41 protein-coding genes are annotated in these 57,671 nt (G+C 41.0%); 9 read left to right on the top strand and 32 right to left on the bottom strand.

All coding sequences use genetic code 11. The annotated features are described in order from the left end of the window. Window positions 1-306 precede the first annotated feature (306 nt). From nrdA to yfaE, 3 genes are all read left to right on the top strand, one after another. On the top strand, window positions 307-2,592 hold the full coding sequence (gene nrdA, locus ACSSVW_RS12865; RefSeq protein WP_036968599.1) for a class 1a ribonucleoside-diphosphate reductase subunit alpha: 2,286 nt from the start codon (window positions 307-309) through the stop codon (window positions 2,590-2,592). Window positions 2,593-2,661: 69 nt separating this feature from the next. After that, window positions 2,662-3,792: a class Ia ribonucleoside-diphosphate reductase subunit beta gene (nrdB, locus tag ACSSVW_RS12860; RefSeq protein ID WP_036968602.1), complete on the top strand. Its 1,131-nt coding sequence runs from the start codon at window positions 2,662-2,664 to the stop codon at window positions 3,790-3,792. Next, window positions 3,792-4,064: a class I ribonucleotide reductase maintenance protein YfaE gene (gene yfaE / locus ACSSVW_RS12855; RefSeq protein ID WP_036968605.1), complete on the top strand. Its 273-nt coding sequence runs from the start codon at window positions 3,792-3,794 to the stop codon at window positions 4,062-4,064. Before nrdB ends, yfaE begins: the two co-directional genes overlap by 1 nt. On the opposite strand, the gene ACSSVW_RS12850 is transcribed toward yfaE, so the two are convergent. After that, complete coding sequence (locus ACSSVW_RS12850) at window positions 4,061-4,588, bottom strand: YaeQ family protein (RefSeq protein WP_065979888.1); 528 nt, start codon at window positions 4,586-4,588, stop codon at window positions 4,061-4,063. The two genes, yfaE and ACSSVW_RS12850, sit on opposite strands and share 4 nt — an antisense overlap. Window positions 4,589-4,742: 154 nt before the next feature. On the opposite strand from ACSSVW_RS12850, the gene ACSSVW_RS12845 reads away from it, so the two are divergent. Next, window positions 4,743-7,148, top strand: coding sequence for a TonB-dependent receptor (locus ACSSVW_RS12845; protein ID WP_454179448.1), 2,406 nt, complete (start codon window positions 4,743-4,745; stop codon window positions 7,146-7,148). Between the two features lie 83 nt (window positions 7,149-7,231). Here ACSSVW_RS12845 and glnS read toward each other — a convergent pair whose 3' ends face one another. Beyond that, window positions 7,232-8,899 (bottom strand): glutamine--tRNA ligase, encoded by a 1,668-nt coding sequence (gene glnS / locus ACSSVW_RS12840; RefSeq protein ID WP_036968612.1) that lies wholly within the window; start codon window positions 8,897-8,899, stop codon window positions 7,232-7,234. 218 nt (window positions 8,900-9,117) lie between these two features. Between glnS and ACSSVW_RS12835 the strand changes: the two genes are divergently transcribed. Continuing rightward, window positions 9,118-10,188, top strand: coding sequence for a DUF3083 family protein (locus ACSSVW_RS12835; protein ID WP_118844230.1), 1,071 nt, complete (start codon window positions 9,118-9,120; stop codon window positions 10,186-10,188). Between the two features lie 44 nt (window positions 10,189-10,232). Here ACSSVW_RS12835 and argA read toward each other — a convergent pair whose 3' ends face one another. The 9 genes from argA to sdhC all read right to left on the bottom strand — a co-directional run bounded on the left by argA (window position 10,233) and on the right by sdhC (window position 21,610). Continuing rightward, window positions 10,233-11,573 (bottom strand): amino-acid N-acetyltransferase, encoded by a 1,341-nt coding sequence (gene argA, locus ACSSVW_RS12830; RefSeq protein ID WP_036968615.1) that lies wholly within the window; start codon window positions 11,571-11,573, stop codon window positions 10,233-10,235. A gap of 183 nt (window positions 11,574-11,756) precedes the next feature. Continuing rightward, window positions 11,757-12,629, bottom strand: a complete 873-nt coding sequence (sucD, locus tag ACSSVW_RS12825; RefSeq protein WP_036968616.1) for a succinate--CoA ligase subunit alpha — start codon at window positions 12,627-12,629, stop codon at window positions 11,757-11,759. After that, the gene (gene sucC / locus ACSSVW_RS12820) at window positions 12,629-13,795 is read right to left on the bottom strand and encodes an ADP-forming succinate--CoA ligase subunit beta (protein ID WP_036968617.1); all 1,167 of its coding nucleotides are present in this window, start codon (window positions 13,793-13,795) and stop codon (window positions 12,629-12,631) included. The genes sucD and sucC overlap by 1 nt, the downstream gene beginning before the upstream one ends. A 176-nt stretch (window positions 13,796-13,971) precedes the next feature. Continuing rightward, window positions 13,972-15,486, bottom strand: coding sequence for a 2-oxoglutarate dehydrogenase complex dihydrolipoyllysine-residue succinyltransferase (odhB, locus tag ACSSVW_RS12815; protein WP_454179447.1), 1,515 nt, complete (start codon window positions 15,484-15,486; stop codon window positions 13,972-13,974). Window positions 15,487-15,489: 3 nt separating this feature from the next. Beyond that, complete coding sequence (locus ACSSVW_RS12810; RefSeq protein ID WP_065979886.1) at window positions 15,490-18,309, bottom strand: 2-oxoglutarate dehydrogenase E1 component; 2,820 nt, start codon at window positions 18,307-18,309, stop codon at window positions 15,490-15,492. A gap of 85 nt (window positions 18,310-18,394) precedes the next feature. Beyond that, entirely contained in the window at window positions 18,395-19,111 is a 717-nt protein-coding gene (locus ACSSVW_RS12805; protein ID WP_065979885.1) for a succinate dehydrogenase iron-sulfur subunit, read from the bottom strand. Between the two features lie 10 nt (window positions 19,112-19,121). Then, on the bottom strand, window positions 19,122-20,894 hold the full coding sequence (sdhA, locus tag ACSSVW_RS12800) for a succinate dehydrogenase flavoprotein subunit (RefSeq protein ID WP_065979884.1): 1,773 nt from the start codon (window positions 20,892-20,894) through the stop codon (window positions 19,122-19,124). Then, window positions 20,895-21,242, bottom strand: a complete 348-nt coding sequence (sdhD, locus tag ACSSVW_RS12795; protein ID WP_036968629.1) for a succinate dehydrogenase, hydrophobic membrane anchor protein — start codon at window positions 21,240-21,242, stop codon at window positions 20,895-20,897. After that, window positions 21,233-21,610, bottom strand: a complete 378-nt coding sequence (sdhC, locus tag ACSSVW_RS12790; RefSeq protein ID WP_065979883.1) for a succinate dehydrogenase, cytochrome b556 subunit — start codon at window positions 21,608-21,610, stop codon at window positions 21,233-21,235. The genes sdhD and sdhC overlap by 10 nt, the downstream gene beginning before the upstream one ends. A gap of 409 nt (window positions 21,611-22,019) precedes the next feature. Between sdhC and ACSSVW_RS12785 the strand changes: the two genes are divergently transcribed. From ACSSVW_RS12785 to ACSSVW_RS12775, 3 genes are all read left to right on the top strand, one after another. Further along, the gene (locus tag ACSSVW_RS12785) at window positions 22,020-23,306 is read left to right on the top strand and encodes a citrate synthase (RefSeq protein ID WP_036968634.1); all 1,287 of its coding nucleotides are present in this window, start codon (window positions 22,020-22,022) and stop codon (window positions 23,304-23,306) included. 111 nt (window positions 23,307-23,417) lie between these two features. Continuing rightward, entirely contained in the window at window positions 23,418-24,632 is a 1,215-nt protein-coding gene (locus ACSSVW_RS12780) for an aminotransferase class V-fold PLP-dependent enzyme (protein WP_230235793.1), read from the top strand. Window positions 24,633-24,645: 13 nt separating this feature from the next. Further along, window positions 24,646-25,059: a SufE family protein gene (locus ACSSVW_RS12775; RefSeq protein ID WP_454179446.1), complete on the top strand. Its 414-nt coding sequence runs from the start codon at window positions 24,646-24,648 to the stop codon at window positions 25,057-25,059. 6 nt (window positions 25,060-25,065) lie between these two features. Here ACSSVW_RS12775 and tcdA read toward each other — a convergent pair whose 3' ends face one another. The 7 genes from tcdA to ACSSVW_RS12740 all read right to left on the bottom strand — a co-directional run bounded on the left by tcdA (window position 25,066) and on the right by ACSSVW_RS12740 (window position 32,408). Beyond that, a complete protein-coding gene (gene tcdA / locus ACSSVW_RS12770) occupies window positions 25,066-25,863 on the bottom strand; it encodes a tRNA cyclic N6-threonylcarbamoyladenosine(37) synthase TcdA (RefSeq protein WP_036968641.1) in 798 nt (265 codons plus the stop codon). Further along, window positions 25,864-26,538: a TIGR01621 family pseudouridine synthase gene (locus tag ACSSVW_RS12765; RefSeq protein ID WP_421419657.1), complete on the bottom strand. Its 675-nt coding sequence runs from the start codon at window positions 26,536-26,538 to the stop codon at window positions 25,864-25,866. Further along, a complete protein-coding gene (kdsB, locus tag ACSSVW_RS12760) occupies window positions 26,531-27,298 on the bottom strand; it encodes a 3-deoxy-manno-octulosonate cytidylyltransferase (RefSeq protein ID WP_036968651.1) in 768 nt (255 codons plus the stop codon). Before kdsB ends, ACSSVW_RS12765 begins: the two co-directional genes overlap by 8 nt. Further along, complete coding sequence (locus ACSSVW_RS12755) at window positions 27,286-27,483, bottom strand: Trm112 family protein (protein WP_036968654.1); 198 nt, start codon at window positions 27,481-27,483, stop codon at window positions 27,286-27,288. The genes kdsB and ACSSVW_RS12755 overlap by 13 nt, the downstream gene beginning before the upstream one ends. Continuing rightward, a complete protein-coding gene (gene lpxK / locus ACSSVW_RS12750; RefSeq protein WP_036968657.1) occupies window positions 27,473-28,453 on the bottom strand; it encodes a tetraacyldisaccharide 4'-kinase in 981 nt (326 codons plus the stop codon). Before lpxK ends, ACSSVW_RS12755 begins: the two co-directional genes overlap by 11 nt. Continuing rightward, window positions 28,453-30,195, bottom strand: a complete 1,743-nt coding sequence (msbA, locus tag ACSSVW_RS12745; protein WP_065979878.1) for a lipid A export permease/ATP-binding protein MsbA — start codon at window positions 30,193-30,195, stop codon at window positions 28,453-28,455. Before msbA ends, lpxK begins: the two co-directional genes overlap by 1 nt. Before the next feature lie 65 nt (window positions 30,196-30,260). Then, window positions 30,261-32,408, bottom strand: coding sequence for a DNA internalization-related competence protein ComEC/Rec2 (locus ACSSVW_RS12740; RefSeq protein WP_454179445.1), 2,148 nt, complete (start codon window positions 32,406-32,408; stop codon window positions 30,261-30,263). A gap of 96 nt (window positions 32,409-32,504) precedes the next feature. Between ACSSVW_RS12740 and ACSSVW_RS12735 the strand changes: the two genes are divergently transcribed. After that, entirely contained in the window at window positions 32,505-33,011 is a 507-nt protein-coding gene (locus tag ACSSVW_RS12735; protein ID WP_065979876.1) for a DUF2062 domain-containing protein, read from the top strand. Between the two features lie 93 nt (window positions 33,012-33,104). Here the strand turns inward: ACSSVW_RS12735 and ACSSVW_RS12730 are convergent, their stop codons facing one another. The 14 genes from ACSSVW_RS12730 to nhaC all read right to left on the bottom strand — a co-directional run bounded on the left by ACSSVW_RS12730 (window position 33,105) and on the right by nhaC (window position 57,600). After that, a complete protein-coding gene (locus ACSSVW_RS12730) occupies window positions 33,105-34,847 on the bottom strand; it encodes a DUF3466 family protein (protein WP_454179444.1) in 1,743 nt (580 codons plus the stop codon). An 11-nt stretch (window positions 34,848-34,858) separates the two neighbouring features. Further along, the gene (uup, locus tag ACSSVW_RS12725; RefSeq protein ID WP_065979874.1) at window positions 34,859-36,769 is read right to left on the bottom strand and encodes an ATP-binding cassette ATPase Uup; all 1,911 of its coding nucleotides are present in this window, start codon (window positions 36,767-36,769) and stop codon (window positions 34,859-34,861) included. A gap of 20 nt (window positions 36,770-36,789) precedes the next feature. After that, window positions 36,790-37,017 carry a glutaredoxin family protein gene (locus tag ACSSVW_RS12720; protein WP_454179443.1) on the bottom strand — a complete coding sequence of 76 codons (228 nt, stop codon included), beginning with the start codon at window positions 37,015-37,017 and terminating at the stop codon, window positions 36,790-36,792. Next, a complete protein-coding gene (rlmKL, locus tag ACSSVW_RS12715) occupies window positions 37,010-39,127 on the bottom strand; it encodes a bifunctional 23S rRNA (guanine(2069)-N(7))-methyltransferase RlmK/23S rRNA (guanine(2445)-N(2))-methyltransferase RlmL (protein WP_036968677.1) in 2,118 nt (705 codons plus the stop codon). The genes ACSSVW_RS12720 and rlmKL overlap by 8 nt, the downstream gene beginning before the upstream one ends. Before the next feature lie 78 nt (window positions 39,128-39,205). Beyond that, window positions 39,206-39,736 carry a cell division protein ZapC domain-containing protein gene (locus ACSSVW_RS12710; protein ID WP_036968679.1) on the bottom strand — a complete coding sequence of 177 codons (531 nt, stop codon included), beginning with the start codon at window positions 39,734-39,736 and terminating at the stop codon, window positions 39,206-39,208. Window positions 39,737-39,864: 128 nt separating this feature from the next. Next, window positions 39,865-40,875 (bottom strand): quinone-dependent dihydroorotate dehydrogenase, encoded by a 1,011-nt coding sequence (gene pyrD / locus ACSSVW_RS12705; RefSeq protein ID WP_065979872.1) that lies wholly within the window; start codon window positions 40,873-40,875, stop codon window positions 39,865-39,867. 113 nt (window positions 40,876-40,988) lie between these two features. Further along, complete coding sequence (locus ACSSVW_RS12700; RefSeq protein ID WP_036968686.1) at window positions 40,989-45,827, bottom strand: NAD-glutamate dehydrogenase; 4,839 nt, start codon at window positions 45,825-45,827, stop codon at window positions 40,989-40,991. Between the two features lie 212 nt (window positions 45,828-46,039). Beyond that, window positions 46,040-48,364, bottom strand: coding sequence for an efflux RND transporter permease subunit (locus tag ACSSVW_RS12695; protein ID WP_036968689.1), 2,325 nt, complete (start codon window positions 48,362-48,364; stop codon window positions 46,040-46,042). After that, window positions 48,364-49,368, bottom strand: a complete 1,005-nt coding sequence (locus ACSSVW_RS12690) for a YCF48-related protein (RefSeq protein ID WP_075593621.1) — start codon at window positions 49,366-49,368, stop codon at window positions 48,364-48,366. Before ACSSVW_RS12690 ends, ACSSVW_RS12695 begins: the two co-directional genes overlap by 1 nt. Before the next feature lie 123 nt (window positions 49,369-49,491). Beyond that, window positions 49,492-50,856: a DUF1329 domain-containing protein gene (locus ACSSVW_RS12685; RefSeq protein WP_036969224.1), complete on the bottom strand. Its 1,365-nt coding sequence runs from the start codon at window positions 50,854-50,856 to the stop codon at window positions 49,492-49,494. A gap of 12 nt (window positions 50,857-50,868) precedes the next feature. Next, window positions 50,869-52,953, bottom strand: coding sequence for a DUF1302 domain-containing protein (locus ACSSVW_RS12680; RefSeq protein WP_454179442.1), 2,085 nt, complete (start codon window positions 52,951-52,953; stop codon window positions 50,869-50,871). Window positions 52,954-53,263: 310 nt separating this feature from the next. Continuing rightward, a complete protein-coding gene (locus ACSSVW_RS12675; RefSeq protein WP_036968698.1) occupies window positions 53,264-53,485 on the bottom strand; it encodes a DUF2835 family protein in 222 nt (73 codons plus the stop codon). Continuing rightward, window positions 53,485-56,079, bottom strand: a complete 2,595-nt coding sequence (gene pepN / locus ACSSVW_RS12670) for an aminopeptidase N (RefSeq protein WP_454179457.1) — start codon at window positions 56,077-56,079, stop codon at window positions 53,485-53,487. Before pepN ends, ACSSVW_RS12675 begins: the two co-directional genes overlap by 1 nt. Window positions 56,080-56,121: 42 nt before the next feature. Next, complete coding sequence (nhaC, locus tag ACSSVW_RS12665; RefSeq protein ID WP_065979868.1) at window positions 56,122-57,600, bottom strand: Na+/H+ antiporter NhaC; 1,479 nt, start codon at window positions 57,598-57,600, stop codon at window positions 56,122-56,124. Window positions 57,601-57,671 lie beyond the last annotated feature (71 nt).

Here is a 57,671-nt window from a genome sequence, read left to right as displayed (position 1 = left end):
TTATTTTTAAAAACGATAATTTTTGTAGATCTTGAGTTGATTTTTACAAATTTCATCATCAATGAATGATCAAAGGTTAATGCTTACTAACACAATTCGTTTATCCAATAGTTATCCACAAAATGGGGCGTTTCTATCCCTTGCAAATGATCGCAGACCACACTATCTTGTGATCTGCGTTTTAAAGAACACCAGATATTGTGGCTAAATGTTATTCAATTGACTCATGCTGGTGCTAATAATAATTATAATTAAGAATACCTTTGTCACTAAAAATATAATTTCCCAAGGAATACAGGCAAAACTATGAACCAACAGCTATCTGTAAGCAAACGTGACGGCCGTAAAGAGTCACTTGATCTAGATAAGATCCATCGCGTCATCGCTTGGGCCGCCGAAGGTCTAAATAATGTGTCTGTGTCACAAGTTGAATTGAAATCACATATTCAATTTTACGATGGCATTCGTACTGACGACATTCACGAAACTATCATTAAAGCAGCAGCCGATCAGATCTCTAAAGATACCCCTGATTATCAATACCTTGCTGCTCGTTTAGCTGTATTCCATTTACGTAAGAAAGCGTATGGTCAATTTGAGCCGCCGCGTTTATACGACCACATTACAAAACTGGTTGAAGACAAGCGTTATGATCAACACTTACTCGTTGATTACACTGAGCAAGAAATTGACGAGTTAGATGCGTATATTGATCATAACCGTGACTTAAACTTCAGCTATGCCGCTGTAAAGCAGCTTGAAGGGAAATACCTAGTACAGAACCGTGTAACGGGTGAAATTTACGAAAGCGCGCAGTTTTTATATATCTTAGTAGCAGCGAGCTTGTTCTCTGACTACCCTCGAGAAACACGCCTTGATTACATCAAGCGCTTTTATGACGCGGTTTCGACATTCAAAATTTCATTGCCGACTCCTATTATGGCTGGTGTGCGTACACCTACGCGTCAATTTAGTTCATGTGTACTGATTGAGTGTGGTGATAGCCTTGATTCAATTAATGCGACATCATCTGCGATTGTTAAATACGTATCACAACGTGCAGGTATTGGTATTAATGCGGGCCGTATTCGTGCTTTAGGTAGCCCAATCCGTAACGGTGAAGCATACCATACTGGGTGTATTCCATTTTATAAACACTTCCAAACGGCGGTTAAGAGCTGTTCTCAAGGGGGTGTCCGTGGTGGTGCAGCAACCCTATTCTACCCGCTGTGGCATTTAGAAGTTGAAAACTTATTAGTTCTTAAAAATAACCGTGGTGTTGATGACAACCGTGTTCGTCATCTAGATTACGGTGTACAGTTCAACAAATTAATGTACAGCCGTTTAATTAAAGACGACTACATTACTTTGTTCAGTCCATCAGACGTACCGGGTCTTTACGATGCATTCTTCGAAGACCAAGCTAAATTTGATGAGCTATACGTAAAATACGAGCAAGATGAGTCGATTCGTAAAAAACGTATTAAAGCGATTGAGCTGTTCTCAATGTTTGCACAAGAGCGTGCAAGTACAGGTCGTATTTATTTACAAAACGTTGACCACTGTAATACTCATAGCCCGTTTATCTCAACGGTAGCACCGATCCGTCAGTCTAACTTATGTTTAGAAATTGCATTACCGACTAAGCCACTTAGTAACGTAATGGACGAAGAAGGCGAAATCGCACTGTGTACACTTTCTGCATTCAACTTAGGTGCAATTGAGTCACTTGATGAGTTAGAAGAGCTTGCTGAACTTGCAGTACGTGCGCTTGATAACTTACTTGATTTCCAAGACTACCCTGTCCCTGCAGCGAAAAACGCAACCATGGGTCGTCGCACGTTAGGTATTGGTGTGATCAACTACGCATACTACCTTGCTAAAAACGGTAAACGTTATTCTGACGGTAGTGCAAACGCATTAACGCACCAAACATTTGAAGCAATTCAATATTATTTAATGAAAGCATCAAATGAGCTTGCTAAAGAACGTGGTGCTTGCCCTAAATTTAATGAAACAACGTACTCGCAAGGTATTATGCCAACAGATACGTACAAGCGTGACCTTGACCAAATCTGTGATGAACCTCTTCACTTAGATTGGGATACACTGCGCGCGAACATTAAAGAACATGGTATGCGTAACTCAACATTGTCGGCATTAATGCCATCAGAGACTTCATCACAAATCTCTAATGCAACAAATGGTATTGAGCCACCGCGTGGACACATCAGTGTTAAAGCAAGTAAAGATGGTATCTTGAAACAAGTAGTACCAGAGTATGAGCGCCTAAAAGACAATTATGAGCTACTTTGGGATATCCCATCAAACGATGGTTATCTGCAATTAGTGGGCATTATGCAGAAGTTCGTTGACCAAACGATCTCTGCGAATACAAATTATGATCCATCTAAGTACGAAGGCGGTAAAGTACCTATGAAGGTGCTTTTAAAAGACCTCCTTTCAGCATATAAACTGGGTGTTAAAACGTTGTATTACCATAACACCCGTGATGGCGCTTCAGATGCTCAAGATGAGCTTACACCTGAGGTGGAAGATGATGGTTGTGCAGGCGGTGCTTGTAAAATCTAATTAAATTAATAACATACACAAGCGGGCTCCTTAGCCCGCTTTGTCCTGACTGTTTTTTGAGTATTCACTATGTCATATACAACTTTTAGCCGAAACCATAATAACCAATTACTAGAACCGATGTTTTTCGGCCAGACGGTAAACGTGTCACGTTACGACCAACAAAAGTACCCTATCTTCGAGAAGCTAATTGAAAAGCAATTATCTTTCTTCTGGCGTCCTGAAGAAGTTGACGTAAGTAAAGACCGTCTTGACTTTCAAGCTTTACCTGACCATGAAAAACACATTTTTTTAAGTAACTTAAAATACCAAACATTACTTGATAGTGTGCAAGGTCGTTCGCCTAACGTTGCCTTACTGCCAATTGTGTCAATTCCTGAACTTGAAACGTGGATTGAAACATGGGCATTTAGTGAAACAATTCACAGCCGTTCATACACGCACATTATTCGTAACGTAACGCAGTCACCTGAGCTTATTTTTGATGATATCGTGAGTAACGAAAAAATCAGTGAACGTGCCGATGCAGTGACTAAGTATTACGATGAATTAATCAACATGATTTCGATTTACAACCTTTACGGTGAAGGTAAACATGTGATTAATGGTGAAGAAGTTAAAGTGAGCTTGTTCGACCTTAAAAAGTTGCTTTACCTTGCGATGATGTCGGTTAATATTCTGGAAGCAATTCGTTTTTATGTCAGCTTTGCATGTTCATTCGCGTTTGCTGAACGCGAGCTAATGGAAGGCAATGCAAAAATCATTAAATTAATTGCGCGTGATGAAGCTCTTCATTTATCAGGCACACAACACATCTTAAACATTATGCAAGACGGTAAAGACGATCCTGAAATGGCGATTGTTGCAGCGCAATGTAAAGATGAAGCAATTAAAATGTTTGTTGATGCCGCAGAGCAAGAAAAAGACTGGGCTGAATACCTGTTTAAAGATGGCTCAATGATTGGCTTAAACAAAGATATTTTATGCCAATACGTTGAATACATTACAAATGCACGTATGACTGCGGTAGGCTTACCTGCTCAGTTTGAAAGTAAGAGCAACCCGATTCCATGGATCAATTCGTGGTTAGTCTCTGATAACGTGCAAGTTGCACCGCAAGAAGCCGAGATAAGTTCTTACCTTGTTGGTCAAATCGATTCTCAAGTTGATGCATCAGACTTTGGTGATTTCGATCTGTAATGAGCACTAAACACACTGCACAGGTTATCCTTGCAGGAACAGACAGCCAGAGTATAGATTTTGACTCTGGCTGTTCATCTCTCCTTGAATGCCTTGAACAACATAAAATAGATGTCCCCTATCAATGCCGCGAAGGATATTGTGGTGCTTGTCGTGCTCAGCTTGTAGAAGGCGACGTACGTTATAATCAAGAGCCCCTTGCCTTTGTGCGTCCAGGTGAAGTATTACTGTGTTGCAGTAAACCTAACGGTAAAATCACTATTGAACTTTAATGCCATACAAGATCACGTGTTTGGTAAAAATGGTGTTTATCTGCCACGCTAATCGTTTGCTGATCAATGGTAATATCCCACTGCAAATTTTTACTTAGATGAGTAACGAGTTGTTCAATAAACTGACTATCGAAAGCAATAAGGTGACTGTTGCTGATCAACGCAAGCTGACGTTGATACTCATTTAACCAGTCACTTTCAAGCGTGGTGACAACCCACAGTTCATCAACACGCTTAGCAATTTTAGTTAACATAGATATATCGGGCTGATCAACAGACAGCCACGTCTCATAATGCTCATCGAGCGCTTTTATTGACACATCGGGTTGATTGTTTTTTAGCCGAGCATTGATAGTTGCCTGCTTATTATGCGAAAACAAACAATAGCTCAGCAATTTGAGCACAAAATGCTGATAACTTTCCCCTCTGTCACAGGCGGTGGTGAAGGTTTCTTGATGATTACAATGCTCACGTAAATCTGCGATGGTGAACTGCGCCTTAAATACTCTATTTTTATCAGACATAACCACGGGCCATACCGATTAAATAATCTAAGTATAGTGTATGAAATTTAAATCGCGACAGTTTATAAGTTATAGTATAACGTTATTGCCATTGAAAAATGGTGGTGTTATATTATATCACAACACTCAACAACCAACGTAAAAAGTAGTAACAATGAAGCAATTTTCAATTATTTCTAGTGCTGTTGCAGCTGCACTGTTTTCTCAATCAAGCATTGCTGCTGTTATCACAGGCCAAGTAGTAGATAAAAATCAACAACCCGTTGTTAATGCACAAGTCCATGTGCATGGTAAATCACAGGCTGTAATGACTGACGCGCAAGGTGAATTTAAAATTGATGTCGACAGCAAAGGTCAACTTCATGTAAGCAAAGATAATTTCATTGATAAGCGTGTTGATATTAATGGTGATGATCAATCTGTTGTTGTTACTTTGACGCCTACATCCGTAGAAACCGTTGTTGTGTATGCGTCAGCCTTACACAAAAACAGCTTAGAGATGATCTCACCGGTTAATGTGTTATCAGGTGACAATTTAAAGAATAAAGCGAAACCGACTCTAGGTGAAACTTTAAAAGGCTTACCGGGTGTTAATGCCAGTTATTTTGGTCCCGTTTCATCAAGCCCTATAATTCGTGGTTTAGATGGCCCGCGTGTTAAAATTACACAAAATGGTTTAGACAGTAGTGATGCATCTCGTATCGGACCCGATCATGCCACCTCAAATGACAGTTTAGCAGCAGAGCAAATTGAAGTGCTTCGTGGCCCAGCTACCCTACTTTATGGTTCAGGCGCAATTGGGGGTGTGGTAAACGTTGTTGATAACCGTATTCCTACCGATAACATCGAGACATTGACAGGTGCGGCTCAATACACGCACGACACAGTATCAAATACGAATACCTATGCAGCTAAGTTAGAAACAGGTAACAACGGTTTCAACTTCCATTTTGATGGCACAAAACGCACGGGTGACGACTACAAAACTCCCACGTTTGAACTTCCAGAAGAGCATGAAGAACACGAAGGTGAAGAACACGCTGAGCACGAGACTGCTAACAGCGTAGAAAATACCTTTATAGACAGCCAAACCGTTAACTTTGGAACTAGCTACGTTGGTGAACATTTAACGTTAGGCGTGTCATATGGCCGTATTGAAACAGATTATGGCATTCCTGCCCATGAACATCATGGCCACGATCATGAAGAAGAAGCTGAACATGAAGAAGCAGGACATAGCGAAGAAGCCCATGAAGAATCTGTATTTGCTCAGTTAGAGCAAGACCGTTGGCAAGGCTACATGAGTTACGCTCTTCATAATAACTGGATTGAAAACATCTCGTTGCGCGTAGGTTATACAGATTATAAACATGCTGAAATTGAAGACGGTGAAGTTGGAACGGTGTTCAGTAACAAAACAACTGAAGCGCGTGCGACAGTCGAGCATAAACTTGGTCTTTGGCACGGTATGGCTGGTTACCACTATACAGAGTCTGACTATGATGCCGATGGCGAAGAAGCGTTCACACCGGCTAGTGTAACAAAATCAAACGCGCTATTTTTACTTGAGGAAAAACAATTTGGTGATGTCACTGTTGAACTAGGTGCGCGCATCGAAGATTACCAAATCGATTCTGCTGTCACATTGGCTGAACATCATCATGATCATGCAGAAGAAGCGCATGATGAAGAGGAAGAAGCTGAAACAATTAACTACAGTGCCGATTTCACTAACTTAAGCTTATCTGCGGGTGCTATTTGGCAATATCAAGAAGGCCAAAGCGTTGCGCTTAGCGTGTCTCACTCGGAACGTGCGCCATTAAGTGCAGAACTACTCTCGAACGGTGTTCACATTGCAACAGGTACTTATGAATTAGGCTTAGGTTATCATATTGAAGAAGGTGAAATTCACTTTGAACCTGAAGACATCAAACAAGAGACTGCAACAAACTTTGATTTAAGTTTCCGTCGTTTCATTGGTGACTTTGGTTATACAATCAACTTTTTCTATAACGACATTGAAAACTTCTATTACCAACAAAATACGGGCTATTTCTTTGATGAAGAACATGGCTTAGAAATGGCAGAAGAAGTACACGATGATGCCATGGCGGTTTACAAATTTACCAGTAAAGATGCCAAATTGTATGGGTTAGAATTTGATGTGCACTATCAAGTTTCACCTAGCACCTTAGTGAAAGTGTTTGGTGATTCGACGACAGCTAAATTAAAAGATGACAATAACTACTTACCACGAATCCCAGCGAATAAATTGGGTTCAGAGTTACAGTATACCGTCTCTGATTGGCAGTTTAGCCTAACAGGCACACATTACTTTGAGCAGTCAGACATCACTGCCTACGAGACAAAAACAGAAGGGTACACTTTGTTTGATGCGTCAGCGAATTATCAACTTGACTTAGGCCCAGTAGATACACAACTTTATATCAACGTTGATAACATAACAGACGAACTTGGCTTTGTTCACAGCTCGTTTATTAAAGAAAAAGCGCCACTAACGGGCAGAAACTTCAGCCTAGGTATCCGCGGTTACTTCTAAAAAGTAACGAATATAAAAAAACCCTTTCACTTTAATAAGTGAAAGGGTTTTTTATTATCTTTTAAAAGAGTTAAACGCGCTGTTTAACCTTTTTGTTCGATTTTAGCCCATGAATCACGAAGACCCACCGTTTGGTTGAACACAAGTGTCTGTGCTTTATTATCGCGACAGAAATACCCTGTACGTTCAAACTGGAAGCCCTGCTCTGCTTGTGCATTTGCAAGTGAAGGTTCTAACTTCGCATTTGATAAAACCACAAGCGACTCTGGATTAAGCGTTGCATTAAAGTCTTCAGCAGCTGCTGGGTTAGGTACGTTGAATAGACGATCGTATAAACGTACTTCTGCAGTAATAGACTCGCTAGCAGATACCCAATGGATTACCCCTTTCACCTTGCGACCATCACTTGGGTTTTTACCCAGCGTTTCATCATCGTAAGAACAGAAGATCGTGGTGATTTCACCATTAGCGTCTTTTTCAATGCGTTCAGCTTTTATCACATAAGCTCCGCGTAAACGCACTTCTTTACCCAGCACTAAACGCTTAAACTTATTGTTTGCTTCTTCACGGAAATCTTCGCGTTCAATATAAAGCTCGCGAGTAAATGGCACATCACGGCGTCCCATTTCTTCTATGTTCGGGTGATTAGCGACTGATAACGTTTCTACTTTATCTGCATCATAGTTCTCTAGAACCACTTTAACAGGGTCAAGTACAGCCATAGCACGTGGTGCATGTTCATTTAAATCTTCACGAATACACGCTTCCAACATGCCCATTTCAACCATGTTTTCTTGCTTAGTAATACCAATGCGTGAACAGAACTCACGTACTGAAGCTGGTGTATAACCACGACGACGTAAACCAGCAATCGTTGGCATACGTGGGTCATCCCAGCCTTCAACATGGCCATTAACCACTAAGTCATTTAATTTACGCTTAGACATAATAGTGTATTCAAGATTTAAACGTGAAAACTCGATTTGCTGTGGATGGCATTCTAGGCTGATGTTATCAAGCACCCAGTCATAGAGACGTCGGTTATCTTGGAATTCAAGCGTACATAAAGAATGTGTAATACCTTCAAGCGCATCAGAAATACAATGTGTAAAGTCATACATTGGGTAAATGCACCACTTATCACCTGTTTGGTGATGGTGAGCAAAACGTACACGGTACAAAATAGGATCGCGTAATACAATAAACGAGCTTGCCATATCAATTTTAGCACGCAGTACACACTCGCCTTCTTTAAACTCACCGTTACGCATTTTTTCGAATAAGGCTAAGTTCTCTTCAACAGGTGTATCACGATAAGGGCTATTTTTTCCTGGCTCTTTTAGCGTACCACGGTACTCACGTGCTTGGTCTGCTGACAAGAAACACACATACGCAAGCCCTTTTTCGATAAGTTCAACGGCATAGCCATAAAGTGCATCAAAGTAGTTTGATGAATATTTAATTTCACCATCCCATTGAAAACCGAGCCACTGCACATCTTCTTTAATAGAGTTTACGTAGTTGATATCTTCTTTTTCTGGGTTTGTATCATCAAAACGTAAGTTGCAAAGGCCATTGTAATCCTGGGCAATACCAAAATTTAAGCATATAGACTTTGCATGACCAATGTGTAAAAAACCATTTGGTTCTGGTGGAAAACGTGTATGCGTAGTCGCGTGTTTACCGCTTGCGAGATCTTCGTCGATACGCGTTCTTATAAAGTTACTTGGGCGATTCTCAATTTCCGCCATAGGAGCATAATCCTCTGAATATTGCATGGTGACAAAACTACTGCATTATTACAAAAAGAAGCTCTAACATACAGTAGTTGATGTGTGTTTATCGAAGATAATAATGCGATTGTTAAAACCCTACGGTCAAATCGGTAAAAAAGTTGTTCTAACGCAATAAAATGATCATTGACTGACGATATAGTGCCGATAGTTTCACTATTTAATAAGGAAAAGAGATGGCTTCACTCAATCAACACCGAGTCTATATTCCTAGCTCTGCACGTGCAAACCAGTATGTGTTAGTTGAATTTAAACCCAATGATGAGTTTTTTGCCCAGTTTACGAACATTAGCTGCGGTTACAAGCGTCTTGCAAGGGAATTATTTGCGCTGTGCGATGAGTATGAACTTCATAACGTACATCTCATTGCGAATGATAAACTACCTGTCGTACGCTACCATGATGAGGCGTACAGTTTAGAAACAACAAAACAAATATTATTTTTCTATAATCCGCAATACCACGAAGCACACAATGTATTTGCTAATGGCGAAGAAAGATGCAAAAAAATTCGCTTATTATTCTTAGCAACCGGTGACGATATTCGTGCAAATGCGGCACAGTTCCACCATAAAGTGCAACGGGTAATCAATACATTACAAGACAAGCTTTTAAGCAACCAACCCCCGCTTAAGATTCGAGATCATCAACACTTAACCTATGACTTATTTGCCAAAGCCAAAGGCCACAAAGAAAGCTATGGCTATAAGTTACGAAGTTTATATCCGCGTTATCAATCGCGCCAATGCCATTTGCCAAGCGATCACAGCGAAATGACCTATGCAGGCTTTTCAATTCCTGTCACACGCGCAATTAAGACACAATTTCAGCATATGCTAAATGAAGAAAACTATAGTCAGTTTTATCAGTATATTTTTGATGCGTTTAAACGTGCCTGTGATAAGCGTCAACTTAACTTAGCTGCCTTTATCGCAAATGGAACACGCCCGATTGTGCGTAATAGTAATATTGACAATGCACAGAGCAATAGCGAGTTACAAAAACTGACTTTCGACTGCACCAGCGAGCAAGTACAAATACAACAATTTTGGAATGCGGATACGTTGGTCGATGTGCTGCACTTTGTTATTGCAGCAGCAGAAAAAGATAAACACGATATCGGTTACGGCCGATTTATGAACCAAGTACAAAGTGCCATTAATGAGGTGACAGACGAACTTGCGTTTAATCCAACACGCCAAGACTTACGCGTGCGCTTTTATCAGCATATTAACTATCAATATTAAACAGGTTTTACGCGGGTGACAGCGATGTGTCACCCACCTTTACCTTAACGATTTTTTGGTAATTTAGATAAGTCTAAACGTAATACCTTTGAGCGTCGCTGGTAGTTATACAGCGACTTTTTCTTCGCGGGCAGTTCATCGACCGTCACCAATTCAAAACCTTGTTCAATAAACCAATGAATACTGCGCGTTGTTAACGCAAATAACCCATGATAACCACACCGTTTTGCCTTATTAATTATAAAACGTAATAAATTACTGCCACGGTCTGCATCACGATATTGAGGGTGAACAGCAAGACTTGCAAATTCACCAACCTGCTCTTCATCAAATGGGTAAAGGGCAGCGCACGCGATAATAAGTCCATCACGCTCAATCACTGTGAATTGCTCAATTTCTATCTCTAATTGCTCTCTTGAGCGACGCACTAAATAGCCCTGCTCTTCAAGTGGTCTAATTAAGTTTAAGATACCGGTTATATCACTGATCGTTGCACTACGAAGTTGTTCAGAACTTTGTGGCGCAATCTGGGTCCCAATACCATCCAAAGAGAAGAGCTCTTGCAATAAGGCACCATCTTCTTTGTAGCTGACAAGGTGACACCGATGCACCCCGCCCCGACATGCATCAATAGCAGCTTGCAAAAAGACAGGGGCGCTCAAACATGAAGGTGTATGAGTGCGATAGTGCTCTAACACTCGCTCGGCTTCGTTTGGCATTAATTCTGCTATCGCTTCGCCATTTTCATCTAAAATACCTGCATCTTGGCTAAAGCCTAGCATTTTGTCTGCTCTGAGCTTTAAAGCAACTTGAGTCGCAATTTCTTCTGCGGTTAAATTAAAGCTCTCACCCGTCACTGAGGCAGCAATCGGACCTAGGAGCACAATACTATTGTTATTGAGTTGGTGGCGTATTCCCTCAACATCAATTCGCCTAACCCGCCCCGAGTGGTGGTAATCAACCCCTTCATCAACGCCTAAAGGCTGCGCTATAACAAAATTACCACTGACTACATTTAAAAATGAGCCCGACATGGGGGTGCTACTTAATGACGTGGATAAACGTGCGGTGATGTCAAATTGCATTGCTCCGGCCACTTTTTTAATCACTTCAAAAGTGGTGTTATCGGTAACACGGATCTCGTTATGAAAATGACTAGTTATGCCAACCTCATTCAAAGCGGCATTAAATTGTGGCCGTGCGCCAAACACCAAAACAATCTTAATACCTAAGCTTGTTAATAGAGCAACATCATTAATAATACTTCGACAGCCTGGCTGGTCTATCGCCTCACCACCCAGCATTACAACGAAAGTCTTGCCTCTATGGGCATTTACATAAGGAGTCGACTGACGAAATCCGTCTACTAATTCTGTAGTACGCACGTGCTAATTACCTTTTAAATTCAAGCGTTTTTTATTAAAACGGAAACAGAGGAATTAGTTTAAGGAATTTTTATTCATAAATAAAGAATTTTTATTCTTTATTTATGAATAAAAATTGACAGTGAATTAAGTAATAAAAAAGGCCCGCATAAGCGAGCCTCTTTTTAAGAGATTAAAGACCGATTACCAGCCTGTTTTCTCTTTAAGTGCAGCACCGATGTCAGCTAGTGAACGTACTGTTTTAACGCCAGCAGCTTCTAATGCAGCAAATTTCTCATCAGCAGTACCTTTACCGCCTGCGATGATTGCACCCGCGTGACCCATACGCTTACCTGGAGGCGCAGTTACACCCGCAATGTAAGAAACAACAGGCTTAGTTACGTTGTGCTTGATGTATTCAGCAGCTTCTTCTTCTGCTGTACCACCGATTTCACCGATCATAACGATTGCTTCAGTTTGCTCGTCTTTTTCGAACATTTCTAAAACGTCGATGAAGTTAGTGCCAGGGATTGGGTCGCCACCGATACCAACACATGTTGATTGGCCGAAACCAGCATCAGTAGTTTGCTTAACCGCTTCGTAAGTAAGTGTACCAGAACGTGATACGATACCTACTTTACCAGGCTTGTGGATGTGACCAGGCATGATACCGATCTTAGTTTCACCCGGAGTGATAACACCTGGGCAGTTAGGACCGATCATGCGAACACCAGTTTGCTCAAGCTTAACTTTAACGTCAACCATGTCTAGTGTTGGGATACCTTCAGTGATACAAACGATAAGCTCGATGCCAGCATCGATAGCTTCTAAGATTGCATCTTTACAGAAAGGTGCTGGTACGTAGATTACTGATGCAGTTGCGCCAGTTGCTTCTACAGCGTCACGTACTGTGTTGAATACTGGAAGACCAAGGTGCGTTTGACCGCCTTTACCTGGGCTAACACCACCAACCATTTGTGTACCATACTCAAGCGCTTGCTCAGAGTGGAAAGTACCTTGGCCACCAGTGAAACCTTGACAGATAACTTTTGTATCTTTATTGATTAATACAGACATTATTTGCCCTCCGCAGCAGCAACAACTTTTTCAGCTGCGTCTGTTAGTGATTCAGCAGCGATGATGTTAAGGTCAGAATTAGCAAGTACTTCACGACCTAGTTCAGCGTTAGTACCTTCTAAACGTACTACTACTGGTACGTTTACGCCTACTTCTTTAACTGCACCAATGATACCTTCTGCGATCATGTCACAACGAACGATACCACCGAAGATGTTAACTAAAACAGCTTTTACGTTGTCGTCTGAAAGGATGATCTTGAATGCTTCAGATACACGCTCTTTCGTCGCGCCGCCACCAACATCTAGGAAGTTAGCTGGCTTGCCACCGTGTAGGTTTACGATGTCCATCGTACCCATTGCTAGGCCTGCACCGTTAACCATACAACCCACGTTACCGTCTAGTGCAACGTAGTTAAGCTCGAAGCTTGCAGCGTGAGCTTCACGTGCATCTTCTTGAGATGGATCGTGCATTTCACGGATTTTAGGTTGACGGTAAAGCGCGTTACCATCTACACCGATTTTGCCATCTAGACAGTGAAGGTTGCCTTCGTCTGTGATAACAAGCGGGTTGATTTCTAATAATGCGAAATCGAAATCGTTGAACATGTTCGCAAGACCCATGAAGATCTTAACAAACTGTTTCATTTGCGTTGGGTTTAAACCTAGTTTGAAGCCTAATTCACGAGCTTGATACGCTTGAGGACCTACAAGTGGATCGATTTCAGCTTTGTGGATTAGCTCTGGCGTTTCTTCAGCAACAGTCTCGATTTCAACACCACCTTCAGTAGATGCCATGAAAACAACTTTACGAGAAGCACGATCTACTACAGCGCCTAGGTATAATTCGTTAGCGATGTCAGTGCAGCTCTCAACAAGGATCTTAGCTACTGGCTGACCATTTTCGTCTGTTTGGTAAGTAACTAAGTTTTTACCTAACCAGTTCGCAGCGAACTCTTTAACTTCGTCGATTGTTTTAACTAGCTTAACACCGCCAGCTTTACCACGGCCACCTGCGTGAACCTGTGTTTTAACAACCCACATATCACCGCCAATTTTCTCAGCAGCTGCTGCAGCTTCTTCAGGTGTATCGCAAGCGTAACCGTGAGAAACTGGTAAACCATATTCGGCAAAAAGTTGTTTTGCCTGATACTCATGCAAATTCATGATGCTTTATCCAATTTTTTATACTAAAAGAGCTGAATATTTATGCAAATAAACAGCTATCCCAAATTGCGCACCTAGTATAAATCCCAAGGCTCAACATGAAAACCCCAGTTAGACCAAAGGCGCAAAAAAAAAGCTGTGAACGCAGTCCACAGCTTACATTTTATACAACTAGATTAAACATCTAGTAATAAACGTGTTGGATCTTCAAGTAACTCTTTAATTGTCACTAAGAAACCAACAGATTCTTTACCATCAATTTGACGGTGATCGTACGATAACGCTAAATACATCATTGGTAAGATTTCAACTTTACCATTTACAGCCATTGGACGATCTTGGATTTTGTGCATACCTAAGATTGATGACTGAGGTAAGTTGATAATCGGTGTAGAAAGTAACGAACCGAATACACCACCATTAGTAATAGTGAAGTTACCACCTGTCATATCATCAAGTGTTAATTTGCCGTCACGACCTTTAAGCGCTAATTCACGGATACCTTTTTCAATTTCTGCAACTGATAACTTGTCACAATCTTTAAGTACTGGTGTAACTAGGCCACGTGGTGTTGATACCGCGATGCTGATATCGAAGTAGTTGTGATAAACAATATCATCACCATCGATTGATGCATTCACTTCAGGGAAACGTTTAAGCGCTTCTGTTACTGCTTTCACATAGAAAGACATGAAACCTAAACGAATACCATGACGTTTTTCGAATACTTCTTGATACTGCTTACGAAGGTCCATGATAGGTTTCATGTTTACTTCGTTGAATGTTGTTAACATTGCAGTTGAGTTTTTCGCTTCAAGAAGGCGATTTGCAATAGTCTTACGTAAACGCGTCATTGGAACACGTTTTTGAGTACGGTCACCCATAGGTACAGCAGGTGCTGCCGCTTCTGCTTTAGGTGCAGACGCAGGCGCTTTTAAGAATGTATCAACGTCTTCTTTCGTTACGCGACCATTTTTTCCCGTGCCCTTGATTTTTGATGCATCAAGGCCCTTTTCAGCGATTAGACGACGCACTGACGGTGTTAATACGTCTGAGCTATCGCTTGAATCGCTTGCTGGTGCCGCTTCTTCTTTTATCGATTCTGCTTTAGCAGGTGCTGCACCCGCTTTAACAGTACCAATCACTTGTTCGCCAAGCACTGTTTCGCCTTCTGCGTGGATGTGCTCGCCCATGATACCGTCTTCTTGAGCAACAACTTCAAGAACAACTTTATCAGTTTCGATGTCAACTAGGTTTTGGTCGCGCGTTACCGCTTCACCTGGTTGAACATGCCAAGTAGCAATTGTCGCGTCTGCGACTGATTCTGGAAGTACAGGTACTTTAATGTCCACTTCTTTACCTTCTGATGCTGGTGCTGATTGCGCCGCTGGCGCGTCTTCTGATTTTGCTGGTGCTGATTCTTTAGCAGAATCGTCACTTGCTGGTGCAGCATCTGCATCACCAAGTAAACCAATTACTTGTTCACCAAGTACGGTTGCACCTTCTTCTTGTGAAATTTCAGTAATGACACCGTCGTTTGGTGCAACTACTTCTAAAACAACTTTATCTGTTTCAATATCAACTAAGTTTTGGTCACGGCTTACTTTGTCGCCAACACTTACGTGCCATGTTGCTACGGTAGCATCAGCAACCGACTCAGGAAGTACAGGAACTTTAATTTCTGTGCTCATTGCTTATCCTTTATTTTCAATAGTAAGCGCATCTGCAACGAGCGCTTGTTGTTCTTTAGTATGCACTGACATGTAACCACATGCTGGCGATGCTGATGCTTTACGGCCAGCATATTTTAATTTAGCGCCTTGTGGAATTGCATCGACAAAGTGGTGTTGAGAACAATACCAAGCACCTTGGTTTTGTGGCTCTTCTTGACACCAAACGAAGTCTTTAACGTGTTGATAACGCTGCATGATTGCATCCATCTCATCGTGTGGGAATGGATAAAGTTGTTCAACACGAACAATTGCAACATTATTAAGCTCTTGCTTACGACGCTCTTGAAGTAGTTCGTAGTAAACTTTACCGCTACAGAAAACAACGCGTTCAACTTTCTCTGCTGGGATGTCATCAATCTCGTCAATCATATTATAGAACACACCTTCAGATAACTCTTCCAGTGTTGATGTTGCTAATGGGTGACGTAATAATGACTTCGGTGTCATAACAATCAAAGGACGACGCAGTGGACGAACTGATTGACGACGTAGCATTGCGTAAACTTGCGCAGGTGTTGATGGCACACACACTTGCATGTTGTGATCAGCACACAGTTGTAAGAAACGCTCTAAACGGGCTGAACTATGCTCAGGACCTTGACCTTCATAGCCATGCGGTAACAAACACGTTAGACCACATAAACGGCCCCACTTTTGCTCGCCTGAACTTAAGAACTGGTCAAATACAACTTGAGCGCCGTTCGCAAAGTCACCAAATTGGGCTTCCCACATGACTAATGATGTAGGTTCTGCAGTCGCATAACCATATTCAAACGCAAGCACCGCTTCTTCAGATAACACTGAATCGTATACTTCAAATGCACCTTGCTTTTCGCTGATATTTTGCAACGGTAAGTAAGTTGACGCATCTTGTTGATTATGAACAACAGCATGACGATGGAAGAATGTACCACGGCCTGAGTCTTGACCCGTTAAACGGATATCAGTACCTGCATCAACAAGTGTTGCATAAGCCAGTGTTTCTGCCATACCCCAATCAAGTGCTTTTTCACCTGATGCCATTAGTTTACGGTCGTCGTAGATTTTCTTAACACGAGACTGTGCTTTATGACCTTCTGGGTAACTTGCGACTTTCTCGCCAAGTTCTTTAAGTTTCTCTACCGACACTTTAGCGTCGTATTCTACATCCCAATCGTGACCAACGAACTTAGCCCAATCAGATGAATGAGATGTTTCAGGTTGAATTTCTTCAACAACGCACGAGCCACGGTCTAAGCCATTACGGTAATCATCTGCGAGTACTTTAATTTCGTCTTCAGTGAATGAACCTTCAGCCACAAGCTGATCAGCATAGATTAAACGAGGAACAGGGTGTTTTTTGATTTTTTGGTACATAAGTGGTTGAGTCGCATTAGGCTCATCCGCTTCGTTATGACCATGACGGCGATAACAGACCAAATCAATAACAACATCACGTTTAAACTGATTTCTGAAATCAAGCGCAATTTGTGTTACGAATGCAACGGCTTCTGGATCATCAGAATTAACGTGGAAAATAGGTGCCTGAACCATCTTCGCAATATCTGTACAGTATGGTGTAGAACGCACATCAGCCTGTTTAGACGTTGTAAAACCAACTTGGTTGTTAACAACAATACGGATACTACCACCACAACTAAATGCATTAGTTTGTGATAGGTTAAATGTTTCTTGTACAACACCTTGACCTGCAATCGCAGAGTCACCATGAATTGTAATAGGCAGTGCTTTAATACCTGACTTATCACCTAAGCGGTCAAGACGCGCACGAACCGAACCCATCACTACCGGGTTTACGATTTCTAGGTGAGACGGGTTAAATGCAAGTGCCATGTGCACATTGCCACCCTTAGTGGCAAAGTCAGATGAATAACCCATGTGATATTTAACGTCACCTGAGCTTAATGTATCTTTATGTTTACCAGCGAACTCATCAAATAAATCTGATGGGTTTTTACCTAAAACGTTCACTAGTACGTTCAGACGACCGCGGTGAGCCATACCAATAACAGCTTCTTTTTGTCCGCTTTCACCTGCACGATGAATCAGTTCTTTAAGCATTGGTACTAACGCATCACCACCTTCAAGTGAGAAACGTTTTGCACCAGGGAACTTAGCCCCTAAATATTTTTCAAGACCATCCGCTGCTGTTAACCCTTTAAGGATGCGCAGCTTTTCTTCTTTAGAAAAAGTTGGGCGTGATTGCACTGATTCCAAACGCTGTTGTAACCAACGCTTTTCTTCAGTCGATGTGATATGCATATACTCAGCACCAACAGAACCACAGTACGTGGTCTTAAGTGCTTGATATAACTCACCTAAAGGCATGGTTTCGCGACCGACTGCAAACGAACCCACATTGAATTCACGGTCAAAATCAGCTTCAGATAAATCGTGGTACTCTAATTCAAGATCGCGAACACGTTCGCGTTGCCAGATACCTAATGGATCTAGGTTGGCATTTTGGTGACCACGGAAACGGAAAGCATTTATAAGTTGTAGCACTTTGACCTGTTTAGGATCACCAGAGCCACCCTCTGCTACCACCACTTCTCTATGCTTGTTTTTAGCAAGCTCCGCAAATTGTGCACGAACTTCAGAATGTTTTACGTCAACATCCACACCATCAACTTTTGGTAATTGTTCGAACACTTCTCGCCATTCTTCTGGCACAGAAGTCGCATCATCTAAGTACGCTTCATAAAGCTCTTCTACGTAAGCAACGTTACCGCCGTTTAAGTGAGAAGATTCTAGCCATGCCTTCATCACACCTTCGTGCATTTATAAGCCCTTTTCTTTAGCGCAGAAATTAATTGTTGTAAAAACAAGGTGGTTAATAAATTAACCACCTTACATATTCAATATTTTAAACCGAACGATTTAAAAGCATTGACTTGATTTGTCCAATTGCTTTGGTCGGATTAAGACCTTTTGGACACACGCTAACACAGTTCATGATACTGTGACAACGGAACACGCTGAACGCATCGTCAAGGTCAGCAAGACGCTCTTCTGTCGCTGTATCGCGGCTATCAGCCAAGAAACGATATGCGTGAAGAAGGCCTGCTGGACCGATGAACTTGTCTGGATTCCACCAGAACGAAGGACACGATGTTGAACAACATGCACATAAAATACACTCATATAAACCATCAAGCTTATCGCGTTCTTCGATTGACTGAAGACGCTCACCCGCCGCTGGCGTGTCGTTGATAAGATAAGGTTTTACTTTTTCGTATTGAGTGTAGAACTGACTCATGTCAATAACAAGGTCACGTACCACAGGTAAACCAGGTAATGGACGAATTACGATTTTACCTTTGCCACCTTTAAGTAGCGTTGATAAAGGCGTGATACATGCCAAACCATTTTTACCATTCATGTTGATACCGTCTGAACCACACACACCTTCACGGCATGAACGACGGAATGATAACGTTGGATCTTGCTCTTTTAATTTCATAAGCGCATCCAACACCATCATATCCTGACCTTCTTGCGTTTCTAGCGAGAAGTCTTGCATACGTGGTGCGTTATCAATATCTGGATTGTAACGATAAACGGAAAATTGTACTTGTGCCATCGTCTCGCTCCTAGTATGTACGTGCTTTAGGTGGGAAAGCTTCACGCAGTTTCGGCGCGTAGTTTACTTCACGTTTGCTCATTTCATCCGTTACAGGATTGAAAATTGAGTGACATAGCCAGTTTTCGTCATCACGATCTGGGTAGTCGAAACGAGAGTGAGCACCACGGCTTTCTGTACGGAAGTTTGCAGCTACTGCAGTTGAGTAAGCTGTTTCCATCAAGTTATCAAGCTCTAAACATTCAATACGTGCTGTGTTGAATTCAGTTGATTTGTCATCAAGACGCGCATACTGAAGACGTTCACGGATTTCTTTAAGCTCTTTAAGACCTGTTGCCATTGCTTCACCTTCACGGAATACCGAGAAGTTAAGTTGCATACACATTTGTAGGTCTTTCTTGATTTGAACAGGGTCTTCACCTTGGCCAACTTTAGAACTTTCCCAACGATTAAAGCGTGCAAGCGATGCTTCAAGGTCTGAATCAGACGCATCTTTACCCGCTTCAACACCATTTAGGTATTTGCCTAAGAAGTTACCAGCAGCACGGCCGAAAACAACTAAGTCAAGTAGTGAGTTACCGCCAAGACGGTTAGCACCGTGTACAGATACACACGCAATTTCACCAACAGCGAATAAGCCTTCAACAACTTTTTCTTGGCCATTTGCATCAATTTGTAATGCTTGACCATTTACGTTAGTTGGAACACCACCCATCATATAGTGACATGTTGGGATAACTGGAATTGGCTCTTTAGCAGGGTCAACGTGTGCGAATGTTTTCGCAAGGTCACAAACACCTGGAAGACGAAGGTTTAGAGTTTCTTCACCTAAGTGGTCAAGCTTAAGCTTGATATGTGGACCATAAGGACCATCGCAACCACGGCCTTCACGAATTTCTGTCATCATTGAACGAGCAACAACGTCACGCGATGCTAAGTCTTTCGCATTAGGTGCATAACGCTCCATGAAACGTTCGCCGTCTTTGTTTAGAAGGTAACCACCTTCACCACGACAACCTTCCGTCACAAGTACACCCGCACCAGCAATACCGGTTGGGTGGAACTGCCACATTTCCATATCTTGCATTGCAACACCCGCGCGTGTTGCCATACCAACGCCGTCACCTGTATTGATGTGCGCGTTAGTTGTTGAGGCAAAGATACGACCTGCGCCACCTGTTGCTAAAACAACCGCTTTAGATTTGAAATAAACAACTTCACCTGACTCGATGTCGATTGCTGTACAACCAACAACGTGACCGTCGCTGTTTTTAACAAGGTCTAATGCATACCACTCAGAGAATACATTTGTTTTGTTTTTAACGTTTTGTTGGTAAAGACAATGCAATAATGCGTGACCAGTACGGTCAGCTGCGGCTGCAGTACGTGCAGCTTGTTCACCACCAAAGTTTTTCGACTGACCGCCGAAAGGACGTTGATAAACACGGCCATTTTCAAAACGAGAAAATGGTAAGCCCATGTTTTCTAATTCAGTAATAGCTTCTGGGCCTGTTTTACACATATATTCGATAGCGTCTTGGTCACCGATGAAATCGGAACCTTTAACCGTATCGTACATGTGCCATTCCCAGTTATCTTCATGTGAGTTACCCAGAGCTACCGTAATACCACCCTGTGCAGACACAGTGTGAGAACGTGTAGGGAAAACTTTTGAGATAAGTGCACAGGTTTTGCCTGACTCAGTGATTGCAAGTGCTGCGCGCATACCTGCACCACCGGCACCAATCACTACAGCGTCAAATTCACGAACAGAATAATTCACTTAAACACCCCATAAAACGATTAGACCTATTGCTACGTAAGCAACGGCCATAAGGTTTAATACAAAGCCTAAAACAGCACGTAATTTAGCGCATTTAACATAGTCAGTTAATACTTGCCAAAGGCCAATACGGGTGTGAACCATGATGCAAACAAGGGTAATTAGTGTAAACCCTTTCATTGCTAGGTTTGAAAATAGGCCTTGCCAGGCTTCAAAAGTGACTTCGGGTGTACATAAAAAATAGCCAACAATAAAAATCGCGTAAGCGCTGATAATTAAAGCGGTTGTACGAAGTGATACGTAATCTTGTACACCATCACGTTTAAGAGTTGCTTGATTTAAAACCATATCCACACTCCTGCTAGAATTGCAGCAACAACGCCTAAAGCCATTGCAACTTTAGCGCTGAAGTTACCTGATTCAAGTTCTTCCCAGTGACCCATATCCATAATGATATGACGGATACCACCAATTAGGTGATACGCCAATACAGAAATGGTACCCCACGCTATGAATTTGGCAATGAATCCGCTGAACAGACCCTTGACGAATTCAAAACCTTCAGGAGAAGAAAGAGACTCAGACCACGCCCAAATGACAAACGTTAAAGCAAAAAATAATGCAACACCGGTGACGCGGTGAAGAATTGATGCTTTAGCCGTAGCCGGCATAGATATAGTTGTTAGATCTAGATTTACAGGTCTTTGCTTTTTCACAGTTACTTGCCCATCTTGCCCACTTAGGGGCTCATCTACTTGTTTTTCTAAAACCCATCAAAATGAATTTCGATGGAACTATCTAAGTAAACCGTGTTAATACACAAAAAGTTCACACTGGTGCAAAACTCAAATGTAAAAATAAAGTTTACCTACAGACAATACGGTATAAAACCTTGGATAGTATATATAGCCAATGGTCTTTTTACAATTCTTGTTTAGTAAGAGACGTTTGCGAATTAGCCAATGGTATAATATTTAATCCTGACAGAATATTTATTATCCTTTTATGCATACTATTTATAAAAATTGACTTTACACCCCTCTTTCACGTTAAAATGAAAAGAATGTGCTTAAACAGATTCAGAACATAACAATCAGAGTTGTTATCTTAATAGGAGATAAATAGATGGCGGATAAGAAAGCCACGGTCCATATTGATGGTCTTGATCCAATCGAACTTCCAATTTACCAAGGCACTGCTGGCCAAGACGTAATCGACGTACGTACGTTAGGTTCTCATGGTTATTTCACTTACGACCCAGGTTTCATGTCAACGGGTTCATGTGAATCTTCAATCACTTACATCGATGGCGGTAAAGGTGTTCTTTTACACCGTGGTTACCCAATTGAACAATTAGCTGATGAATCAAACTACATCGAGCTTTGCTATTTGTTACTTAATGGTGAGTTACCGACTAAAGAACAATACGATGCGTTTGCACAAGAAATCACGCACAACACAATGCTTGATACCAAAATTGCAAACTTCTTCCAAGGTTTCCGCTTTGATGCTCACCCGATGGCAATGCTATGTGGTGTAGTAGGTGCACTTTCTTCTTTCTACCATGAAGATTTAGACATCACTGATGCAACACAGCGTAAAACGAGCGCGATTAAGTTAGTAGCTAAGTTACCGACAATCGCAGCAATGGCTTACAAATATAACGTTGGTCAACCGTTTGTTTACCCACGCAACGATTTAAGCTTTGCTGAAAACTTCTTACACATGATGTTCTCAGTGCCTGCTGAAGAATACAAAGTGAGCCCAGTTTTAGCTAAAGCAATGGACAAAATCTTCATGCTTCACGCTGACCACGAGCAAAATGCGTCAACGTCTACGGTTCGTTTAGCGGGTTCATCTGGTGCAAACCCTTACGCATGTATCGCTGCTGGTATCGCATCACTGTGGGGCCCTGCACACGGCGGTGCTAACGAAGCATGTCTTAACATGTTAGAAGAAATCGGTTCTGTTGACCGTATCGACGAATACGTTGCTAAAGCGAAAGACAAGTCAGACCCATTCCGTCTTATGGGCTTTGGTCACCGTGTTTACAAAAACTTCGACCCACGTGCGACGGTAATGCGTCAAACATGTCATGAAGTATTAGCAGAGCTAAACATTCAAGATCCATTGCTTGATATCGCAATGAAACTTGAACAAATCGCGCTTGAAGACCCGTACTTCGTAGAGAAGAAACTATACCCTAACGTAGATTTCTACTCTGGTATCATCTTAAAAGCAATCGGTATCCCGACTAGCATGTTCACAGTAATCTTTGCTATGTCTCGTACTGTTGGTTGGATCTCTCACTGGGATGAGATGCTATCTCAACCTGGCCACAAGATCAGCCGCCCACGTCAGTTATACACTGGTGAAACATCACGCGATTACGTACCAACAGACAAGCGTTAATACGATTTCGTGTTTAAAAAAGGCCGCTAAGCGGCCTTTTTTATTGCCCACCACTTGTCTATTTGTGCAAAGTAATTAAAATCGTCGCATTCTTGTTGTTTAGGCTTATCCATGTTTGATTTCGAAACTATACGCGCCGACTTTCCTTTACTCACACAGACAGTAAATGAATACCCATTAGTGTATTTAGACTCAGCAGCTACCTCGCAAAAGCCTCTATCAGTTATCAAAGCATTAGAAAGCTATTACAGTGCTGAAAATGCCAATGTTCATCGCGGTCGTCATTTTCTTAGTGAGCATGCGACACGTCGCTATGAAGATACACGAACAGCAATCGCAGCGTATTTCAATGTACAGCGTACCGAAATTGTTTGGACTAAAGGGGCAACCGAATCACTAAACTTAATTGCAAACGGCCTAACTTCACACCTAAAATCAGGCGATAAAATAGCGATTTCAGCGATTGAGCATCACGCTAATATCGTTCCGTGGCAAGAACTTGCAAAAAAAGTAAATGCAGAGCTCATTATTTTGCCCATTACAGCTGATTTAGTCCTGGATAGTAATGAATGTGCTGCATTTATTCGCGAGCATAAACCGAGCGTTGTTGCTGTAACCCATGCTTCGAATACATTAGGAAATATCACTGACTTAGAGCCAATTATCACTGCTTGCAAAGAAGTTAATGCGACTTCTGTTATTGATGGCGCACAGGCGGCGATGCATTTAAGACCCGATTTAAATAAACTCGATTGTGATTTTTATGTTTTCTCTGCACATAAAATGCTGGGTCCAACAGGATTGGGGGGGCTTTATGGTCGTTACTCACGCTTAAATACGCTTGATGTCTATCAAACAGGTGGCGAAATGATTGAGACTGTAAGCTTAACACACAGTACATTTCGTGATGCGCCAGGCAAATTTGAAGCGGGTACGCCACACATTGCAGGCGTAATCGCCTTTGCCGAAGCAATCAATTATTTAACAGCACTTGATTTCAATGGAATGCGTCAACATGAGCATACAATTTTCAATTATGCGATAAAACAATTATCAACCATTGCGGGGATTACTATTTATTCGCATAAAGAAAATAACATTGGCAATATCAGTTTTAATTATCGTGATGAGCATCCATTTGATTTAGCAACGCTACTGGATGGTTACGGCATAGCTGTTCGTAGTGGCCATCACTGTACCCAACCAATTATGAGCAAATTAGGCATTCCTGGCACTGTAAGAGCGAGCTTCGCACTGTATAATTCGCTTGACGATGTTGATGCGTTTATTAAAGCACTCAAGCACTGTATAGAACTATTAGATTAATGTTGGATATATTATGAATTCACCTTTTCACACCGTGACTCAAGACATCGAGAATGCAAATGGCTGGCAACAAAAATATCGTCAAATTATGCTGTTAGGTAAAAAGCTACCGGTCATGCCCGATGTTTTAAAAGTTGATGATGCGCTTGTAAAAGGCTGTGAAAGTAAGGTATGGCTTTATATTGATTTTGACCACTCCGAAAACAGCCTAGTGCTTGCGGGTTATTCTGATACACGTATTGTTAAAGGGTTACTGGCCTTAATTTTGGCCTTATACAATGGTCTAACACCCGAGCAAGCAACTCAAATTAATGCCTATAACGAATTTGAACGACTTGGTCTAATTAGCCATTTAAGCCCATCACGCGGCAACGGCATAAAAGCCATGGTTGATAAAATTCAAACCATGGCTCAGGAAAAGCGCTAAAAAGCGCTATTTTAAACTTCGCTGTTTTTTATCCAGGTATTTTCTAATTGCTTTAGCTGCAACAAAAAAGCCAAAGCTACCCGTTACCATGGTTGCTGAACCAAAACCGTTATTACAATCCATGTTCATCGAGCCATCTGCGCCTTGTTTTGCTTGACACACTTCACCGTCGGACGTTGGATACACTAATTGTTCGGTTGAATAAACACAATCAACATTAAATTTTCGCTTAGGGTTGCTACTAAAGTTGTACTGTTTTCTGAGAATATAACGGACTTTTGCAAGCAATGGGTCATGGGTTGTTTTAGCAACATCACCAAAACTAATTTGGCTAGGATCCGTTTGTCCCCCAGCACCACCGGTTGTAATAACAGGTAACTTGACTCGCTTACAATGGGCTATCAGTGCCGCTTTTTCTTTTACTGCATCAATACAATCAATTACATAATCAAAGCCCTGAATGTGCTCACGAATATTATCTAGGGTAATAAAGTCATCAATGACATTGACTTTAATATCTGGGTTAATTAATTCACAACGCGCTTTCATCGCGTCTACTTTAGCGTCACCAATCGTGCCAGTTAAAGCATGTATTTGACGATTAACATTCGTTGCGCAAATATCATCTAAGTCAATCAACGTCAATTGACCTACCCCGGTGCGTGCTAATGCTTCAGCAGCCCAGCTTCCGACGCCACCAATACCTATGACACAAAAATGTGCTTGCTGTAACCAATCAAATTGTTGATGGCCATATAAGCGCTTGATACCACCGAAGCGAATGTCTTGTGTTGTTTCTTTCATTTACCAATCCAACGTCCAAGGAGTCAGCCACTCTTTGAATTCGTCTGCGTTAAAAACTTCATTGAGATATGCGCCTGTCGTATGCGCACAGCGATATTCTTTTAGTTGACCTTGATACATAAATTGCAGGGCATATGCATGCAAATTAGTACGTTCATCTGGATTACCAGCATAAGTAACGTCACCCAATATAGGCGCACCAATGCTTTTCATTGCCACTCTTAATTGATGCGTCTTGCCAGAAAAAGGTTTTAATAAGTATGCGCGCAGGCCGGGGCGAATACTTTTTGAATAAAAGCGCGTGATAGCTGGGTTTTCTTGGCTTTTTAGCAACTTAAACGCACCTCGGCGACTTTTTTGCATATCACCTTTGATCCAGCCTTGCTTTTTTTTAGGTTTTTCATCACTCACAGCAAGGTAAAATTTATTCACTTGGTGCGCAGTGAAAAGCGATGTAAATTCTGCTGCTGCCTGCTTGTTTCTGGCTAAAATAATTAACCCAGACGTTACTTTGTCTAGCCGATGAACAGGAAACAGCTTTTCATTCACTCGTTGCTCTGCAAGTACAACAAACCCTGCACAGTCTTCACTGTGAAAGCTAACGCCCGCAGGTTTGTAAAAAACAAAAAAGTCATCTTCGCTAGCGTGAAGGTGAACAGCGTGAACATCAGTCATTGCACTCGTTGCTCAAAGCGGCTATTACACGTGTGAGATCGTCGGGTGTATCAACACCGGCTTGAGGTTCACACACAGCTCCTGCAATTTTAATGCTATAGCCGTGGTATAAAACACGTAACTGTTCAAGTGACTCAAGTTGTTCTAAACGCGATTCAGGCAATGCGATATATTGCTGAATGAAGCCAGCACGATACGCATAGATACCAATATGACGCGCATAATCAGCCAGATTTAGCGTGCTGTTATCGTCGTTCATCATTGCATCGCGATGATAAGGAATAGGCGCCCGCGAAAAATACAGTGCGTTTTGCTCAGTATCACTGACAACTTTGACACAATTCGGGTTAAATATATCATCCGAGTCAGTTATTTTAGCACTGAGCGTTGCCATCGGTGCATCAGATTCCGCCAGTAACTTTGCCACCTGACTGACGTTTTCACTGGCCAATAATGGCTCATCACCCTGTACATTGACGACAATCGTGTCACTTGCAAGGTTTAGCTTTTCAACCACTTCGGCAAGTCGTTCTGTGCCCGATTGATGGTCTTCACGTGTCATTAATACGTTATCTGTAAAGCCCTTTACAACATCAAACACCGCTTGATGATCGGTGGCAACATACACAGCACTTGCACCTGATGCAGCCGCTTTGTTGTAAACATGCTGGATCATGGGTTTACCACATATATCAGCTAAGGGTTTACCCGGTAAGCGGCTAGAAGCATAGCGTGCAGGAATGACAACTACGAATTCCACTTATCAACCTCTTCTTGGCTTAATTCACGCGCTTCGTTTTCAAGAAGCACAGGGATATCATCTTTTATTGGGTAAGCTAATTTTGCAGCAGTACTTATAAGCTCTTGATTTTCTTTATCTAAGCGCAACTTACCTTTACATACTGGGCAAGCAATTATTTCAAGTAATTTTGTATCAAAGGCCATGAAGGATCCCTTTTTGTTTTAATAATGAATGTAATTTTTCAATAACAGCGGCAGTCGGCCTTGCATCAACAGGTAGATAATACCAATTAGGTTTAGCAAAACTAAAGCACTTTACTGCGTCTTTTTCAGTCATGAACACGGCATCATTTTCAAAGCCCGAAAAATCAGTCGGTTGATAGTTATAATGGTCTCGAAAATGGTGTGTCGAAAGCAGGTCTATGCCTTGTTGCTTAAGGCTTAACTCAAAGCGTAAAGGATTACCAATTGCACTGATAGCGTGCCCGGTATTTAGCGTATCTGATACGCGTTCAAAAGATGCAACCGATCTAAATTGGCTGGGTACTAAGTCATAGCGGTAGTTTGTCGCCCCACCATTCTCTACCACAACATCAACTGACTTTAAACGCGCTTTAGTTTCTCTTAGCGGGCCTGCAGGCATCAAAAATCCATTGCCAAACTGGCGTTCACTGTCGACAATACAACACTCAATATCACGCGCCATTTTATAATGCTGCATACCATCATCTGAAATGATGATATCAATAGCGTGTTCTTGTTGCAGCTTTTCAATACTCGCTTGGCGATTGGGTCCTACCATCACCACGCATCCTAGCCGACGTTGAATAAGTACAGGTTCATCACCCGCTTCACTTGGGGTTGTTTTTTGTGTGACTAACAGCGGATAACTCGAAGACTTACCGCCATATCCACGGCTGATTACCGCGACCTTTAAACCCTGCTGTTGTAAGTACTCAGCGAGCCAAATAACAAAGGGGGTTTTACCATTACCACCTACGCTAATATTGCCAACAACAATGATAGGAACATTGGCCTTAAACGCCTTAAGTATTTTGAGCTTATAGAGACTAACTCGTAAGGTTGAAATTAGCCAAAAGATACAGCTCAAAGGTAAAAGCAGCACCGTTAAAAAGCGGGGCTGTTTGTACCAGCTTTGTTCAATCATACTCACTATTGTTCACCAAATTGCATCTTACAAAGCGCAGAGTAAGTACCGTTTTTTTCTAGCAGCTCGTTATGAGTGCCCTTTTCGATTACTTGGCCATTATCGATAACATAAATACAATCACTGTTTTCAATCGTTGATAAACGATGCGCAATCACGATTGATGTCTTCTCTTTCATTAAAGTATCAAGTGCCTGTTGGATCAGTTTCTCTGACTCGGTATCAAGCGCTGAAGTTGCTTCATCAAGAATCAAAATAGGTGCATCTTTTAAGATGGCTCGCGCAATGGCAATACGCTGACGTTGACCACCCGATAACATCACACCATTTTCTCCGACCAAGGTATTTAAACCCTCAGGTAAGTCTTTTACAAACTCCCAAACATGGGCCTGCTTGGCAACAGCAATTAATTCATCTTCAGTCAAACTTCTGTCTAACCCATAACAAATATTGTTCGCTATCGTGTCGCTAAACAACACGACTTGCTGAGAGACCAATGCAAACTGTTTACGAAGATCCGTTAGCTTGTAATCGGCAAGTGACACACCGTCGAGTAATATTTCGCTTTCACCTTCTAATTCATAATAACGAGGTAATAAATTAGAGATTGTAGATTTACCCGAGCCTGAGCGCCCGACCAATGCAATACTTTCACCGGCATCAATGCTGAGTGTTAAGTTTTTAAGAACAGGCTCTTCTTTAGTAGGGTAACAGAATGTCACGTTTTTAATTTCAATGCGGCCTGTTACCTTATCTACTGTATATGTACCTGTGTCTTTTTCGATTTCTTCATCAAGTACTAAAAATATACTTTGTGCAGCCGAAATACCTCGCTGAAGGTCGCTGTTCACATTAGAAAGTTGCTTTAAGGGTCTTAACAACATCATCATAGATGAAATTAATAACACAAAATCACCTGAGCTTATCGTGTCAATCATCGACGGCATCGATACAACCCATAAAATAACCGCCATCGCACTGGCTGCTAATATTTGTATAATCGACACGCTTAAAGCTTTCGTCGCATCCATTTTAATGCGTTGCTGGCGGTTGTGGTTGTTAATTGCAGAAAACTGAGCGATTTCTTGTTGTTGTCCACCAAAACCATGGATCACTTTATGGCCTGACAACATTTGCTCTGAAGTACGGGTAACTTGACCCATTGCCGATTGAATTTTTTTTGAAATCATTCGAAAACGTTTAGATACAAACGCAACAATCACTGCAACGAGAGGAATAATCACTAAGAAAATAAGTGATAATTTCCAGCTGGTATAAAACATATTAAACAATAAAAAAACAACAAAGGCGCCCTCTCTCACCACAATTAATAATGCTTTGGTAATCGCTTGCTGTACTTGTTCTGTATCAAATGTGATCTTTGATATTAAATCACCATTCGAATTTTTATCATGAAAAGAAACGGGTAAATGTAAAATATGTTCAAATAACTGTTGGCGTAATGTACGCACGACTTGTGAGCCAACATAACTCAAACAATACGATGACATGTAGTTGAACATCCCACGTCCCAATACCAGTGCAACAACGACAAATGGAGCATATGTTAACACCTTCGAATTACGGGCATTTAACCCTTCATCAATGAAAGGTTTCATTAAGTTGATAAACAAGGCGTCCATTGCTGAATAACCAATCATGCCCACGATTGCAAAAAAAGCGATTAATTTGTAATCACCGACATAACTCACTAATCGCTTATAGATTTGGGTTGTAGTTTGATCCATAACACTCTCTTATTCATAGACTTCGACTATTGTAGCCTTATGACAGTAAAAACAAAACGCCAATCTTATTCAAACCAGTAACTTTCCTGCTCACGGGCGAATTCTAAACGGTATGACTGCGGGTAAAATTTTATTCTTATGTGTCCATACTCAGCTGTGGTGTATTGTGGTATGTCACGGTCATTGTATCGCTTAACGACATCAGAATGAGGAAACGACCATTGCCCTTGGTAGGCAGATGAATGAAGTACAATCTCAGGATTTACAGCATCAATAAATAGGCCACTTGAAGATGTATTGCTACCATGATGGGGACTGATAAGAATGGTCGCATTTAAATCAACTTCCTGACTCACTAACTGCTGTTCAATGAATTTAGAAATATCGCCAGTCAATAACACGCTATGCTGGGGATTGCTTATTTTTAAAATACAGGAGCGATCATTATTATTATCATGATTCGAGTCGGCTGTAAGCGAAGTGATATTGAGGTTTTCAAATTTAAAATGCTGAGACAAACATGGCAGTTTGATTCCACTGGGATGAAACTTTTCAAACGTAGCAGTGTAACCTGCTTGTTTCCAACTCGTCAGTCCTCCCGCGTGATCATTATCTTGATGACTTATAATAGTCGCCACAACTTCTAAGTTTTGTTGTCGAATATTTGCAACGAGTACTGAATTTACATAATCATAACGCGCAAAGTATTGCGGACCTAAATCATACACAATGGCTTTATTATTGGTGCTTACCATCGCCATTAGACCATGTCCTACGTCAAATAAATCTAATTGAAATAAAGGTTTTGGTGTCAGCAACCAGTCAATAATAAAAATAAAGCTCGGGATTATACTAAAGCGTTTAAATGGGCTAAACAGCCCAATTAACAGGGTACAATACAAGTACAACAATGATTTAAAACCATTAATCCTCACATCAACCCAACGCCAATCATCAGGCGTTGAAATAATAAACTCAAAGGAGCTGTAAAATACAGCATCGAACAGCTTAAAAACGTAACTTGTATCAACAATCATAGACAACAGCGAATACATTACTAAGAGCGGCATAACCACTAAACTAATCAATGGCACAGCTATCAAATTAACTAAAAGGCCAATGACACTGACTCCGTCGAAAAAATATAACGACAAAGGTAAAAGCCCCACAAAAAGCGCTCCTTGGATCATAAACAGCTGAACACTGTGCTTTATTAAACCGTTTTTTATAGTTAGAGGCTGGTTAATCACTAAAAAAATAATGGCAACAGCAGTAAAACTAAAATAAAAACCAGGATTGAGTAGTGAAAATGGATTCATGACCAACACCACTGATAAAGCAAATAAGATACTTCGCCACTGCAGGGGATTTTTAGCTAAAAGGTAAATTATTAAGTAACAACCCAACATCACCAACGCTCGGGTTGCAGATACAACAAAATCGCTTAAGTAAACATACAAAAATGCACAACAGAACCCAAACACCACAAAAAGTTTACTAAGTTGCATGCTTTGTTTAATAGCAACCTGAGTACACATAAACACCCATTTGCTGGTATAAAAACCGAGTGTAAATATCAGGCCAATATGTAGTCCCGATATCGCAAGTAAATGACTGAGCCCCAGTTCGCGCAAATGAGTTTTATCGACTGACGAAATTTTACTTCTGTCCCCTGTTAATAAGGCATAGTACATCCATTGTAGTTTCGTACCCGCGGTAATATCACTGATATAAGATTGATAGTGTGACCTGATTGTAGCGCTACTTGTACTGCTTAAATGATGTGTTTTGCCAACTGTTCTGCCCTTATAAATAATTCGCTCTGTGAACGCAAAGCGCTCACGATTAAAGCTGTCAAAGTTTTTAACAGTTCGAAATGCTTTTAATTTAACTTGGCTTGTTAACAAGCTTCCCACATCTAGTTGCTTTTCAGTCGTAATACTTAGCATCGCTAAAGGGGCTATAAACCGAGGCAGCGAGCAGCCTTGAACATTAATCAAGCGTACTTTGGCATAATAAGGCGATGCAACAGAGTGAATTGAAATAATCTGTAAATGAGCGTCAATGGGTTTGTCTATTTCTATTTGACATAAACTGGCTGAGTAAAAAATAAGATAATGAAAAATTACGATAAAAATACCACAAATAAACCCTGACAATACCGACAAAAAAGGCTTAAAATAGAGACTCGCTAAAATGACAGCAAAACTCATTATATAGAACGCCGCAGTGTTCAGTGTGTAAACGGTTATAAAACACCCCAACACAAAGCCACTGCATAACCAAATAGATGTAAATGGTTGCTTTAGATGGCTAAAAAAACGATCCAACGGTTTTTACCCGATCATAACAAGGTAAGAGATCATAAATATTTAAGAATTTTTGGTCGTTTATTACATGACGCCAACTTATGGCACTTAAATAGACGCTCCGCTCGGGGTGCTTTTGCGGTAGGTTTGTTTTTTGCTTTCATCCCTGTTCCTTTTCAAATGGTTTTAGCTGCCGCCTTGGCAATTCCATTACGTGTTAACTTGCCTATTTCTGTTGCAACAGTGTGGATCACTAACCCGTTGACAATGCCTCCTATCTTTTATTGTTCATACATTGTTGGGACTATAGCCCTTGCTCAACCAACTCAACATTTCCATTTTGAGCCAAGTTGGCAATGGTTTATAGATAGCCTCACTACGATTGGACCCGCTTTTTTAGTCGGCTCATTAATTTGTGCTTCAGCGGCATCACTTGTAGGCTATTTTGCGATTGATATGCTTTGGAAGCGCTCAGTGCGAAAAGCGTGGCTACACCGTCATAAATAAAGCAACAACAAAAAACTAAAAAACATACCTTTCAGTATAGACAAAAAACCCAGCTTTAAGCTGGGTTTTTTCTGTTAATTATCGCGTAGTTAATTATTTCTTACTGAACACGCGGCGCACTGCAGCAAATGGCAACAGTAAAAACGCAAACCACGGAAAGCTTGCAGATTGACGTTCATATTGCTCAACTTCTTCCGCTGGGCATTCCTCTACGCTGCCACTAATAGGTGTTAGTTTTACAGCCACCGCAACACTTTCGTGTTCAATGTTGCCATCAACATCACGCACTACATTACCAAACGAATCTGTTTTCTCAACCGTTTTAGTCGCAACACCGAAAATTTCGTTATTGTTGTTGATTGATTTCGCTTCAGCTATTTTGTAGCCAAAACGTGTTTCACCATCTGCTTCATAACACGGTAATAAATCATTTAAATTAACAATTTTATCTTCACCAATGGTGTACATAAAACCTTCACGGCGACGTGTAGACGAATTAAAAATATCGGTTTCACCTTCACCGACAATAATACCATTATCATTTACATCATTAGCAATTGAGTTTGAACTTGCAAAGTAGTCGCTTGGGAATACAACAGTGTCATTTTGCTTGTCATAATAATAAAACTTAGTTGTTGTTCTACCCTCAATGCGCTTTGAAGCATAACCAACAATAATGTCATTGTCATTCATCGACAGCACTTGGCCTAATTGCCAATCATCGTCCTGATTGATAAATTCTTTGACTTCTCCGTTTTCGAATATAACCGGCATCGTGGTGCGTCGATCTGTGTCTTTGTATCGCACATCAGACATACCCGCAATTAACCCATTTTTGTTAATCGCATAAGCGCCACTTTTAAAAGCGAATTTTTCATCGTCTTTAGGAGTTAAACCTAAGCCCAAAATTTCAGTATTCGTGATGTTGAAATTATTATCTAATGTCCATTTAACGGCACGTTTATTGTATATTCCATTATTGTTATTTCGTTCAATACTCTCAACACAATCTGAAACAGGCTCGTCTTCACCATCACACCTGTCGTCGATATTTTCTTGGCGATCTTCTGCAATGTCTGTCGACACGGTACCAACAACTTCGTAACCAAGCTCTGTTTTAACAATATCATAAGCAGCACTAAAACCGCCAAATTCATCAAACTCAGGAGTAAGAGGCACTTTTACACCATCAGCTGAAATCACCACTCCCCGTCTAATAAAATCACGTAAGAAATGTGTCTCCGCTTCGTCTTCATCTGCTTGTGTAAAAGATGTTTTCTCGTAAGGAGCACTGCCCCAACCCGCCATAACACCGTCTTCAGCAACCGCACTTAAGTAGTTAGATGTAGAACGTGTTAAACCATCATAATCCAATGATTGTTCATCAAAAATAACTTGTTCAGTTGACCCCTCAGCGCTATAGACAGTGGCAATTGCACTCGCTAATTTCTGATACTCGGAATCCACAGAACGGCTATCACTCGCTAAAAAACGGATCATAAACGTATGCGCATCGGCATTGGTATTTACGGCATCGTTATTTTCAATGTCATCAAGTGTAAACGTAATTTCTTTATCAATTAGTTCAAATCTGTCTTTTTCGCTTTCGTAAGCAGACTTAATAGCATTGTCATCAAAATCAATATAAGAAATATCAATTGGTAATCTGTAAACACCATTACTTAAACCAATAACATGACCATTTTCGCTAACGTCTGTTACATAATTCAGTTTTGCGCCATCTAAACCACCAAGCTCTGTTAGCTTATAGGTCGCGCTCATCGCTGAGGTACTTAAGGTGGCTAAAATACTGGCAGCGAGTAGTTTATATTTCATTTTAATCCTTACTACTGATTCTTTAAATCTTCGAGTTCTTCCCAGCGCTCAAATGCGGCTTCAAGCTCAGACTCTAACTGGGCTAAATGGTTCAATGCTTCTGTTGTAATTGCTGCATCTTGCTTAAAAAAGTCCGGATCACTAACCACAAGTTGCTGAGCATCGAGCGCTTTTTCAAGTTGTTCCACTTTACTGGGTAATTCTTCTAATTCAAGTTTTAATTTGTAAGAGAGTTTATTGCTCTTCTTTTGCGTTTTATCATTACTCACACCAGCAGACTTTTCTGGTTTCACTTGTTGCTGCTGTTGTTTTTGCTGTTCGGCTAAATATGCGGTGTAGGCTTCATAATCGCTGTAACCACCCACAATATCACTTATTTTACCATCACCCTCGAAGGCCCACACGGAGTTACATGTATTATCAATGAACTCACGGTCGTGACTTACAATCAAAACAGTTCCTTGGTATTGGTTAATAATATCTTCCAATAGCTCAAGTGTTTCAATATCTAAATCATTGGTCGGTTCATCCAGAACCAAAATATTCGAAGGCTTTAAAAATAATTTCGCGAGTAATAAACGGTTTTTCTCCCCACCTGACAGTGCTTTAACAGGCGTGCGTGCACGAGCTGGCGGAAATAAGAAATCTTGCAAATAACCCAACACATGACGTGAACGACCGCCCATCATCACTTCTTGTTTACCTTCTGCTACGTTATCTTGCACTGTGGCTTCTTCATCCAATTTCTCGCGATATTGGTCAAAATAAGCAAATTCAAGGTTTACACCTTGCTTAACGGTACCTGCATCCGGTTGTAAATCACCAAAAAGAATTTTTAATAATGTTGTTTTACCGATACCGTTAGGACCGACAAGACCAATACGATCACCACGCATGACCAGTGTAGAGAAGTCTTTAGCAATCACTTTATCTTTAAAAGCGTGGGCAATATGCTTCGCTTCAAAGACTAACTTACCAGAGCGCTCTGACGTTTCGATATTGAAGTCTGTTTTACCCACTTGCTCAACACGTTGTTGACGTTCTTTACGAAGCGCTTTTAGCGCACGCACACGTCCTTCATTACGTGTTCTTCGGGCTTTGATCCCTTGACGGATCCACGTTTCTTCTTCTGCTAAACGTTTATCAAAAAGGGCATTCTGTGCTTCTTCTACTTTTAAATCATGTGCTTTTTGCTCTAAGTAGGTGGCATAATCCCCAGGATAAGAGACAAGTTTACCGCGGTCTAAATCAAGAATCCGCGTTGCAACAGCACGTATAAAGGCACGGTCATGAGAAATGAAAACAATGCCACCTTTAAACTCTTTTAAAAATTGCTCAAGCCAAATAACACTGTTCATATCCAAGTGGTTGGTTGGCTCGTCAAGCAATAACAAATCGGGTTCGCTTACTAAGGCTCGTGCTAAGGCAACTTTACGAAGCCACCCGCCAGATAATGACTCTAATTTAGCTTCAGGTTCGAGCTCTAAACGTGACAAAACCAGTTGAATACGCGTATCAAACCGCCATCCATCCACTGTTTCAAGTTGATTTGATAAACGTTCAAGTTTATTCAGCAACTTGTCATTGCAGTCGGTTTGCATTTGATTACTGACCTGATGATAATCAATTAATAGCTGAGCTATATCTGGCATACCCTGGGCTACGTAGTCAAATACAGTACCTTGAGCACCTTTTGGTGGATCTTGCTCTAAACGAGAAATGCGGATACCACCTAACTGGTTTATCTCACCATCATCTAGGGTAACTTGCCCATCTAACACTTTTAATAACGTTGATTTACCGGCACCATTGCGCCCTACAATACACACTCGTTCACCTGACTCAATAACCGCATCAGCATCATCAAGTAAAGGATGTGTACCGTAAGCAAGCTGTGCTTTGGCAATTCTGATTAAATCCATCGTGACTACTACTCTTATTCTTAATTATCAGCAATAAATTTTGCTAACTGTAATTCATCAAATGGCCAATATAGTGTTTCACCATTTTCTTTTTTAACAATTGGAATACTCGTTTGATACGCACTGATTAACTGTTCATCGTCCATAATATCGTGCGCTACAAAATTTACCTTGGCAGCCACTAATAATTCATCGGCCAATTCACACAAATGACAACCATCTGTGTGATACAAAGTAAACTTAGCCATGAGTAATTAGCCAGCTATTATGAATTTGCTTATTACGCTTAAAGTCTGGAGATAAGGTATTCGCTGAAATATTTTCTGCTTTTAACCCTAAGCCCATCAGACCCACTTCATCAATTGTGAAACCGCGTTTGTTATTAGAGAAAATTAATGTGCCATTTGGACTTAGAATTTTCTTTACCCAAGTCAATAATTTAATATGGTCGCGTTGAACATCAAAAGCATCTTTCATGCGTTTTGAATTCGAAAACGTTGGCGGATCTAAAAAGATAAGATCATATTGGCCCTGCGCATACTCTAACCACTTTAAACAATCGGCTTGTTCAAAACGATAACGAGTATTACTAATACCATTCAGGTCAAAGTTTTCTTGTGCCCATTTTAAATAGGTTTTCGACATATCAATCGTGGTAATCGCTTTTGCGCCACCCAATGCAGCATGAACAGATGCACTACCGGTATAAGCGAATAAATTTAAAAAGCGTTTATCTTTTGCATTTTGCTGAATGTAGCGACGAGCCAAGCGGTGGTCAAGGAATAAACCCGTATCTAAATAATCAAACAAATTCACTTTAAACTTAGCGCCAAATTCTTCAACCACTTGGGTGCGATTTTGTTTTGAAACTTTGGTGTATTGCTCTTCGCCTTTTTGTTTTTTGCGAACTTTTACTGCAATATTTTCAGCGGCTATATCTAATTGCTCAGCGGTTAAACTTATGACATCTTGCAAACGTTTTTGCGCTGTACTGTCATCAATTTCTTTCGGGGCGGCGTATTCGAAAATAACCGCGGCGTTATCATATACATCAACAGCGACGTTGTATTCAGGAATATCTGCATCGTAAACACGATAGCAACTTACTTCGTTTTGTTTTAGCCAATTTTTTAGGTTCTGCTTGTTTTTCTTTAAACGATTAGCAAATGCTGTTGAGCCTTCATAGTTAAGTGCAGGTTTATCTTCTTTACTTAATTCAACTTGTTTATCGTCCAGTTGATAGAGATTAAGCACGACATCTAATGGGCCATTTTTAAACTTATAGCGTTTGAGTTTTACTAACTTCAATAATTTAAATAAGCTTTCATCTGTGCCTAATAAAGCTAACTTCCAATGATTAAAGTGCTTTTTAAAGCCCACGCCTAAACTACGATGCAAGTTAACCAGCTCAGCCATTGAGCCGAGTCGCTCGCCATAAGGTAAGTTCGAAATCACAACACCGGGCAACTTAGCAACACTAGTCAGTTTTGTAGCATCACTTTGCTTGAACTTGATCACGCTTGCAAGGTCTGCTCGCTCAGCATTTTCTTGTGCTTTTGCAATAACAGAGGCATCAATATCATGACCAATTAACCACAATTTAGGCTCTGTAATTTGTGCCATTAATTCTGCTTTTAATTCTTTATACTTTTGAATTCGAAAACTAGGTAAGCGCTCAAATGCAAAGCCTTCGCGGAATAAACCAGGTGCTTCGTTTCGTGCCATACTAGCCGCTTCAATCAAAATAGTACCAGAGCCACAACATGGATCGAATAATGGTTGTTGAACATTTTCAAGCCAGCCACTGCGTTTTACAAGTGCAGCTGCTAAGTGTTCTTTTATGGGGGCTTTGCCTTGATCTTGACGATATCCACGTTCAGACAAACGAGGACCAGAATAATCAATATACAACGCCACACCATGACGGTTTAATCGTGCAACAACACGCACATTAGCATTGTATTTATCAACATTTGGACGCTGTTCGAACAAGTCAGCAAAGTAATCAACAATTGCATCTTTTATTACTAAACCAGAAAACTGCGTGTTTTTTAAGTAATCATTCGTACCCGTAAAATCAACAGCGAATGTCTGTTTTGGCCCAAACCATTCTTGCCATGGCTGCAATCGTGCAAAATTATACAGGCTGTCTTTGTCTTTAACGCCTTCTTTCTCTTCTATCAACATTAGAATTCGCGTCGCAAACCGACTCGATAAACAAATTTTTTGTGCTAATAAGCTGTCAGCTTCAAAACGGACAGAACCAACAGTTTGCTTTGAGACTTCTGCGCCAAGCTCTGTTAACTCTTCAACAAGTAAATTTTCGATTCCGATAGAAGTAAGTGCGATAAATTGCAAAGTAAAAACCCTTAAATGCTAATTGCGCAGGATTATAGCATAGCTTAGCGAACAAAAACGCCATCATTTAAAGGGATATTAAGCAGATTTAAACTGTTTTTGTTGGATATAAACAGGAAAGATACGATTGTTTAGCACTTTGATAGCTTCAAATTGCTGCAACGATAGATTTTCATCTAACTGAAAGTGCTCACTTAAGTTAATACACACAGACGCATCGCTGCAATGATCAACAATTAAAAACTCACCTTCTTGGGCGTGTGAGCAAAGTTTAACAACCGCTTCAACACTTGGTTCACTGCCATGGTACTCATGAAAAAACCAACTTTTAGCAAGCACTGGTTTTAAATGAAATTTAACCGCAGTCGCGTTCAAAGCAATTTGGCAAAGTTGCGCAGGGCTCCAGAGCGAGAATGTCTCAAGATATTGATAGACTTGTTGGTAAAAATCAGCGTCTTCGAGGCTAAAATTTGGTTCACACAAGACAGCATCAGTGAGCTGACGAAGTTTGTAAGGCGTGCATAGCTGCATATTTTGGTCAAGGTCAACCAAAAGACGATTATTTTTAGAACAAGCAAGCCATTTCCATTGCTTTGATGCTTGTAACATGACTCCTCCCTCTACTAAAAATAAAAAATTCCTGCATACTTAGCACATAAGTATAACTAAAGCAGACCATTAATAAAATGATTTTTTAGAACATTTTATTAATGATCAATTGCTTAGATAACTGATCCTTATAAGCCTTTTAGGATCGTTTTTACCAATTCTGGGCCTTTATAAATGAAACCCGTGTAAACTTGAACGAGGTCTGCACCGGCAGCAAACTTCTCTTTTGCTGATTCTGCATCATCAATTCCACCAACACCAATAATAGGTAACTTACCCTCAGTTAGACGCTTTATCTCACTAACGACGTGGGTTGAGCGAGCACGTACAGGTTGCCCCGATAAGCCCCCAGCTTCATCTGCATACTGTTGTCCTTGAACTGCTGCACGTTCAAGTGTGGTGTTTGTCGCAATAACACCATCGATCTTATTATTGATCAATGAGTCACTGACTTGTGAAATCTGTACTGCATCAAGATCAGGCGCTATTTTGACAAGCATTGGCACGTGCTTATTATGTTTTGCAGCCAAATCCAACTGTTCATTTTTCAGGCTTTGTAATAAATCATCTAGCGCTTCACCGTACTGTAAATCACGCAATCCTGGCGTATTTGGCGAAGAGATATTGACCGTAATGTACGATGCATATTCGAATACTTTGCGCATACAGTGGATATAGTCGTCTTTACCCTGCTCGTTAGGTGTGTCTTTATTTTTGCCAATATTGATACCTAGAATGCCATCATACTTTGCAGCTTTAACATTATTAACAAGGTTATCGACTCCTTTATTATTAAAGCCCATACGATTAATGATCGCATTTGATTGAGGTAAGCGGAAAATACGTGGTTTGTCATTACCGGCTTGTGGACGAGGTGTCACTGTACCGACTTCAACAAAACCAAATCCCATTTGTGAAAAAGCATCAATACACTCGGCATTTTTATCTAGCCCAGCTGCAAGACCCACCGGATTTTTGAATTCTAAGCCAAGAAAATTAACAGGTTTATTAGGGACTGTTTGTGACCATGCTGCACTCAATGGAGTATGCGCAAATCGACGTAAATTATTAAGTGCAAATTCATGAGCCCACTCCGCATCACGGGTAAACATAAAACGGCGAGCTAGATCATAAAACATGGTTTGTTCCTTAGGTAAAATAAACAGTGTAGCTTTATTAAAACGGTACATTGCAAATTAAGGGCAAAAAAATACCCCAGCGAGCTGGGGTATGTATTTTAACGACTTTTCATTTATTTGGAAGTGTCACAGTTGTGGCTTAGCAACATTAGTTCACGAAGTGCCACTGAGAACTTCGCAAAATCGTGGCTTTGCGATGTCTTAAACTCAGATAACATCTGTTTCCAACGTTGTAATAACAACTCTTGATTATCCATCCACTCGTCAATTTGTGCGTCTACATCTTTGTTGTCACCAACAAAGCTATTTAACACAACCGCTGACAATGTGCGTTGTTGCCAGTCAAGCTCTTCTCGGTATGATGCACGAGCAAGTGCTTGCCAATGGTTTGCAACAGGTTGATTCGTAATTTGGTCTAAGAACCAATGTAATCCCATACGCGCACCCAGCTTGAAGTAAGTGTTAGACACCATGTCGATACTGCAATTTGAGTTATTAGCAATTTCAGCTAAGTCCATTACAGAGAATAAGCTTGAAAGTGAGACAATGCGCGTAGCCAGTGCTTTTGGCACATTGTTATCAATCAATTTATCTGCTGCTTTAACTAAGCGTTCGCTTTCTTTCTCAACCATGTAGCTGTTTAAGTTTTCGCTTAAATCGGCGAATGTGGGTGAGAAGAACTCAATTGCTTGTTCAATCGTTTGTGCTTTATTACGGTGACGTAAGAACCAACGTGTTGCACGACGTACAGTACGGCGTAATTGATACAGCATTTCTGTCTGAACTGCCGCTGGTATCTTATTATCAAGCGCCACAATTGATGACCACGTATCTGTCATCTGGAACACTTCTTTAGCGATTGAATAACACAGTGCTATTTCAGCTTCGTTTGCACCGGTTTCTTCATTCATACGAACCATGAAGTTAAGGCCCATATCGTTTACGATATTATTGGCAAGTTTAGTTGCAATAATCTCTTTACGAAGTGGGTGGTTATCCATTGCGTCGTTAAACTTCTCGCGAAGTGGCACTGGGAATGAATTAACTAACAACTGACGGTAATAAGGGTTTTCTGTGATCTCTTCAACAACAAGAGACTCTTTAAGAACCATTTTCGCGTATGAAACAAGCACAGACAGCTCAGGACGAGTTAAGTCTTTACCTGCGGCTGCGCGCTCAGCTAATTCTTCATCTGTTGGGATGAACTCAATCGCACGATTTAACTTGCCATCTTTTTCAAGTGCATGAATAAAGCGTACTTTTTCTTTAAGTGTTGACGTACCTTTAGACTGAGTAATAGACAGTGTATGCGTTTGACGGTAACAATCTTTAATGACTAGTTGTGACACTTCATCGGTCATTGAATACAGTAACTCATCACGTTGTTTACGTGTTAAGTCACCTTCAGCCACTAAACCATTTAATAAGATTTTGATGTTAACTTCGTTATCCGAACAGGCAACACCGCCCACGTTATCAATAAAGTCAGTATTTACACGGCCACCTTTGGCAGCAAATTCGATACGACCCAGTTGCGTCGCACCTAAGTTACCACCCTCACCTAAGATTTTCGCACCAAGTTCAGCACCATTAATACGTAATGCATCATTCGCGCGGTCGCCCACATCTGCATCTGTTTCTTTAGAGTTCTTAATGTAAGTACCGATACCACCATTCCACAGTAAATCAAACTCCATCATTAAGGCAGCTTTGATTAACTCATTAGGTGTCATGCTCGCTTTCTTGGTGCCAAGCATTTTCTTCATTTCAGGGCTTAAGCTAATTGATTTAGCGGCACGAGAGAAAACGCCACCCCCTTGTGAAATAAGATCTTTATTGTAATCTTCCCACGAAGAACGTGGTAGATTGAATAAACGCTCACGTTCTGGATATGACGTCGCTGCATCAGGGTTAGGATCAACAAATATGTGCATGTGGTTAAACGCCACTTGCAGTCGAATGTGCTTAGAAAGCAACATACCATTACCAAATACGTCACCCGCCATGTCACCTATGGCCACCACAGTGAAATCTGTTGTTTGACAGTCAATATCCATTTCGCGGAAATGACGTTTAACAGATTCCCACGCACCTTTTGCAGTGATACCCATTTTCTTATGGTCATAACCCACTGAACCACCTGATGCGAAAGCATCACCTAGCCAGAAGTTATACTCGTTAGCAATGCCATTTGCGATATCAGAGAATGTAGCAGTACCTTTATCGGCAGCAACAACAAGATATGGGTCGTCTTCATCATGACGGACAACATCAACAGGCGGAACAATCTCGCCACGCTCAATGTTATCTGTAATGTCTAATAAACCACGGATAAAGATTTTGTAGCACTCTTGGCCTTCTTTAAAGAATGCTTCACGGTCTGTTGGAAGTTGCTTACAAACGAAACCACCTTTCGAGCCTACTGGCACAATAACTGTATTCTTAACTTGTTGTGCTTTAACAAGACCCAATACTTCAGTACGGAAATCTTCACGACGGTCTGACCAACGCAGACCACCACGCGCAACTTTGCCACCGCGTAAATGCACACCTTCAACACGCGGCGAGTAAACGAAAATCTCGAACGCTGGAAGCGGTAGTGGCATTTCAGGGATCATAGAAGGCTGTACTTTGAACGATACATATGACTTAAATTGGCCATCAGCTTCTTTTTGGAAGAAGTTAGTTCTCAGTGTCGCGTTAATCATATCAACGTATAAACGAATGATACGGTCATCATCTAGGTTAGCAACGTTTTCAAGCTCAAGGTAAATTTGACTAATCAGTTTCTCAAGCGTCTTTTCGCTACCAGGGTTCTTAACAGAGAACTTCTTAGTAAATAAATTAACGATTTGCGATGCAATATGCGGGTAATTAGCAAAAGTACTTTCAATGTAAGTTTGCGAGAACGTTACACCAATTTGACGCATATATTTCGCGTAAGCACGTAAAATTGATGCTTCACGGCCTGTTAAGCCACCCATTAATACTAAACGGTTGAAGCCGTCGTTTTCTAAACGATTGTTCCAGACATTTGTTAATGCAGCACGGAATCGAGCTGACACTTTATCAAAGTCAGCGATACCCTTGTTGTCAATTAGCATGGTGAAGTCCATGATCCAATTAACGTTACCATCAGTTGTTTTTACTGAGTAAGGCGTTTCACCTACAACGCGAAGTCCAAAGTTTTCTAACATTGGCATGACGTCAGATAAATGAATAGGCTCATCCTTATGGAACAAGCTTAAGCGTACAACATTGGTATTCGCTTCTTCTTGCGGACGATAGAACAACATTTCTAATTTGTTTTCGTCGCTAAGAAGCTCAAGCTTTTCAATATCAACAACTGCAGCGCTTGGAAGAACTTGATCTTTATACGCACTTGCAAAAGCTTGCGCATATTTACGGTTTAATTCTTTACCGCGTGCTTCACCTGCACTTTCAAGTAATGCAGATTGTAATCTATCTTCCCAAGTACGGGCCGCTTCAATTAGGTTATTTTCGATGTCTTTCACGTTATATTCAATATTATTGTCAGTCACACGCACCGTGTAGTGTGTACGGGCTAATGTCGACTCAGAGAAGAAAGTAGTAAATTCGACTTTTTCGTCAGAATTAAATGCATTCGCTAAAATACTTTGTGTTTCACGGCGAAGTGCGGTGTTGTAACGCTCGCGTGGTACATAAACCATACACGAGAAGAAACGACCGTATGCGTCTTTACGAACAAAAATGCGACACATATCACGCTCTTGTACTTGTAACACGCCCATTGCAACTTCTAGCAGCTCGGTTTCACGTGCTTGTACAAGCTCATCACGCGGGTACGTTTCTAAAATATTTAACACGGCTTTGTATGCATGCGTACCTTTTGCAAAATCACACATTTCCATAATGCGGTTAATTTTACTTTTTAGTACTGGCACATCAGCGGCGCTGTTGTTATAAAAACTTGATGAGAATAAACCGATGAAACGGTCTTCACCAACCACGTTACCTTTATCATCGAAACGTTTAATGCCTACATAATCGATGTACGCAGGACGATGAACGCGAGACACTGAGTTCGTCTTTGTCAAGATGAGTAAGTTATTGCTACGCGCTTCTTGACGCGCCACTTCAGGTAACTCAGATAAAAGACGGCTGTGCTCTTCGTCTGAGTTTTTCATTAAACCTAAGCTAGTGCCTTTTTTACCTTTTAACTGATAGTCGCCTTGAACTGGCGAAAGCTCGTATTCACGGTATCCCATTAGAGTGAAATTATCTTTCGCTAACCAGTCTAAAAACTCAACCGTTTCAGAAACTTCACTTTCTTTATTATTATGGTGACGCTTCGGTAAGTCTTTCGTTACAGCAATTAGTTTTTCACGAATTGGCTGCCAATCTTCTACAGCAACAGAAACATCAACAAGCACAGATTCAAGCTCTTTCTTAAACGATTCAATCACTTTTGCGTCTGTTTGACGATCAATTTCGATAAAGAATACCGTTTTTGTAGACGTTGATTCTTGCTCTGCTTTTAAGCTAGAAATACCCGTGATTTTTGCGTTTTTATCACGTTGAATTTTAAGCGGAGAGTGAAGTAGCAAGTGAGAAGCGATGTTTTCGCGGGTCATGGCCATGCGCACAGAATCAACTAAGAAAGGCATATCTTTAGCGATAATTTCTACAATTGTGTGCGATGACTGCCAGCCATCTTTTGCTACTTCAGGATTGAAAACACGGACAACCGCGTCATCAGAATTATTTTTTTCTAGCGAGTTCCATAGGCTTAGTGCAGCGCCATATAAGTCACTATCGTTGCGATGTGCCAAATCCTCTTTAGACATATTGCTGTACAAGGCTTTGGCGAATTTCTCAACGAGTAACACATTATCAGCGTGAACTTTTTTCTGGATCAGCTTACAGACATTATCTAAGATAACCGAGGCTTGCCCTTCATTTCGTGTCATTGTATGTTCCTTAATCTATACTACTTATTGATTAGTAGAATATTTGTACAGCCATTTATTAGCGTGGAGTCAGGTAAATTCTAACTCTTTTACAGCTAATAAACAGCCTTTTCGATGAAATCATTTTAAGCTTTTCAGCTATTTGGTCATCTATTCACAAAATATAGATATATATGGCCATTCCTGGCCATATCGGAGCACAATTATTTACATTATTTTTTCTGGTCAGTCCAGAGGAAGCTACCAATCGCGGGTAAAAGCAGCACTGCACCTAACATATTCACTAAGAACATAAAGGTAAGCAGAATACCCATATCCACCTGGAACTTCAGATCAGAGAAAATCCACGTGCTCACCCCTATCGCCAAGGTGATACCTGTGAAGAGTACTGCACTGCCTCGTTCAACAAGGGCGTTACGGTAAGCGACTTCTAATGCGACGCCACGTTTTAACTGTGACATCATCGATGACAGAATGTAAATTCCGTAATCAACGCCAATCCCCACCCCTAATGCGATAACAGGTAAGGTTGATACCGTTAAGCCTATTTCTAATTGCACCATTAATGCTTGCGCAAGTGTTGATACGATATACAACGGCAGTACCACGGCTACTGTGGCTTTTACGCTCCTAAAACTCACTAAGCAAAGTAAAATAACTGCGCCATAAACATAGAGCATCATCGGTAATTGTGCAGCCGACACAGATTCATTTGTTGCAGCCATTACCCCAACAGGGCCTGAAGCTAGCTTAAATTGCACTTTATCGGTTTGCTCTTGAGCTGCAAACTCTTTTACCTTTGCGACAACATGATCAATTGTCTCTGCTTTATGGTCATTTAAGAAAATGATTACAGGCATCACTGAACAGTTACCATCTAACAAACCAGAGCTGGTCTCAACACGCGATGTCGATTGCACTAAGCTTGCGGTATTACGCGGTAAACTTTGCCATTTTAAATTACCTTCATTAAAACCAGCATTAACCGACTGAGCAACGCTACTTAAACTCACTGCTGATTGTACGCCAGCTACATTTTCCATTTGCCATTGGAAACGACCGATTCGCTCCATTACATCATGCTCTGTACACGCTGCTGGATATGCTTCAACAATCACTTTTAAAATGTCTGATGAAATCGTGTACTTATCTGAAATCAAGAAGGTGTCTTGATTATATCGCGCATCTTGATGCAGTGAAGGTGCGCCGGCATGCAAGTCACCAATACGCATTTTATCTGCCTGCCAGTAACCGACTGCAAAGAGGAGTGCCGTTAAAACAATGATGACTGCTGCGGTCTTACGTTCAGTTGTCTTAACCAAAATTTCACGCAAGGTATCCAGCATGTTTGGTTTGTCTGTGTGGTTACCAGATTGGATACGCACCGAACCTTCAAAGTTCATGTAAGACGCCCAAACAGGCAGAAGGATCAAGTTAGTGAATATAATCACCGCCACACCCAAACTCGCTGTAATCGCTAACTCTCGGATAATACCGATATCAATGGTTAATAATGTTAGGAAGCCAATCGTATCAGATAACAACGCTATACCACCGGGGATTAACAAGGCTCTAAAACTTGCCTGACAACACACGCGTGTATTGCTGCCGGTGCACACTTTTTTACCAATGTCGTTGATCATTTGCACGCCATGGCTTACACCAATAGCAAACACCAAAAATGGCACTAGGATTGACATTGGATCAAGTCCAAAGCCAAGACTTGACAGTAAACCAAGCTGCCAGATGACCGCTATAATTGAACAAGCAATCGGCAAAATTGTTAGTTTTAAACTGTGGCAGAATAACCACACCATGATAAATGTAAATGCGATAGCAATAGCGAAAAACAGCACCACCCCTTTCGCACCTTCTGCAACATCACCCGCCATTTTCGCAAAGCCAATAATATGAATACTGACTTTGTCTGTACTGAGCGGTTCGCGTACTTGTGTTTCTAATTTTTCAGCAAATGCGAGGGTATCGAGTTTTTCTTGCGTTTGGGGATCAAATTCAAGTAGCTGTGCTGTCACCATCGCACATGAATAATCACTCGCAATCATGCGCCCCACAACTTTTGCTTTTTCAATATTCTCTTTTACAACTGCTAAACCTTGTTTATCAGCAGTAAAATTGGCTGGAATAATTGGGCCACCGGCAAAGCCGTCTTCAACCACTTCTACAAAACGTGCACTGGGAGCAAAAATTGAGTTTACTAGCGGACGATTTACCCCTGGAATAAAGTAAAGTTGGTCATGAACAGCTTTTAACTGCGTAAAAAACTCCTCATTAAATATATCGCCCTCAGCATCACACACTGAAATTAAAATGCTGTTTGCACCACCAAACTGCTTTTCATGTTTGGTATACACTTTCATGTATTCGTGGTTTAGTGGAATATTCTTATTAAACGACGCATCGAGTTGAATTTGTGTTGCTTTAAACAATAAAAAACAAGTGATTACTGCAAACGAAATAATCGCAAATAGACGATGACGAAACACCGCCTTTTCTAAAAAATCTAAAAAGCCACGCATTACTGATTCAACTCCTTCACTTTAATGCCATCTTCAGAAGCCATAACCAGTTTATTCTGAAATACAACGCCATCGAGTAATGATTTACCATCAGCCATCTGCTCTTCTGTTAGCTCACCATCTTTGATATGAAAAATAACCCCACTGTTTGCGAATAATAGCCATTCATTTTTGTAATTAATTGCGCTATTAACGGTAGCGTGATTATCAGAGTCAACTTGTAGCCACTCTTGAGATTGCGCTTGGCGTGTAAAAATATTTCCCCGTAGACCTGCAACAAGATCTTCGCCACCGCTTTGTGCAGTTGACGCAAACGTAAAGAAAGAACCCATATATATTTCTTCTAAACGCTGCCATGTTTGACCATTGTCTAGGCTTTGCGCCATTAAACCCATTTCACCCACGAGCATTAAACGGTCTGCAACGTTAACAATACGGTTAAAATGTGGCAGGATTGATGCTGTTTCAGCTTCGTATCCTTCAGGATCATTGTTTTTAAGATCGTTTAAATAATCACGGTCATCCTCAAATAATAAGCTGTCTAAAAACCGTTTATTCCAGTTTTTTCCGCCATCATTCGTTTCAAAAAACATCCCATAAGCACCCACTGCGTAGCCATGCTGCGCTGAGGTAAATAAGATGTCTAAGCACGGCTTATCCATATGGGGCAATGCCTGTTGCAATTGCCATGTTTTACCAGCATCCGTCGTATTAATAATGGTTGCATCATGGCCACAGGCCCATCCTAAATCCGTGTCATAAAAGTTAACTGCCGTTAATAACACTTGTGTAGGTACACTCGCCTGTTGCCATTGCTGTGCATCTGAGCTGGTAATGACAACACCATGTTTACCAACTGCGATCAGTTGATTGCCTGATATCTCAATATCAGTGAGAAGGGTTTTGTCTGCGTTAACAGCAGAAATTGCCTGCTGAGGCTGTGGCATGTCTTGAGCAAAACATGAAGCACTATAAGCAAGACAAGCATAAAGCAAATACTTCATAAAGATAAATCGCCTTCGATAGAATAAAAAAGCAAGCCAACAACATAATCGTGATTACACTTTTCATACGTTGACTTGCCTACATTGCAAGAGGCACCTGTTTTCAGGTGCCTGGTGTGTAGATTAACGACCTTCGCGGCGTAATGCGCTAGAGGTAAACTCATTGTCGTTTAATGTTTTTGAGAAGTCATACATTTTTTCTTGGTTATCTAAACCAATCGCTAAATAACGACGTGAATTTAAGTCGTGGTATACATCTAGCGTACTCCAATGCGTAGGTACTTCGTAGTAGTTCAAGCCATGCGACATTGCAACACGATACATTTGATCGCGATTATCATAAATATCGGCTACATGAACTTGCCAGCTATCCTCGTCAATATAAAACACACGCTTTTTATAAATATGACGCGTGCCTTCTTTAAGGTTCGCTTCTACAACCCATACTCTGTGCTTTTCATAGCGCACATGTTCAGGGTTAATATGACCCGCTTGTAAAATATCATCGTAGGTTAACTTGTCGCTATGAAGCTTATAACTATTGTAAGGAATATAAAGCTCTTGCTTCCCTTTTAATGTCCAGTTATAGCGATTTGGTGAACCATTAAACATATCAAAGTCATCGGTTGTACGTAAGCTATCTGCTGCAGTACCCGGTGCATCATAGGCTACGTTCGGCGCACGACGAACACGACGTTGACCTGAGTTGTAGGTCCATGCTTGACGTGGCGTTAAGATTTGGTCCATTGTTTCATGAACAAGCAATGCGGTACCAGCAAGTCGAGCAGGTTCTGTTACCTTTTGCTTAAACTTAAATAGAATATTTGATTCTTGAAGTTGTTCAGGTGTCGACTTTGGATTTGAGTATTCAACTAACAACTGTTCATCAAAACCTACATAATTATACGAGCCTGATGCCGTCGGTGCTGCTTGTCCAGCATAACGCTCTACGGCTAAACCACGAAAACGTAATAGGTGATTCCAAATTGCTTCTAAGCCGTCTTTAGGAATTGGGAATGGCACGCCTACTGCCGTGTTCTTAATACCATTACCGCCTTCAACTAATTCAGCCGTAGTCGCGTATTTTTTAGTAGCATCGTATACAAACTGAGGATACGAAGCACTGCGACGGGTTGGATAAATGTTCATTTTAAAAGTGTCAGGGTATGTATTGAATAACTCAATTTGACCAGGACTCAAGAGATCTTTGTATTTATCGACGTTCGACTTATCGATGGTGAATAATACCTTGTCATCTGCAAACGGATCAGGGTGATGCATACCCGGTTTGTAATCTGCAGGAGGCGTTGTAATACCGCCTGTCCATTCAGGGATAGATCCATCTTTGTTTGCCGACTTTTCTGCACCAATGGGTGTTAAATCTTTACCTAAACGTGCCGCTTCATCAGCGGTAATTTTTGCAAGCACACTGCTGCTTGCAAAAACGCTACAAAACGCTGCAGCAATGAGGGTAGGTTTTCTAATAATCATAATTTACCCTTAAATTGAATATTTAATATTGAAAGAAACATAATCGCGGTCAGAGAAAGTATTCGTCGCACCACCACCCCAGAAAGAGTTGTAGCTAAAGTCGAATGACCACGCATTTTGATAGTTAAAGTTCATCGTCACGCCCAGTGACTTACGATCTTCAACAAACAGGAACATCGGATCAGGTGTAATACCATTCACGTCATGTGAAAACACGAAACGTGGTGAGAAATTCACCCCGTTAAAGACATTAAAGTAATCACCTTTTGCGATTAAGCGATAACCCCATGCAGACGCAGTTGGGAATGGGTTTGTCTCAGGGCCGTTTGAAATACCGAGGTGGAGTGTCGAATAATCATCACCTAATGGGCCTTGCATGATACCGCTTCGACCCGTACCCGCAACATTCAAGCGTAACTCATCGTATTCCGGCATATCATTAATACGAACACCACCAATTTCACCCACAACAGCCCAACTATCAGCACCAAGAGATGGGCCAAATAAATGGGTAGCAGTAAACTGAAGCTGAGCTGTATTACGAAGAATATAGCCTTGTGCAACTTCACCAGGACCAACGACACTGGTCGCATCGCCTAAGCTCATTTGCGAAATACCTGCAAAATCAGGACGAATACCCGCAACAGCTAATTGCTCAGGCATACCAGCGTATAATAATTCAACATCATCTATTTGCAGTGGCTCATCTTGACGGAAGGCAAATTCGCCCGCAAGTGCGGTCTCACCCACGGTTGTATTAAAGCTTAAACCGTACAGCTTAATATCTTCAGGGTACTCTAATTGCCCTTTAGTGAATGCTTGAAGACTTGTAACATTATCTTCTGTTATTTCAGAAGTTAATAGCATACCAATATCAGCAGCCAATGCTTGCGATGTAAAATTAGATACTTGACCAGAAATAACAGGTCGGCGGCTGTGATAGTTAATGTGGTAAAGGGCGACTTCTGTATCGTTTAGTTCAGGTAAGTACATACCTAAACGTAAACCGTATTGTCCACCATCATCAGGTTCATTTTTACCCGCATCACCCTTGCCTTTTAAAGCAACTTTGGTCGGAAATGCCAGGTACATTTGCGCCATCATTGCTTGCCCTTGCGGTGATGTAGGATCGATACCTTGTGAGCGCACAATATCATCTAAACTATTTAAGCTGTCTGTTAAGAAAGCTAAATCGATATCAGGGTTTGATGTGAAACCAAGCTGGATATTTTGTTGGTAACCATTTTCAGACGCGAAATCATTCGTTGAAAAATAAGTACCTGCAGCAGGAAGGCGCGTTTCGAGCCATTCATACTGATAAAAACCTTCAAGGGTAATATTATCGGTAATACCTAATGAAGCCCATAGCATACCAACGGGTATGAATGCTTCTTTTAACTCCGCACCTGGCGCTTTCAAACGGTCAATATCAACCGGGTTTACGTTGATACCGTGAGAAATTAAGGTACTTTCACCCCAGTTAACGACCTGCTGACCTAAGCGAATAGACAGCGGGTTTCGACCTTCGTTAAGGTCAAAGTTCGCCCAGACGTACGCGTCAAGTAAGCGTAAATCAGCACATACTTGCTCTTTGGTGTCGTCATCATCACAAGGGTCAACTTTCTTACCTGATGTTGGGTTACTATACGCAAAGTCACCATCCATCAACGCGAAATCATAAAAGTACATGAAACGGGTAAAAAGACCGTAATTATCTTTACTAATCGATAACTCGTGGTTGCCTTTTAACAGCTTTGAAAAAGAATCACCACTGTCGAAGTTAAGGTTACCAGCATCGCCATTATTTGAATAAGCGCCTGGCTGGTTCCATACATCAGAAGAAGAGTAAATAGGATTTAAAGCAGGATGATAGCCCGACCAATCAAATGATGGGTTATTACTTTTACCTATAATTGCAAAGTCACGGTCTTCGACTCGAATACTCTGCCCATATGAAAAGCTAGAGTCAAAACGTACGTCAAAATCACCTAATTGAAAAGTGGCCGCGTGCAAAGCTGTGCTTGAGAGTCCCAGAGTCGCCGCCGCGAATCCCAAAGCTATTTTGTTTTTAACAAAAAGCGATCTTTTTATCATTGTGTTCATCCCCCTGTAACGGGTTGTTTTGTGATCAAATTGTTGTTTTTAGAATCTTTCTAACGATAGAAGCGAAATAGTAAAAATACAATATAGAACGCGTTCAATCGGTTAATATTTATTTAAAAATGTGACGTTTACGTATTGGTAAGACGTCATACCAGATAATTTATACACGTAAATTAACAATAGAACAAATTGAATTAACAAAAATATAATAAGATTATTTTATAGGAGGGAGAAAAATGTGGCTAATTTTTGGGTAAATTGCACACTTTGTCGTATGACAGCTTTAAGGCTATTTGGCGTTTTAACTCACTTTTTCAAGCTTTAAAAACTGATTATCAGCGCCCAGCGTGAGCCTAAAACGCCCTCTTATCCCTAATGATGAAATAAAAGGACGTAAATGCTTGGCAGCAAAACGAATTGTTTTGCCACCATCTTCTGTTACCTGTACTGAAGTATATTTACCATGATAGTAATCAAGGCATTCTGCATAACTTAAATACAAAGAAAAAAAGTATTCAGTCATTAACCTACTAACGCTTTCTCAACTTTTTCAAATAAATCATCACTTAGGCTCTCTAATGATGCCAAACGTTGCAATTGTGCTTTGATTGCCTGCGAACGGTCGTGATCATAACGTTTCCATGCCATAAATGGTGTTAACATACGTGATGCATTTTGCGGGTTAATATCATTGAGCTTAATAAGCAAATCACCCAATAATTGATACCCTTTGCCATCTGCACGATGAAATTGTGTAGTATTAAAATGACTAAAGCTGCCGACCAATGCTCTGACACGGTTTGGATTACCAAAATCAAAACTTGGGTGATCATACAACTGCTTAATGTCTTCAATGCAGGTTGCTGACTCTTTCATTGCCTGCAATGCAAACCATTTGTCCATTACAAGTACATCATGTCGCCATTTAGCATCAAATTCATTGAGCAAATCATCACAGCGAGGGTGATTCGCTTTTACAACCGCACTTAGCGCAGCTAACACATTTGTCATGTTAGAGCTGGCCACGGCTTCGTCAATAAAGTCATTCACGTCTTGCTGTTCAGTTTTTGCTAAATAGTGCAAACAGACCTGTTTAAGTGCCCTAACGGCAACGGCCTCGGCAGATGTTGTGCCATCGTCGTGTAATGCCTTATAACACGCAATCAATGAGTCCGATAAGTCAGTCGCAATGTGTAGTTCAAATGCATTCATTACTGAAACAATGTCATCAACGGGGATCACTGCATATTCAGCCGCAATCGTGTCATAGCTTGGTAATTTTAATAGCTCTGCAATCAGTGCCAAATCCCCTGCTCGTTCAGTAATTAATACGTTAAGAGCAGAAATGATGTCGGGTGATAAGCATGCATTACCCGATGATATTGCGGCTTTAATTTCGTTGGTAAATAATCGTTGCTGTGCATCCCATCGCGAAAAATCACTTCGTGCAAAACGCATAATATGGAGCAAATCAGCGGTGCTGCTAGTTTGGTCAACAATACAAGGAGCAGAAAAATCTTCCAGAAGCACTGCAACAGGCGGCTCTATAACATTTTCAAACACAAAGGTGTGTTGTTTTTCAGTTATATTAAGCACAGAATCTTGCATCTGATTATTAATCGTTAACGGCACTGATTGACCAGCAGGGTCAAGTAGTTCAATCGCAAACGGAATATGTAACAACGCATTATTAGGTTGATTATCTGGCGCAAATTGCTCAATGGTCAGTGTAAAGGTTTGATTAGCATGATCAAAATATTGATCTACTTTTAATCTTGGAGTACCCGCTTGATTGTACCAACGCTTAAACTGCTGCAAGTCAATTTCAGAAGCATCACTCATGGCTGCAACAAAGTCATCACAGGTAACGGCTTGACCATCGTGGCGTTGGAAGTAAAGCGCCATACCTTGCTGAAACTTTTCTTCGCCTAATATCGTGTGCATCATACGAATAACTTCTGCGCCCTTGTCATACACTGTCACAGTGTAAAAGTTATTCATTTCAATAACTTTTTCTGGGCGAATTGGGTGCGCCATAGGCCCTGCATCTTCGCTAAACTGATGAGTTCGCATTACTTTTACAGCATCAATACGGTTTAGGGCACGAGATCCCAAATCACTACTAAACTCTTGGTCTCTAAATACGGTTAAACCTTCTTTCAAAGACAACTGAAACCAGTCTCGACAAGTAACGCGATTGCCCGTCCAGTTATGAAAATATTCATGCCCAACAATAGACTCAATCGTGTGGTAATCTTTATCGGTGGCGGTTTCTTGATTCGCTAACACACATTTAGAGTTGAAGATGTTTAATCCTTTATTTTCCATCGCCCCCATATTGAAGAAATCGACGGCAACAATCATGTATATATCTAAGTCGTATTCAAGATTGAAACGTTCTTCATCCCACTGCATTGATTTTTTTAACGATGTCATTGCATGCGGGGTTTTTGGTAAATTACCTTTATCAACAAATAAGGCCAACTCAACATTACGGCCTGATTTCGTTGTGTACTGGTCGCGTAACACATCAAAATCACCTGCAACTAATGCAAACAAGTAACTTGGTTTTTTAAATGGGTCCTGCCATTTGACAAAGTGGCGACCATCATCGAGTGTGCCTGCATCAATCTGATTACCGTTAGACAATAAATGCGTGTATTTTTGCTCAGCAATGATCGTAACATCAAAACTTGCCAATACATCTGGGCGGTCCAAGTAATAAGTGATTTTTCTAAAACCTTCAGCTTCACATTGCGTGCAATACGCGCCCCCTGATAAATACAGGCCTTCGAGGGAAGTGTTTGTTTGAGGATCGATATGGTTGACAATTTTTAAAATAAAATTAGCAGGTAAATTGTGGATGATGAGTGCCTCATCCTCAAGCGTATAGTCACTGTACTCTTGCTCATCTACATGCAGTGAGATAAGTGTTAAATCAACACCATCAAGCACTAAATCAGCCCCCGTTTCGTCCACACGGTTAATCGTCATTGTTGAGTGTACGACGGTTTTTAAGGGCGCTAATTCAAAGCGTAAATCGATATGTTGTATTGAAAAATGAGGGGCTTGGTAATCTTTTAAATATTGAGCTTGAGGTTTACTCGTTGCAGACATCATTGACTCCAAATGGCCCTGTTTAACAGGGCCTAACATGAATTATTCAGCGCTGGTTTGTTTAACGTGCTTTGGTTCGATACGTAAAATTTTAATACCTAAATATGCGTAAACAACAGCGAGTACGGGATTAATTAAATTAAAGAAAGCGTAAAGTGCATAATCAAATGGGTTAATTAATAAAACGCTTTGCATATATGCACCACACGTATTCCATGGGATCAGCGGGCTTGTAATGGTGCCACCGTCTTCTAAAGTACGTGATAAATTCACCGGTTTTAAACCGCGTTTTTCATATTCATCTTTAAACATACGTCCTGGTACAACAATAGCAATGTATTGATCTGCCGCCACTGCATTGGTACCGATACAAGTCGCAATTGTCGCTGTTATAAGTGAGCCGGTGCTTTTCGCTATTTTCAATATGCTTTTTACAAACATATCTAGCAAGCCAGTTTTCTCCATAATGGCGCCAAACATCAATGCGGTCATAATTAGCCAAGTTGTGTTTAACATTCCGGCCATACCGCCGCCACTGAGCAATGAATCCATTTTTTCGTCGCCCGTATCGATGCTAAAGCCATCAAAAAATGTTGTCCATACTAGCTTGAAATAGCCAATTAACTGCCCTTGTGACGTATCGATTTGACTATTAATTAAATCTGATTGAAACAACATAGCCCAAATAGCACCCAGTACTGCACCAATTGAAATAGCTGGAAATGCCGGCATTTTTCTTATTGCAAGAATAAGCAACACGACTAATGGCACGAGCATTTCAAGCCCGATATTAAAGTTGCTTTCTAACAGGTTAATGATTTCATCAATTCGGCCTGCTTCTGCTGAACCACCTGCATTAAAGCCCATAAAAATAAAAATAATTAAGGCAATGATAAAGCTAGGCACCGTGGTCCAAAGCATATGATGAATATGCTCAAACAGATCGGCTCCGGCAACCGCAGGGGCTAAATTTGTTGTTTCCGACAGTGGGCTTAACTTATCACCAAAGTACGCGCCTGAAATAACAGCACCGGCAGTCACCACCTGCTCAAGTCCTAACCCCGTTGCAACACCTAATAATGCCACACCGATGGTAGCAGCTGTCGTCCATGAGCTACCAATACTCATCGCAACAATGCCACAAATTAAACAACTAGCCGCATAGAACCAACTTGGATTGATAATTTGTAAACCATAGTAAATTAAGGTGGGTACTGTTCCAGATAGCAGCCATGTGCCAATCAATGCGCCTACCATTAACAGTATAATAATGGCACCTAATGATAAGGTGATCCCTTCAATCATTGCTTGTTCAAGCTTTTTCCAGGTATAGCCGTTTTTTAGACCGATTAAGGCAGCAGTAAAAGTAGCAAAGAGTAAGGCTATTTGATTTGGCCCCGATGATGAGTTATCACCGAATAAATAAACAGCTGCACCCAATAGGCACACGAGAACAGTAATGGGGATCAAGGCATCTAAAAAACTGGCCTGTTTGATCGGCTTCTCTTCAATTGAATTCAAAAGATAGTCTCCTACACGTCTTATGTGGCGTGTTTAATTATTATTGTTTGATTGCCTAAAGAACGCCTTGG

This window comes from Pseudoalteromonas sp. MBR-15 (assembly GCF_053628915.1).
The sequence above is the reverse complement of the archived record's forward strand: the minus strand, read 5'-3'. Positions and strand labels throughout refer to the sequence as shown.

What these genes read in the sequence shown, in the direction of transcription:
- nrdA (WP_036968599.1), top strand. Translation starts at nt 307, where the DNA reads ATGAACCAACAGCTATCTGTAAGCAAACGTGACGGCCGTAAAGAGTCA.
- nrdB (WP_036968602.1), top strand. Translation starts at nt 2,662, where the DNA reads ATGTCATATACAACTTTTAGCCGAAACCATAATAACCAATTACTAGAA.
- yfaE (WP_036968605.1), top strand. Translation starts at nt 3,792, where the DNA reads ATGAGCACTAAACACACTGCACAGGTTATCCTTGCAGGAACAGACAGC.
- ACSSVW_RS12850 (WP_065979888.1), bottom strand. Translation starts at nt 4,588, where the DNA reads ATGTCTGATAAAAATAGAGTATTTAAGGCGCAGTTCACCATCGCAGAT.
- ACSSVW_RS12845 (WP_454179448.1), top strand. Translation starts at nt 4,743, where the DNA reads ATGAAGCAATTTTCAATTATTTCTAGTGCTGTTGCAGCTGCACTGTTT.
- glnS (WP_036968612.1), bottom strand. Translation starts at nt 8,899, where the DNA reads ATGGCGGAAATTGAGAATCGCCCAAGTAACTTTATAAGAACGCGTATC.
- ACSSVW_RS12835 (WP_118844230.1), top strand. Translation starts at nt 9,118, where the DNA reads ATGGCTTCACTCAATCAACACCGAGTCTATATTCCTAGCTCTGCACGT.
- sucD (WP_036968616.1), bottom strand. Translation starts at nt 12,629, where the DNA reads ATGTCTGTATTAATCAATAAAGATACAAAAGTTATCTGTCAAGGTTTC.
- sucC (WP_036968617.1), bottom strand. Translation starts at nt 13,795, where the DNA reads ATGAATTTGCATGAGTATCAGGCAAAACAACTTTTTGCCGAATATGGT.
- odhB (WP_454179447.1), bottom strand. Translation starts at nt 15,486, where the DNA reads ATGAGCACAGAAATTAAAGTTCCTGTACTTCCTGAGTCGGTTGCTGAT.
- ACSSVW_RS12810 (WP_065979886.1), bottom strand. Translation starts at nt 18,309, where the DNA reads ATGCACGAAGGTGTGATGAAGGCATGGCTAGAATCTTCTCACTTAAAC.
- ACSSVW_RS12805 (WP_065979885.1), bottom strand. Translation starts at nt 19,111, where the DNA reads ATGGCACAAGTACAATTTTCCGTTTATCGTTACAATCCAGATATTGAT.
- sdhD (WP_036968629.1), bottom strand. Translation starts at nt 21,242, where the DNA reads ATGGTTTTAAATCAAGCAACTCTTAAACGTGATGGTGTACAAGATTAC.
- ACSSVW_RS12785 (WP_036968634.1), top strand. Translation starts at nt 22,020, where the DNA reads ATGGCGGATAAGAAAGCCACGGTCCATATTGATGGTCTTGATCCAATC.
- ACSSVW_RS12780 (WP_230235793.1), top strand. Translation starts at nt 23,418, where the DNA reads ATGTTTGATTTCGAAACTATACGCGCCGACTTTCCTTTACTCACACAG.
- ACSSVW_RS12775 (WP_454179446.1), top strand. Translation starts at nt 24,646, where the DNA reads ATGAATTCACCTTTTCACACCGTGACTCAAGACATCGAGAATGCAAAT.
- tcdA (WP_036968641.1), bottom strand. Translation starts at nt 25,863, where the DNA reads ATGAAAGAAACAACACAAGACATTCGCTTCGGTGGTATCAAGCGCTTA.
- ACSSVW_RS12765 (WP_421419657.1), bottom strand. Translation starts at nt 26,538, where the DNA reads ATGACTGATGTTCACGCTGTTCACCTTCACGCTAGCGAAGATGACTTT.
- ACSSVW_RS12755 (WP_036968654.1), bottom strand. Translation starts at nt 27,483, where the DNA reads ATGGCCTTTGATACAAAATTACTTGAAATAATTGCTTGCCCAGTATGT.
- msbA (WP_065979878.1), bottom strand. Translation starts at nt 30,195, where the DNA reads ATGGATCAAACTACAACCCAAATCTATAAGCGATTAGTGAGTTATGTC.
- ACSSVW_RS12740 (WP_454179445.1), bottom strand. Translation starts at nt 32,408, where the DNA reads ATGAGTTTTGCTGTCATTTTAGCGAGTCTCTATTTTAAGCCTTTTTTG.
- ACSSVW_RS12735 (WP_065979876.1), top strand. Translation starts at nt 32,505, where the DNA reads ATGGCTAAAAAAACGATCCAACGGTTTTTACCCGATCATAACAAGGTA.
- ACSSVW_RS12730 (WP_454179444.1), bottom strand. Translation starts at nt 34,847, where the DNA reads ATGAAATATAAACTACTCGCTGCCAGTATTTTAGCCACCTTAAGTACC.
- uup (WP_065979874.1), bottom strand. Translation starts at nt 36,769, where the DNA reads ATGGATTTAATCAGAATTGCCAAAGCACAGCTTGCTTACGGTACACAT.
- ACSSVW_RS12720 (WP_454179443.1), bottom strand. Translation starts at nt 37,017, where the DNA reads ATGGCTAAGTTTACTTTGTATCACACAGATGGTTGTCATTTGTGTGAA.
- ACSSVW_RS12710 (WP_036968679.1), bottom strand. Translation starts at nt 39,736, where the DNA reads ATGTTACAAGCATCAAAGCAATGGAAATGGCTTGCTTGTTCTAAAAAT.
- pyrD (WP_065979872.1), bottom strand. Translation starts at nt 40,875, where the DNA reads ATGTTTTATGATCTAGCTCGCCGTTTTATGTTTACCCGTGATGCGGAG.
- ACSSVW_RS12700 (WP_036968686.1), bottom strand. Translation starts at nt 45,827, where the DNA reads ATGACACGAAATGAAGGGCAAGCCTCGGTTATCTTAGATAATGTCTGT.
- ACSSVW_RS12695 (WP_036968689.1), bottom strand. Translation starts at nt 48,364, where the DNA reads ATGCGTGGCTTTTTAGATTTTTTAGAAAAGGCGGTGTTTCGTCATCGT.
- ACSSVW_RS12690 (WP_075593621.1), bottom strand. Translation starts at nt 49,368, where the DNA reads ATGAAGTATTTGCTTTATGCTTGTCTTGCTTATAGTGCTTCATGTTTT.
- ACSSVW_RS12680 (WP_454179442.1), bottom strand. Translation starts at nt 52,953, where the DNA reads ATGATAAAAAGATCGCTTTTTGTTAAAAACAAAATAGCTTTGGGATTC.
- ACSSVW_RS12675 (WP_036968698.1), bottom strand. Translation starts at nt 53,485, where the DNA reads ATGACTGAATACTTTTTTTCTTTGTATTTAAGTTATGCAGAATGCCTT.
- pepN (WP_454179457.1), bottom strand. Translation starts at nt 56,079, where the DNA reads ATGTCTGCAACGAGTAAACCTCAAGCTCAATATTTAAAAGATTACCAA.